Source organism: Rhodococcus sp. M8 (assembly GCF_015654185.1).
In the GTDB taxonomy this organism is placed as follows: Bacteria; Actinomycetota; Actinomycetes; order Mycobacteriales; family Mycobacteriaceae; genus Rhodococcus; species Rhodococcus aetherivorans.
The window spans coordinates 57,672-115,342 of sequence record NZ_CP064065.1 but is presented as its reverse complement, the minus strand read 5'-3'; the positions used below and the strand labels follow the sequence as shown (position 1 = coordinate 115,342).

The window sequence follows — 57,671 nt, the reverse complement described above, 5'->3', positions numbered from 1 at the left end:
GAGTCGTGGCCCACCTGTCGGTTTGGCACTATGGGTGGCTGTGAGCACTCCCCCCGGCACCCCTGCACAACGCTGGTGGGCGGACGCCGTCTTCTACCAGGTGTACCCCCGCTCGTTCGCCGACTCGAACGCAGACGGCGTCGGCGACCTCGACGGGATCCGCGACAAGCTCGGATACCTGGAGCTGCTGGGGGTCGACGCGATCTGGCTGAACCCGGTGATGCGCTCACCGATGGCCGACCACGGCTACGACGTGTCCGACCCCCGCGACGTCGATCCCCTGTTCGGCGACCTCGCCGCTCTGGACGCCCTCGTCGAGGCCGCCCACGCCCGCCGGATCCGCGTCATGATGGACCTGGTCCCCAACCACACGAGTTCCGAACATCCCTGGTTCCGGGAGGCGCTGGTCGCCGCACCCGACAGCCCCGAGCGGGCCCGGTACCACTTCCGCGACGGCCGCGGGCCGAACGGCGACCTGACGCCCAACAACTGGCCGAGCGTGTTCGGCGGCCCCGCGTGGACCCGCGTGACCGAACCCGACGGCACCCCCGGACAGTGGTACCTGCACCTGTTCGCACCGGAGCAGCCGGACCTGAACTGGCGCAACGACGAGGTGTTCGAGGACCTGGAGAAGACCCTGCGGTTCTGGCTGGACCGCGGCATCGACGGCTTCCGCATCGACGTCGCCCACGGCATGGCCAAGCCCGGCGGGCTACCCGACTTCGACCACTGGGAGCAGAACCGGCTGCTGCGGCACTTCGACGACGACCCGCGGTTCAACAACGCCGAGGTCCACGACATCCACCGCCGGATCCGCTCGGTGCTCGACGAGTATCCGGACACGGTGGCCGTCGGTGAGATCTGGGTGCACGACCACGTGCTGTTCTCGGAGTACCTGCGCCCCGACGAACTGCACCTGGCGTTCAACTTCCATCTTGCGCTCGCGCGGTGGGATGCCGCCGAGATCCGGGAGGCGATCGACGTGTCGCTCGCCGCGGTCGCGCCGAGCGGCGGGGTCGCGACGTGGACACTGTCCAATCACGACATCGAGCGTGAGGTGACGCGCTACGGCGGCGGTCCGCTCGGGCGCGACCGCGCGCGGGCGATGATCCTCGTCGAGCTGGCGCTGCCCGGTGCGGCCTTCCTCTACAACGGTGCCGAACTCGGCCTGCCCAACGTCGACGACCTGCCCGAGGACGCGCTGCAGGATCCGGTGTGGGAGCGGTCCGGGCACACCGACCGCGGCCGGGACGGGTGCCGGGTCCCGATGCCGTGGGAGGGCACGCAGCCGCCGTTCGGCTTCACCAGCGCATCGCAGACGTGGCTGCCGCAGCCGGACACGTGGGCCGGGCTGACCGTCGAGGCGCAGCTCGAGGACGTCTCGTCCACCCTGTCGTTGTACCGGGCGGCGCTCGAGGCGCGACGTCGGCGGCCGGAGTTCGACGGCGCCGACGTGGACTGGTACGGCAGTCCGCCCGGGTGCCTGGCGTTCCGCCGCTCCGGTGGGCTGATCTGCGCCCTCAACACCACCGAGCACCCGGTGGAGATGCCGCCGGGCACGGTGCTCCTGTCCAGCGCGCCGCTGGTGGACGGGCAGCTGCCCGGCAACGGCGCGGCGTGGCTGATCTGACCGCACACCGCTCGCCGGCGAGCGCGGTCGCCCTGGTGCTGGCGGCGTCCGCCCTGTTCGGGACGACGGGCACCGCGCAGGCCCTCGGTTCGCGTGCGCTCGGTGTCCCGTTGGACGCCGTCGCGGTCGGGGCGGGCCGCATCGTGCTGGCCGGGACGGTGCTCGCGCTGTTCGCGCGGGCCCGTGGCCCGCTGTTCCCGGCGGGCCGCCGGCTGCCGACGCTGCTCGGCGCCGGCGGCGTGGTGATGTATCAACTGGGGTTCTTCACCGCGGTGCAGACCGCGGGCGTCGCGGCGGGCACGATGATCGCGCTCGGGTCCGGACCGGCGTTCACCGGGCTGCTGCAGTGGCTGGTGTCCCGGCGCCGCCCCGGCCGCGTGTGGGCGGTGTCGACGGCGATCGCGGTCGTCGGGCTCGTCCTCATCGTCGCCGGATCGGGCGGCGGCACCTCCGCGGGCGCCGGTTCCGTCGCGGCCGGGGCCCTGCCCGCGCTTGCGGCCGGCCTGGGCTACGCGACGTACACCGTCGCGGGTGCCGCACTGCTCGGCCGCGGCGCCACCCCGGCCGCGTCGATGGGCGCGATGTTCGGGCTGGCGGCGGTGCCCATGGCGGCGATCCTGCTGGCACAGTGGCCGGGCGGTCTCGACAGCGCGGCCGGCGCGACGACCGTCGTCTATCTCGCCCTCGTCCCCACGGTGCTCGCCTACCTGCTGTTCGCACTCGGCCTGCGCACGCTGTCGCCCGCGGCGGTGACCACCCTCACGCTCGCGGAACCGGTGGTGGCGGCCGTGCTCGGTGTGCTGGTGCTCGGCGAGCGGCTCGGCCCGGTGGCCCTCGCGGGGACGGTGGTCGTGGTCGCGGCGCTGACGCTGCTGGGCCGGAATCTCGGCGGCGGTGTCAGCGCACGCTGAGGCCGAGACCTCCGCCGCGGCGGAGGTACACGGATCCGTAGCGGGCGTCGAGCCGCAGCCATGTCGCCGACGCCCGCACGCGCACCACTTCGGCCGGGTCGATCCGGTCGAGGTCGATCTCCGCTGTCGCGGGGGCACCGCCCGTGGGCACGAAGCCCATGGCGTTGAGTGCGAACACCAGCCGCATCGGCACCCCGGCCCGCTCTCCCCCACCGGCGACCTCGAGCACCTCCTGCGCCAGCAGCGACGACGGCGGTCCCTGCCCCTGCTCGCGACTGAGCGTGACGCCGCGCTGCGCGAGGTCCACGAGGACGCGGGCGGGGACGTCGTCGAGGTGGACGTACCCGGCGTCCGGAGGCAGGGCCCCGCGCCACGCCGAGTCCATCGCCCACCCCGGGTCCATCCCGTCGCCGCCGGCGGCGACGAGGGCCGCGCGCAGCCCGTCCGCGGCGACGGTCGTGTCCGCCGGGGCGATCGTGCCGCGCAGCACCCGGGCGGCGAGGGCGTCGAACCCGGTGTTCACCCACGCCGAGAGCAGCCCGTCGGGGCGTTGCCGCAGCCGCACGACAGCGGCCTCGTCGAGCCGGACCGCGCGGGTCAGGAACGCGACGAGGTCGGAGCGGTCGGCGGGGTCCGGGACCTGCAGCCACCGTTCGGATGACGTCCCGGCCGCACTGAGGGAATCAGCCACGACGCCACCGCTGCAGGTACTCGCGTTCGGGGCCGGTGAGCCGGCACAGCCGCTGGGTGCCGATGTCGAACGCCGCGATCTGGGTGGAGGCGACCACCGAGGGCGTGGCGTCGGCGGGCGCGCCGCCGGGCCGGACCTCGTAGCCGATGGTGAAGTCGGCCGCCCGCACCTGCTCGACCCACATCAGCACGTCCAGCGGGCTGTCCTCGTGCCGCAACTGGCCGCGGTACCGCACGTGCAGGTCGGCGATGACGGCACCCTCCCGCAGGTTCACGGTGGGCCGGCCGTCGGCGAACAGCCACGGGATGCGGGCCTCCTCGAGGAGGGTGACCATGCGCGCGTGGTTGATGTGCTGGAACGCGTCCATGTCGGACCAGCGCACCTCCACCGCGGTGTGGAAGCCGAACTGCTCGGTCGCGTCCCTCACTGCGCGGGCCCCGCGGCTCCACGGTGCTCGACCCCGGCGTGCTTCAACTGCCTACCTCCTGTCGGGTGCGCCGGCGCGCACCATGCTCCTGACCTGACGCGCCGCCACGGACAGCGTCGCGAGGTCCAGATTTCCAGACAGGAAGATCTCCTCGAGCGCCGACCTCGCCCGCCCGAGCCGCGAGCCGTTGGTCAGCTCCCAGTCCTCGATCATCTCGCGGGTGCTCTCGCCGGGTTCGGCGGTGCCGAGCACGTCGAGGGTGAGCGTGCGCAGCGAACCGTACAGTTCGTCGCGCAGGGCGAGCCGGGCCAGCGAGTGCCACCGGTCGCCGCGCTCGAGGGCCGTGACCGCGGACAGCAGCCAGTCGATCCCCATGTGCGCGTCCATCGCGTAGTACAGCTCGGCGACCTCGGCCTCGTCGCGTTCGGCGATGTCGGCGATGTCGATGACGTCCAGCAGCGGGAACTGGTCGAGGAGGCGGAACACGTCCCACGTCAGCTCCTCCGGGGCGCCGCGCGCGAGCAGCGGCTCGGCGCGTTCCTTCAGGTCCTGTACGTGGTGGCCCTGCATCCACTCCTCCACGCGCGGCGCGAGCCGCGCGAACATCGCGCGGTACCGGCTGATCTCGGCACCGACGGCCAGAGGTTGCGGCCGGTTCGACAGCAGCCACCGCGACGCCCGGTCGAGGACGCGGTGCGATTCGAGCAGCAGGTCGTCGGCGACGGCCGCGGTCGTGTCGGCCGCGCGGATGCGCGCCCACAGGCCGGGCAGGCCGAAGATCTCGGTGACGGCAGCGTAGGCGCGGATGGCGTCGGTGCTCGACGCGCCGGCCTCCTCCGAGAGCCGGTAGACGTAGGTGATCCCGCCGTTGTCGACGGTCTCGTTGGCGAGGATCGTCGCGACGATCTGCCGGCGCAGCGGGTGGGACTTGATGCCGGTGCGGAAGGGTTCGCGCAGTTGCCGCGGGAAGTAGCCGGGCAGCCGGCCGGCGAAGGTGTCGCTGTCGGGCAGGTCGGTGTCGAGCAGGTCGTCGGCGAGTGCGAGCTTGACGTGGGCGAGCAGGGTGGACAGCTCCGGGGAGGTGAGTCCCTCCCCTTCGAGGCGGCGCCGCTCGATCTCGGCGTCGCCGGGCAGTGCCTCGAGGGAACGGTCGAGCCCGCGTTCGGCGACGAGGTCGGCGATCAGCCGCTGGTGCACCCCGAGCATCGTGGGCGCGCCGGTGCGGGAGTAGCCGAGCAGGTTGTTCTGGGACATGTTGTCCTTCAGAACGATTCGCCCGACCTCCTCGGTCATGGATTCGAGCAGCGGGTTGCGGTCGGTGGATGCGAGGGCGCCGGCGGTGACCATCGAGTCGAGCAGGATCTTGATGTTGACCTCGTGGTCGGAACAGTCGACACCGGCGGAGTTGTCGATCGCGTCGGTGTTGATCTTGCCGCCGGCCCGGGCGTACTCGATGCGGCCGCGCTGGGTGACGCCGAGGTTGCCGCCCTCCCCGACCACCCGGGCGCGGACGGTGGCGCCGTCGACGCGGACCGCGTCGTTGCCCTTGTCGCCGACGTCTGCGTCGGTTTCGGTGGCGGCCTTGATGTAGGTGCCGATCCCCCCGTTCCACAGCAGGTCCACCGGCGCCCGGAGGATGGCGCGGATCAGTTCGGGGGGCGAGAGCTCGGTGACGTCGTCGTCGAGTCCGAGCACGCTACGGGCCTGGGGACTGAGCGGGACGGACTTGAGCGAGCGCTCCCACACCCCGCCGCCGGTGCTGATCAGGTCCGCGTCGTAGTCGGCCCACGACGAGCGGGGCAGGTCGTACAGGCGGCGCCGCTCGGCGTACGAGGCGGCGGGCTCCGGGTGGGGGTCGAGGAAGATGTGCCGGTGGTCGAACGCGGCCACCAACCGGATGTGGGTGCTCAGCAGCATGCCGTTGCCGAACACGTCGCCGCTCATGTCGCCGACGCCGGCGACCGTGAAGTCCTCGCTCTGCGTGTCGACGCCCAGTTCGCGGAAGTGCCGCTTGACGCTCTCCCACGCGCCGCGCGCGGTGATGCCCATCGCCTTGTGGTCGTAGCCGGCCGATCCGCCGGAAGCGAAGGCGTCGCCGAGCCAGAACCCGTACTCGCGGGCGACCTCGTTGGCGAGGTCGGAGAAGGTGGCGGTGCCCTTGTCCGCGGCGACCACGAGGTACGTGTCGTCCCCGTCGCGGCGGACCACCCGCGGTGGCGGCACGGCCACGCCGCGGGCGCGGTCGAGGTTGTCGGTGACGTCGAGCAGGCCCGCGATGAACCGCCGGTAGCAGGCCTCCCCCTGCGCGCGCACCGCCTGCCGGTCGGCGGCCGCGTCCCCGGTCGGCGCGACGGGGCGCTTGACCACGAAGCCCCCCTTGGCACCGACGGGGACGATGACGGCGTTCTTCACGGCCTGGGCCTTGGCGAGCCCGAGGATCTCGGTGCGGAAGTCCTCGCGCCGGTCCGACCAGCGCAGGCCGCCGCGGGCAACGGAGCCGAAGCGCATGTGCACACCCTCGACGTCGGGTGCGTAGACGAACACCTCGAACTTCGGTCGCGGCTGGGGCAGTTCGTTGATGCGGGTCGGGTCGAGCTTGAACGACAGGACCCGGGCGGGCGCGGCGTCGGCGCGCGAGAGCGCGACAGCCCCGTCGTCACCGGACACGAAGTAGTTGGTGCGCAACGTCGCCCGGATGAGGCCGAAGAGACCGCGCAGGATCCGGTCGGCGTCGAGGCTGACGACGGCGTCGATCCGGCCGACCAGCTCGGCGGCGGCATCCTGCTCGCGGTCGGCGGACGCCTCGTCGGGGTCGAACATCGCCTCGAACAGTTCGGCGAGCAGCGCGGTGGTGTCCGGGTCGGCGAGCAGCACACCTTCGATGTGGTACTGACTGTAGGGGAAGCCGGCCTGCCGCAGGTACTTCGCGTAGGCGCGCAGCATCATGGCCTGCCGCCAGCCCAGCCCGGCCCGCAGGACCAGTTCGTTGAACCGGTCCGGCTCCGAGAGCCCGTGCCACACGGCGGCGAACGCCGCGGTGACACGGGTGGTCACCCTCGGGTCGGGTTCGAGGTCGACGGGCAGGACCAGGCCGAAATCGTAGATCCAGCAGCTCATCCGGTCGGCGCGGATGATCTGGTACGGGCGCTCGTCGAGCACCTCGACGCCGAGGCTCTGCAGCACCGGCAGCACCTGGCTGAGGGTGATGCCCTCGCTGCCGATGTAGAGCGTGAAGCGCCACCGGCGCGGGTCGGCGCCGGGGGGCCGGTACAGCAGCAGGTCGATGCTGCCGTCGCGCAGTGCCTCGAGGCGGGCGATGTCGGCCAGCGCCCGGACGGCGTCGAAGTCCTCCTTGTAACCGTCGGGGAGCGCCTCCGCGTAGCGCTGCACCAGCACGGGATCGACGGTGTGGTCGGTGGCGGCCAGGTCGGCGAGGTGGTCGTCCCAGCTGCGGCTGGCCTCGGCGAGCAGGGCCTGGATGCGCAGGCGATTCTCCTCGGAGGTGTCGATCCGCGGCAGGGCCTGTCCCGGCGGGGTCCGGATGGTCACGTGCAGCAGCGCCAGGTCGCCCTCCGTGACCCGGGCGGTGTAGTGGATGGAACCCCCGCCGTACTCGCGCATCAGGATCTGCTGCATCGCGACCCGGACCCGTGTGTTGTAGCGGTCGCGGGGCAGGTAGATCAGGCACGAGACGAAGCGGCCGTAGGGGTCGACCCGCAGGAACAGCCGCAGTTGCCGGCGCATCGCGACCACCGCGGTGACGGTCTCGTAGAGGGTGTCGGTGTCGGCGGAGAACAGTTCCACCCGGGGCAGCGCCTGCAGCACCTCGAGCATCGCCTGTCCGGTGAAGGACGACAGTTCCACGCCGGCGCGGGCCACCACCTCCCGGACCCGGCGCGCCAGCACGGGAATGTCGAGCACGTTCTCGTGCAGCGCGGTCACGGCCAGCACACCGAGGAACCGGTGCTCGCCGACGACGCGACCGTCCGGGCCGAGGACGGCGACGCCCACGAAGTACGGGTACACCGAGCGGTGCACCGTGGCAGGCAGGGACGCCTGGGTGAGCACCAGCAGCGGCCGGTCGGTGGCCTCGACGGTCGCCGACATGTCGATCACGTCGTCGGCGGCGAGGTCGGAGCGCAGCACCCCGAGACCACTGCCGGGCACGGCGCGGGCGTGCCGCGTCCCGGATGCGTCGGCGACGATGTCGTAGCGCCGGTAACCGAGGACGGTGTAGTTGCCACGCGCGAGCCAGCGCAGCAGCGCCGACGTCTCCCGCAACTCCTCCGCGGCGTGCCGCGGCGGCGGGTTCTCGGCGAGCGCGTCGAGTTCGACGGCCAGGTCGCGTTCGCGGGCGAGCATCGCGGCGGTGTCGGCCCCGACCTGCCGCACGTCGGCGAGCACACCGCCGATCTCGGTGCCGACGGTGTCGAGGGTGGCCTCGGAGGTGGCCGGGTGCAGCTGGACGTGAATCCACGACTCCGCGACGAAGCCGTGCGGGGGCGTGGTGTCGGCCACCATCTCGAGCAGGTGTCCGTCCTCGTCGCGCCGGACGGACACGACAGGATGGACGAGTTCGCGGATGGCGACGCCGAGCCGGGTCAACAGCGCGATGACGGATTCGACGAGCAGCGGCATGTCGTCGGTGACGATCTGCAGGGCGGCGCCGACGCCCCACCGATCGCCGGGCCGGTAGACGCGGGTCAGGACGGCGTCGGCACTCCGCTCGCGGCCGAGGTCCAGGTGGGCGGACAGGGCCGGATCGGGGGCGTCGAGGGTGTCCGCGTAGCGGCGGTAGACGTCCTCGAGCGCGGCCGCCGAGAGCTCACCGCGCCGGTTCGACGAAACCCCCTGGGGTGTGGCGGACTCGGCCATGGTGCTCACTCCCTCATTCGCCGCCGGAAACCGGCAGCGCCGCGGACAGGCTCTGGTTCGAGCCTATCCGCGGCGCCGGGTGTGAGGGGGGAATCCCGGGCCGGGGCGGTCAGCCGACCGTCGCGGCGACGTAGTCCTCGAGGACCGCCCGCTCCTCGGCGGTGAGCGGCCGGGAGGACTCCGTGTGCGGGTCGAACCCGACGAGGACGGCGTCCCCGGAACCGCACGGATTGCCCTGCACGTCGGTGATCACGTGCCGCAGGGTGTACGAGCTGTTGCCCACGTGCAGGACCGAGATGGCGACGGTGATCGGACCGGAGTCGTCCTTGAGCGGGCGCAGGAACTCCACGTCCATCTTCCGCACCACCACGGCGCCGCGCGCGAACGGGCCGCTCTGCAGGAACTTGATCCGGGCCTCCTGCATGTACTCCACGAACTTCGTGTTGTTCACGTGCCCGAGACGGTCGGAGTCGGCCCAGCGGACCTCCAGCGTGCAGGTGAAGGTCTTCTGCCCCGGCTCAGTCACGGGTGAGCTTCCGGTGGGTGACGCGGTGCGGACGCGCCGCCTCCGCCCCGAGCCGCTCGACCTTGTTGGCCTCGTACGATTCGAAGTTGCCCTCGAACCAGAACCACTTGCCCTCCTCGACGTTGCCTTCCCACGCGAGGATGTGGGTGCAGGTGCGGTCGAGGAACCAGCGGTCGTGGGAGATCACGACGGCACAGCCGGGGAACTTCTGCAGCGCGTTCTCGAGCGAGCTCAGGGTTTCGACGTCGAGGTCGTTGGTCGGCTCGTCGAGCAGGATCAGGTTGCCGCCCTCCTTGAGGGTCAGTGCCAGGTTCAGGCGGTTGCGCTCACCACCGGAGAGCACCTCGGCCTTCTTCTGCTGGTCCGGGCCCTTGAACCCGAAGGCGCTGACATACGCGCGCGAGGGCATCTCGTTCTGGCCGACCTCGATGTAGTCGAGTCCGTCCGAAACCACCTCCCACACCGTCTTGTTGGGGTCGATGTTCGCGCGGGACTGGTCGACGTAGCTCAGCCTGACGGTGTCGCCGACCTTCACGGTGCCCGAGTCGGGCTTCTCGAGGCCGACGATGGTCTTGAACAGGGTGGTCTTGCCGACACCGTTGGGACCGATCACGCCGACGATGCCGTTGCGCGGCAGCGTGAACGACAGGTCCTTGATCAGCACGCGGCCTTCGAATCCCTTGTCGAGGTGGTCGACCTCGACCACGACGTCGCCCAGGCGCGGCGGTGTCGGGATCTGGATCTCCTCGAAGTCCAGCTTGCGGAACTTCTCGGCCTCGGCGGCCATCTCCTCGTAGCGGGCCAGACGGGCCTTGCTCTTGGTCTGGCGCGCCTTGGCGCCGGACCGGACCCACTCGAGCTCCTCCCGGAGGCGCTTCTGCAGCTTCTGGTCCTTCTTGCCCTGCACCTCGAGGCGCTCGGCCTTCTTCTCCAGGTAGGTGGAGTAGTTGCCCTCGTACGGGTGCAGCTTGCCGCGGTCGACCTCGCAGATCCACTGCGCGACGTGATCGAGGAAGTACCGGTCGTGGGTGACGGCGAGGACGGCGCCCGGGTAGCTCGCGAGGAACTGCTCGAGCCACAGCACCGACTCGGCGTCGAGGTGGTTGGTGGGCTCGTCGAGCAGCAACAGGTCGGGCTTGCTCAGCAGCAGCTTGCACAGGGCGACGCGGCGGCGCTCACCGCCGGAGAGGTGGGTGACCGGCTCGTCCGGCGGCGGGCAGCGCAGGGCATCCATGGCCTGCTCGAGCTGCGAGTCGATGTCCCAGGCGTTGGCGTGGTCGAGTTCCTCCTGGAGCTTGCCCATCTCCTCCATCAGCTCGTCGGAGTAGTCGGTCGCCATCAGCTCGGCGATCTCGTTGAACCGGTCGAGCTTGACCTTGATCTCGCCGAGACCCTCCTCCACGTTGCCGCGGACGGTCTTCTCCTCGTTGAGCGGCGGTTCCTGCAGCAGGATGCCGACGGAGGCTTCCGGGTCGAGGAAGGCCTCGCCGTTGCTGGGCTGGTCCAACCCGGCCATGATCTTGAGGATGGACGACTTGCCCGCGCCGTTCGGTCCGACCACACCGATCTTGGCACCCGGGTAGAAGCTCATGGTGACGTCGTCGAGAATGACCTTGTCACCGTGCGCCTTGCGCACCTTCTTCATCGTGTAAATGAACTCCGCCATAGGTCCAGCGTATCGGGCGGACCCGCAGAACCCACATCCCGGACGACCGGGCCCGCCCGGCGGGACCCGGGAGCGGGCCGGCTACGACCCGAACAGCCGCGCCACGAACGGGGTGGTGTCGGGCAGGGACCGGGTCATGGTCGTGTTGTGCCCGGCCACGTACACCCGGTAGTCGGCGTCGGCGCCCCCCGCCCGCAGGTCGGCTGCGAGCTTGGCCGACAGCGGCGCCGGAACCATCGTGTCGTGGATGCCCTGGGCGAGGAACACCGGCCGGTCGTACCCGCTCGTCGGGACGCCGAGGTAGTCGGCGAGCACGGCGGGGAACCGGCCCGCGGACAGCGGCAGCGCCGCCAGCTCGCCCACCCGCACCCCGTCGGCGAGCGCGTTCAGCTCGTTGTAGCAGAGCTGTTCGGCCGCGTCGACGAACTTTCGCCCGGTCGGGGTCAGGTAGCTGTTCACGTCCAGGTCGGGCTGGGCGGCGCGGAGCCCGGCGAAGATGTAGGAGCTGAAGGCGACCAGACCCTCGAAGCCCGGATCCGGGAATCCGGGTCCGCCCATGGGAAACAGTTGCTCGAGGTTGGACGGCGCCCCGGTGGTGACGGTGCCGCGGAAGTCGAGCTCCGGGGCCCGCGACGAGGCCCGGTGCGCGGTGTGCAGCGCCGCGTGCCCGCCCTGGGACTGGCCGACGACGACCCAGCGCTGCGACAGCGACGGCTCGGCGGCACGGCCCGCGCGCACGATGTCGACGACGCTGTTGGCGGCGCTCTGCCCGTCGAGATACGGGTGGACGCCCTCGGTGCCCAGGCCCGGATAGTCGGCCGCGACGACGGCGTAGCCCTGGGCGAGCCAATGCTCGAGGTACGGACGCTCGAGATCGGACCACGGGTGCCGCGACGGGGCGCAGTCGTCGGCGATGCCGACGGTGCCGTGCGCGTAGGACACCACCGGCCAGCCGCCCGCCGGGGCCGGCCCCGGCGGGAGGAACAGCACGCCGGTGCCGACGGCCGGAGCGCCGGAGCGCCACTCGGTGCGGTAGGTGAGCCGCTCGGCGACCGCGGCACCCGGCACCGACATCTCGGCCGGCAGCGGCTCGACCGACACGATCGCGCCCGGCGCGGGGTCGGCGGCCGCGACGGACGGGGCGAGCACGCCCGCCAGCACCGCGCCGATCGCGCCCAGCGCCCGTCGCCACCGTCTGTTCCGGCCCATGAAGTCCTCCGCTCGTCCGAGGGGCGTGCCGATCGTCGGCATGCGCCACCTCGCACGTCGGTCGCCGGCCGTCCCGCGTTACCGGACGAATCGGGCGGCCACGAACGGTGTCGTGTCCGGGAGCGCGGCGAAGAGGGTGGCGAAGTGGTCGTCCGGATAGGTGCGGTAGTCGACGTCGGCGCCACCGGCCCACAGGTCGGCGACGAGCTTGAACGACAGCGGCGCGGGAACCATCCGGTCCCGCAATCCCTGGCCGACGAACAGCGGCCGGTCGTAACCGCGGGTCGGGACACCGAGGTAGTCGGCGAGCGCGGCCCGCATCCGGTCGTCGCCCAGCGGCCGGGACAGCAACTGCCCCACATCCACGTCGGCGGCGCGGTCCTCGAGATCCCCGTAGCAGAGGTACTCGGCGGCGTCGACGAGATCGCGTCCGACGGGCGTGAGGTAGCTGTTCACGTCGAGGTCGGGGCGTGCCGCCCGCAGCCCGGCCATGATGTAGGCGCTGAACGAGACGAGCCCGTCGAGGTCGAGGTCGGGGAAGCCGGGCACCCCGAACGGGAACAGCAGCTCGAGGTTGGACGGCGCACCGGTGGCGACCGCGCCGCGGAAGTCGAGCTCCGGCGCGCGCGCCGTGGCCCGGTGCGCGGTGTGCAGCGCCGCGTGCCCGCCCTGCGACTGGCCGATGACCACCCACCGCTGCGACAGCGACGGCTCGGCGGCCCGGGCGGCGCGGACGACGTCGACGATGCTGTTCGCGGCGGTGGGCCCGTCGAGATACGTGTGCAGGCCCTCGGTACCGAGGCCGGGATAGTCGGCGGCCACCACCGCGTAGCCCTGCGACAGCCAGTGCGCGAGATACCGCCGCTCCCGTTCGATGCGCCGGTTGCGCGACGGCGCACAGTCGTCGCCGAGGCCGACGGTGCCGTGCGCCCACGACACGACCGGCCAGCCGCCGTCGGGGGCCTCGCCCGGCGGCAGGAACAGCACCCCCGTGTCGACGGCGGCGGCGCCGGACCGCCACTGGGTCCGGTAGGTGAGCCGCTCGGCGACCGCGGCACCGGGCACGGAGAGTTCCGCCGGCAACGGTTCCACCGACATCACCGCGCCGGGCACGGGTTCGGCGACCGCGACGGCCGGGCACATCACGGCCACCGACGCGCAGGCCGCCCACAGCGACCGGCGCACTCCCCACCTGCTCACGGCGCAACCCCTCTGCTCTACCTGCCGAGCAATGTCGCCGCGAACGGCGTGGTGGCCGGCAGGGCGTCGAACATGGTCTCGGAATGCCCGTTGGGGTAGGTGCGGTAGTCGACGCTCGTGCCCCCGGACCACAGGTCGGCGACGAGCTTGAACGACAGCGGCGCCGGCACGACCTGATCCCGCAGCCCCTGACCGAGGAACAGCGGCCGATCGTAGCCGCGAGTGGGGACCCCCATGTAGTCGGCGAGCGCGGCACGCATGCGGTCGTCGCCGAGCGGGCGGGCGAGGATCTCCCCCACGCCGATGCCGCGGACGCGGTCGCCGAGTTCGGCGTAGCAGAGCCGTTCGGCGTCGTCGACGACGCCCCGCCCGACCGGGGTGAGGTAGCTGTTCACGTCCAGGTCGGGCCGCGCGACCCGCAGGCCGGCCAGGACGTAGGACAGGAACACGGTGGTGCCGTCCAGGCCCAGATCCGGAAAGCCGGGACCGCCGAACGGGAACACCGTCTCGAGGTTCGACGGCGCGCCGGTGGCGATCATGCCGCGGAAGTCGAGTTCCGGCGCCCGCGACGTGGCCAGGCGCGCGGTGTGCAGGGCGGCGTGACCGCCCTGCGACTGGCCGATCACGATCCACCGGTTCGACAGCGAGGGCTCGGCGGCGCGGGCGGCCCGGACGACGTCGACGACGCTGTTCGCGGCGCTCGGCCCGTCGAGATACGTGTGCAGGCCGTCGCCGCCCAGGCCGGGATAGTCGGAGGCGACCACGGCGTAGCCCTGGGACAACCAGTGCCCGAGGTACGCCCGGTCGCGGTCGCTGCGCGGGTTGCGCGACGGGGCGCAGTCGTCGCCGATGCCGACGGTGCCGTGCGCCCACGACACGACCGGCCAGCCGCCCGCGGGGGCCTGGCCGGGCGGCAGGTACAGGACACCCGACGCGGTGGTCTCCGCACCGGACCGCCACTGGGTGCGGAAGGTCAGCCGCTCGGCCGTGGCCGCACCCGGCACCGACAGCGCACCGGGCAGTGACTCGACCGCGACCACCTCGCCGGGCGCGGGCTGCGCGCCGGCCGTCGCGGGCACGACCAGGCCGGCCGCCACGGCGCCGATGCACGCGAGCGCCCGCAGCCGCCACCCCGTACCCCTCATCGCGCTCCTTCCGTCGTCGGTGCCAGGCGCTCAAGTTAACAGCCGAGCCCGAACGGACGGGACGTTTCGGACACGGCGACGCCGGGCATCTTCCGGGGATGACGACTTCCCCGGCGAGCTCGACGCGACCCCAGGCCACCTCCGCCGACCGGCTCCGCGTCGTGGGCGTCGCCGTGTCGGCGATCACCGCGGTCGCCGTCTCCTTCCTGGGATCCGGGGCCGTGGTGGGCACACCGATCTCCGAGGTGGCGGGTGGGGCGCTGTCCGCCGACGCGACGGCGGTGGCGCCGGGCGGTCCGGCGTTCTCGATCTGGTCGGTGATCTACCTGGGCCTGCTGGCGCTCGCGGTGTGGCAGGCCCTGCCCGCGCACCACGCCGACCCTCGCCAGCGGACGCTCGGCCGGTGGATCGCCGCCTCGATGCTGCTCAACGCCGCGTGGATCCTCGTCGTGCAGCTCGAACTGCTCGCGGTCAGCGTCGCGGTCATCGCCGCGCTGCTGGCCGTGCTGGTCCGGATCTTCCTCGGCCTGACCCGCACCGCGCCGTCGTCCCGCCTCGAGGGCGTCGTCGTGGACGGCACCATGTTCCTGTACCTGGGCTGGGTGGCGGTGGCCACGGTCGCGAACACCGCGGCGGCTCTGCGCGCCGCGGAGGTCGACCCGTTCGCGCTGGGCGCCGACACCTGGGCGGTGCTCGTCCTGGTCGTGGTCGCCGCGGTGTCGGTGCTCCTCGCCGTCGCCGGGCACGGGCGGCTCGCCGTCGCCGCGGCCATGGCGTGGGGGCTGGTGTGGATCGCGGTGGCCCGCAGCGGCGACACCGGCTTCACCTCCACCCCGGCCGCCGTCGCGGCCGGCGGCGCGGCGGCCGTCGCGCTGCTCTCCGCGGTCGGCGTGCGACTGCGCACCGAGACCGCGCGGCGCCGGCGACCCTAGTGGCCCTCGCGGTCCCGCCGCGCCAGCTCGGCGAACATCGCGTTGTGGGCGGCGAGATCGGCGTCGTCGTCCCGCTCGGCGGCGCGGTCCACCCGTCGCGCGGTGCGCTCGTCGCTGCGCGACCACTGCACCAGCAGGGCCAGCATCACCAGCACCAGCGGGATCTCCCCGGCCGACCAGGCGATGCTGCCGCCCACCTTCTGGTCGGCGAACAGGTCGCTGTTCCAGGCCAGGCCGAGACCGCGGTAGTAGGACTCGGCCATCACCGTGCCCATGCTCATCAGGGTCACACCGAAGAACGCGTGGAACGGCAGCGAGCCGAACACCATTGCCAGCTTCGTCACCGGCGTCACGTCGCGCGGCGACGGGTCCACGCCGATCACGACCCAGTAGAACAGGTAGCCGCTCATCAGGAAGTGCAGGTTCATCAGCACGTGCGCGGCGTGACTGTCGGCGTTGGCCTCGAAGATCCCGCCCAGGTACAGCGCGTAGAAGCCGCCGACGAACATCACCGACGCGACGACCGGATGGGTGAAGAACCGCGACGGCGGGCTGTGCAGGAACGCCAGGAGCCATTCACGCGGGCCGGGGTAGCCGTCGCGGCCCGCCGGTTTGAAGGCCCGCAGCGCCAGGGTCATCGCCCCGCCGAGGGCGAGCAGCACGGGCGCCAGCATCGACATCGCCATGTGGGCGCCCATGTGCACGCTGAACATCGCCGGCGAGTACATGCCCACGCCCGACGACGTGGCGACCAGCAGCACGAAGCAGCCGGAGAACCAGGCGATCGACCGGCCGACGGGCCAGCTGTCGCCGCGCCGGCGCAGCGTCCACAGCCCGATCGCGTAGCCGACCGCGAGAACCAGGGCGATCGTGCCGAAGATCAGGTCGAAGCGCCACGCGCCGAAGAAGAGGGTGCCGACCGTCGGGGGGCCGTCCAGGTTGTAGCCCAGCTCCACCTCGAGCAGCGACGGCACCGTCGCCGGCGGGGGCGGCGGGGTACGGCCCAGCCCCACGGCCAGTCCGACGGTGGCGGCCAGGATGACGGCCTCGACGGCCGCGAACCGGACGAGCGCGCCCCGGTCGCCGGGGTTCGCCTCGAGCGCGGGCAGCGCGCGGCGCCGCTGCATCCATCCGAGGACGCCCAGGGCGATCAGCGCCAGCGCCTTGGCCAGGACGAGCCGGCCGTAGGTGCTGGTGAGCAACTCGTCGGCCGGCAGCCGCACCGCGGCGTTGACGATGCCGCTCAGGGCCATCACCGCGAAGGCCACCCCGGCGACGAACGAGAACCGGCGGGCGGCGAGGTCGGTGTGCGCGCCGCGGCGCCACCCGTGGGCGAGCAGGGCGAACAGGCCGCCCGCCCACACCGCCGCCGCGACCAGGTGCAGCACCAGGCTGTTGGTGGCCATGTCGTGCGATCCGCCCGACGACGAGTGCCCCGTCAGGGCCAGCGGCATCAGCGTCACCAGGGACAGCAGGAGCAGGTACGGCACCCACGACCAGCGCACCGCGGCGCGGATCAGCACCGCCAGGATCAGGGCGAGCGCCGCCGTCCACGCCCACGCGAGCGCGGTGTCGATCTGCCCGATCGCACCCCACAGGTTCTCCGGCTTCAGCGCCTCGGCCAGCGGCTGCCCGGACGTGTCGGACAGGGTCAGCGGCACCAGCACCGCCGAGCAGAACGCCCAGATCAGGGCGGCGGCGCCCGCGGTGCGCACGGCCCGGTAGCCGTCCACGTCGAGCACCCCGCTGCGCTGCGGCGGCACCAGGAACGCGGCGAAGAACAGCGAACCGACCGCGGCGACGGCCGCGACCTCCGCGATCGCCCGCACCGCGGGCAGCCCGTAGGTGGTGAGCGGACCGGGGTCGGGGATGCCCAGCAGCACCAGCGCCTGCGCGGCGGACAGGCCGACCACGATCGGCGCGACGACCGCGGCGACGAGCCCGAGGAGGACGTACAGTGCCGACGTGTTGCGCCGCCCGGCCGGCGGCGAGGACGTCGGCGCGGCCGACGCGAGCTCGGGTGATGCCATACCTAACAGGGTAGGACCTCGACGAGCGCCGCTACGACGGGCCGTCGGAGACGTGCGCCACCCGGCCGGCGGCCGGGTCGAGATCGAACACCGCGCGCAGGGCATCGAGGGTGTCGGCCGCCAGCAGGGCGTCGCAGTGCGGCAGCGCCGCCGCCATCGGCCCGGTCTCGGGACGGTACCCGGGCCGGCCGGCCCGCGGGTTCAGCCAGATCAGCCGGTGTGCGCGGCGGCGCACCCGCGCGACGGCCCGGCCGAGGGCCTGCGGATCGTCGCTGTCCCACCCGTCGGAGGCGACGAACACGACGGCGCCGCGCAGCAGGTTGCCGTGGTGGGAGGCGAGCAGCGCCTCGAGGCTGCCGGCGATGTGGGTGCCGCCGTAGCGGTCGACGACCGTGTCGTTGGCACGGGCGACCGCGTGCTCGGCGGAGCGGTGCGCCAGGGTCGCGGTGAGCCGGGTCAGGCTCGTGGAGAACGCGAACACCTCGGCGTCGCCGGCGCGCACCGCGGCCCGCATCAGGTGCAGGTAGATGTCGGCGTAGCCGTGCATGGAACGACTCACGTCGCACAGCACCACGATCCGGCGCGGACGGCGGATCGGGCGGGCGCGGCGCAGGCGCACCAGTTCGAACCCGGTGTGCCGGGACGCGTCGAGGGTGGCGCGCACGTCGAGGCGGCCGTGGTGGTGCGGCGTGCGGCGGCGGCCGAGGCGCCGCGGCCAGCGCACCCGGGCCTGCTCGAGCCACTGTCCCAGGGTGCGCAGGTCCTCGGGCCGCAGGTCGGCGAACGGCTGGTCGGCGCGGATCTCGACGGGGCTCGGGGCCCACGGCCCGGGCCGGACCGTCTCGGGCGGTTCGCCGGACCGGCGCGGCCTGCGGGTGTGCCACGGCACGCCCGGCTGCGGCGCCGCCGGCGCCGGGTTCGGCGCCGCACCCTGCACGACGGCGTCGCCGGCACCGACCGTCCCGTCGGGGCCGGTGCGGCGGGCGTGCGGGTCGACGGCGAGGACCTGGTGGTCGAAGACCTCGGCGAACACGGCGTCGAACGCCGCGAGCGCGTCCTGCCGATCGACGAGGGCCACCCGCGCGGTCCAGTACAGCCGGCTGCGGGTGCGCGGCGGGTACAGCCGCAGCGCCCGCACCAAGGTCGCGGCGGCGGTCGCGGCGACGGGCACGCCGGCGCGGCGCAACCGGTCGGTGAGCGCCACGGTGAACGCGGCGAGGTCGACGCCGCGCAGCAGCAGCGCGGTGCTCACGCCCGGTACTCCTCGTACTCGGCACGGATCGTGGTCCGGTCGTCGGGGGTCTTGGCGAGCGCGGTCAGCGTCGCCACCGCGCCCGGGTGGACCAGATCCCCCACCCCGAGCGCGACGAGCGCGGACACCCAGTCGATGGTCTCGGCGATGCCCGGCGCCTTGTCCAGGTCCAGCCGGCGCACGGAGGCGACGAAGTCGGCGGCCGATTCGACGAGCGCGAGATTCGCGGCGGGGACGGTGCGGCGCAGGATCGCGACGGCGCGGTCCCGGTCCGGGTAGTCGATCCAGTGGTAGAGGCAGCGCCGGCGCAGCGCGTCGTGCAGGTCGCGGCTGCGGTTGGAGGTGAGCACGACGATCGGGGGCCGCACGGCGGTGAGGGTGCCCAGTTCGGGGATCGTGACGGAGAACTCGCCGAGGAACTCGAGCAGCAGCGCCTCGAACTCGTCGTCGGCCCGGTCGATCTCGTCTATGAGCAGTACCGGCGCGGTGGGGCCGCGGTGCCGCACGCAGCGCAGCACCGGCCGCTCGAGCAGGAACTCCTCGGTGTAGAGATCGGCCTCGCTCAGGCTCTCACCCCGGGTCTCGGCGAGCCGGATCGCGAGCAGTTGCCGCTGGTAGTTCCAGTCGTAGAGGGCCTCGCTCGCGGCGAGGCCCTCGTAGCACTGCAGCCGGATCAGCTCGGTACCCACGGCGGCGGCGAGGGCCTTGGCGGCGGTGGTCTTGCCGACGCCGGGCTCGCCCTCGAGCAGCAGCGGCCGGCCGAGCTCCACCGCGAGATACAGGGCGGTGGCGGTGCCCTCGTCGAGCAGGTAGTCCTGGTCGTCGAACCGGCGGATGACGTCGTCGACGCCGCCGAACACGCTCATCGGCCGGCTCCCGGGGCCGGTCCCGTCACGAACACGCGGCGTGTTCCTTCTGGTAGGTGCGGCGGCAGCCCGGGCAGCAGAACCACACGTCCGCGCCGGCGTCGGTCAGATGCGGGGTGTCGGCGGTGACGGTGACGGTCATCCCGCACACGGGGTCCACCGCAGTGTGCGGCGGCGCGGCCGGCGCGACGGGCGCACCGAGGCCCTCGCGGCGGATCGCCTGCACCAGTTCGGCGACGATCGACAGCCCGATCTCCGCGGCGGTGCGCGCACCGATGTCGAGACCCGCGGGGGTGTGCACGCGGGCCCGTTCGTCGGGGCGCACCTCGGCCTGCGCGAGCACGTCGGCGCCGCGCCGCCGGCTGGCGACGAGGCCGACGTAGCCGATGCCGGCGTCGAGGGCGGCCCGGATCATCCCGGCCTCCTCGCCGCCGAGGCTCGCGACGACGACGGCGGCGGCGTCGGCGTCGGGGGCGGCGCCCGGGCCGGGGCGGGTGACGGCGAAGTCCAGCCGCGCGGCGATGTCCGCGACGGCCTCGGCCACCGGCGTCGACCCGGAGACGACGAGGATCGGGGTGGGCAGTTGCGGCTCGAGGAAGATCTCCGTCGCGCCGCCGGACAGGCACGGGTTGACCGCGACGGTCGCCCCCGGAGTGTCCGGGAAGGTTTGGGTCGCGCCGGGCAGGACCCGCAGCAGGATGCTCTCCCCCGTGTTCAGGGCCTGCCGCGCGGCGTCGCGCACCGAGGTCTCGGTGCACTGGCCGCCGACGAAGCCCTCGATCGTGCCGTCGTCGAGCACCAGCGCGCAGTCGCCGGCGCGGGCGGACGTCGGCCGCTGGGCGCGCACCACCGTGGCGCGGACGAACGCCCGTCGCCGGCGGGTCAGTTCCGCGGCGCGCACCGTCAGATCCATGTGGCTCTCCCTGGTTCGGGCCGGTCGGTCAGATCGGCGGGGTGGGCCGGCCCTGCATCGCCTCCCACACCCGCGACGGGGTCAGCGGCATGTCGGCGTGCCGCACCCCGAAGGGGCGCAGCGCGTCGACGACAGCGTTGACCACCGCGGGCGGCGAGCCGACGGTCGCGGACTCGCCGATGCCCTTCGCGCCGATCGGGTGGTGCGGCGACGGGGTGACGGTGAAGCCGGTCTCGAAGTGGGGCACCTCCATCGCCGTGGGGATCAGGTAGTCCATGAGCGAGCCGCCGAGGCAGTTACCGTCCTCGTCGAACTCGATCATCTCCATCAGTGCCATGCCGATGCCGTCGACGATCCCGCCGTGCACCTGCCCCTCGATGATCATCGGGTTGATGCGGGTGCCGCAGTCGTCGACGGCGAGGAACCGGCGCACCGTCACCTCCGCCGTCCCGGGATCGATGTCGACGACGCAGAAGTACGCCCCGTACGGGTAGGTGAGATTCTCGGGGTTGTAGCAGATCTGCGCCTCGAGTCCGCCCTCGACGCCCTCGGGCAGATCGCCGGCGCCGTGCGCCCGCATCGCGATGTCCTGAATGGTCACCGACGCGGTCGGATCGCCCTTGACGTGGAAGGCGCCCTTGACCCAGTCGAGGTCGGCGACGGACACCTCGAGCATGCCGGAGGCGATGATCCGGGCCTTGTCGCGCACCTTGCGGGCGACGAGGGCGGCGGCCGCGCCGGAGACCGGGGTGGACCGGCTGCCGTACGTGCCCAGACCGAACGGGGTGTTGTCGGTGTCACCGTGCACGACGTCGATGTCCTCGGGTGGGATGCCCAGTTCCTCGGCGACGATCTGCGCGAACGTGGTCTCGTGACCCTGCCCCTGGGTCTGCACCGACAGCCGCACCACCGCCTTGCCGGTGGGGTGCACGCGCAGCTCGCAGCCGTCGGCCATGCCGAGGCCGAGGATGTCCATGTCCTTGCGGGGGCCGGCGCCGACGGCCTCGGTGAAGAACGCCACGCCGATGCCCATCAGCTCGCCACGCGCGCGCCGTTCGGCCTGCTCGCGGCGCAGTTCGTCGTAGCCGACCATCTCCACGGCCTTGCGCAGGGTGGCTTCGTAGTCGCCGGAGTCGTATTTCCAACCGGTCTTGCTCGTGTACGGGAACTGTTCGGGGCGAAGCAGATTCCGCAACCGCAGCTGCACCGGATCCAGCTCGAGGTCGTAGGCGAGGCAGTCCACGAGCCGCTCGACGAGGTAGACGGCCTCGGTGATGCGGAACGAGCACGCGTAGGCCACGCCGCCGGGCGCCTTGTTGGTGTAGACGGCGGTCATGTGGCAGTAGGCGGCCTCGATGTCGTAGCTGCCGGTGAACACCCCGAAGAACCCGGCCGGGTACTTCACCGGGGCGGCGGTGCCGTTGAACGCGCCGTGGTCGGCGAGGACCTGGGTGCGGATCGCGAGGATCTTTCCCTCCCGGGTCGCGGCGATCTCGCCGACCATCACGTAGTCGCGCGCGAAGCCGGTGCTCACCAGGTTCTCGCTGCGGTCCTCCATCCACTTGACCGGCTTGCCGGTCACGAGCGAGGCGACGATCGCGCACACGTACCCGGGATAGATGGGCACCTTGTTGCCGAACCCGCCGCCGATGTCCGGGGCGATCACCCGGATCTTGTGTTCGGGCAGTCCGGCGACGAGGGCGTAGAGGGTGCGGTGGGCGTGCGGCGCCTGACTGGTCGACCAGAGCGTGAGCTTGCCGCTGATGCGGTCGTAATCGGCCACGGCGCCACAGGTTTCCATGGGCGCCGGGTGCACGCGGGGATAGACCATCTCCTGCCGGGCGATCACGTCGGCCTTCGCGAACGCGGCCTCGGTGGCGGCGGCGTCCCCGGTTTCCCAGTCGAAGCAGTGATTGTCGGTCTTGCCCTCGAGGTCGGTGCGGATCACAGGCGCCTCGGGCGCGAGCGCGCGGCGGACGTCGACGACCGGGTCGAGGATGTCGTACTCGACGTCGATGAGCTCGAGGGCGTCGCGCGCCGAGTAGCGGTCGTCGGCGACGACGAAGGCGACCTCCTGGCCCTGGAAGCGGACCTTGTCGGTGGCGAGGACGGCCTGGACGTCGTTGGACAGGGTCGGCATCCACGCCAGGCCCTTGTCCGCGAGGTCGGCGCCGGTGACGACGGCCCTCACCTTCGGGTGGGCCTGCGCGGCGGTGGTGTCGATGCCGAGGATCTTCGCGTGGGCGACGGGTGAGCGCAGGATCGCCAGGTGCAGCATGCCCGGCAGCTGCACGTCGTCGACGAAGCGGCCGTGGCCGCGGATGAAGCGCGGGTCCTCCTTGCGCAGCATGCGCCCGTGACCGCACGGCTTCTTGTCGTTGTCGACGGTGTCGAGCAGCTCGGGGGTGGGGTCGACGGCGGTCATGACGGCGCCTTCTCGGTGACGGGGTGCTCGGCGGCCCAGCGGATGGACCGCACGATGGTGGTGTAGCCGGTGCAGCGGCAGATCTGCCCGGAGATCGCCTCGCGGATGGTCTGCTCGTCGGGGTCCGGGTTGCGGTCGAGCAGGGCCCGGGCGGTGATCATCATGCCGGGGGTGCAGAAGCCGCACTGCAGCCCGTGGCAGCGCATGAAGCCCTCCTGCACGGGGTCGAGCACGCCGTCGCGCTCGAGTCCCTCGACCGTGCGCACGTCGTGGCCGCTCGCCATGACGGCGAGCATGGTGCACGACTTGACGGGCTCGCCGTCGACCGCGACGACGCAGGTGCCGCAATTGCTGGTGTCGCAGCCCCAGTGCGTGCCGGTCAGGCCGAGGTGATCGCGCAGGAAGTGGACGAGCAGCAGCCGCGGTTCCACCTCGGCACTGACCTCGTCACCGTTGACGGTCATCGAAACACGCATCGGGTCAACCCCTTTCGGAGGTGGTGAGCCGCTCGACGGCGCGCCGCAGGGTGCGCACCGTGAGCTCCGCGGCGAGGTGGCGTTTGTAGTCGACGGTGCCGCGCTGGTCCGCGACCGGGTCGCTGGCGGCGGCGGCGAGTTCGCCGGCCTCGCGGTAGAGGTCCTCGGACGGCGTCGCGCCGCGCAGCCGGTCGGAGATGCCGGCCAAAGCCTGCGGATCCGCCCGGAGCGCGGTGAGACCGACGCGGGCGTCGTCGATGGCCCCGTCGCCCATCCACACGGCGGCGCCGGCCGCGGCGATCGCCCAGTCCCCCGTTCGTCGCTCGACCTTGGCGTAGGCGCTCGACCCGCGGCCCCGTCGCGGCAGCCGGACCTCGACGAGCAGTTCGTTGGGGGCGGCGGTCGTCTCGTAGGGGCCGAGATGGAACTCGTCCATCGTCAGCGTCCGGCTGCCGTGCGGACCGCGCAGCACGACCGAGGCGTCGAGGACGTCGCACACGGTGGACAGGTCCTCGGCGGGGTCGGCCTGGCACAGCGACCCGCCGATCGTGCCGCGGTTGCGCACGACGGGATCGGCGATGACCCGTTCGGCGTCGCGGAAGATCGGGAAGATCTCGGCGAGCGCCTCGCTTTCGAGGAGTTCGCGGTGCCGCGCCAGCGCGCCGATCCGCACGACGTCGGGCTCGACGGCGATGTAGGCGAGCTCGCCGGCCAGGTCGTTGATGTCGATCAGGCATTCGGGGGCGGCGAGCCGCAGTTTCATCATCGGCAGGAGACTGTGCCCGCCCGCGACGACCCGGGCTTCCTCGCCGCGTTCGTCGAGGAGTGCGATGGCGTGATCGATGCCGGTGGCGCGCTCGTATTCGAAAGCCGAAGGTACTTGCATGTGGCATACCTCACATTTCAGCTACCTACGGAGTGTATGCCCGCGCTTGCGGCGCGACGGGCGGATTCGCCGCCCGATAGATTCGGACGCACACACCCGGCCGGAAGGACGTCTGCCCGAATGAACGAGATCCGCATCTCCGTCGTCGCGGTCGGGCCGCTGCAGGCCTACCTCGCGGCGCCCCGGGACGGCAGCGGCGTGGGCATGGTGCTGCTGCCGATGATCACCGGAATCGGCGCGCAGGTGCGCGAGTACGCCGAGGACATCGCAGCCACCGGGATCACCGCGCTGGTGTGGGATCCGTTCCACGGCCCGAACGCCGACGACACCCCGAGGGAACGCCTCTACGAACTCATGAACGGCCTCGACGACGATGCCGCGCTCGCCGAGATCCGCGGGCTGACCGACCACCTGCTGGGCGAGCTCGGCGCCGAACGCGTCGGCGTGCTCGGTTATTGCCTCGGAGGGCGCCTCGCGCTGCTCGCCGGCGCGCGCGACGAGCGGCTTGCGAACGTGATCGCCTACCATCCGTCGATCCCGGCCGTCCCGGCCGCGAACCACACTCACGACACCGTCGCCGACGCCGCGCGCATCGCCGCACCGGTGATGGTGCTGCACGCCGGCGCCGACACGATCATGACGGCCGACGTGTTCGCCGACCTGCAGCGGTCGCTGCTGTCCCGCACCTCGGGCGCGACGATCGTGCACGTCTACCCCGGCGCCGAACACGGCTTCAGTACCCGCGCCCGGCACGGCAAGCCTGTCAACGCCGACGCGTACGCCCTGTCGTGGCCGCAGGCGCTGAACTTCATGGCGCAGACCCTCGCCGCGGGCCGCCGGTGAGGGCCGCCGCGGCGAGCGGTTAAGATTCTGGCCGCGCCTCCGTAGCTCAGCTGGATAGAGCAAGAGCCTTCTAATCTCTAGGTCGCAGGTTCGAGTCCTGCCGGGGGCACTGTGACACTGCCGGCCTCCGGCCGGGGTGCGCCTGCAGGGTTCGAACAAGATCCACGAAGGCGCACTGGGACACTGCCGGCCTCCGGCCGGGGTGCGCCTGCTGGGTTCGAACAAGATCCACGAAGGCGCATCACACTCCACTCAGCGCCCGTAAGCACTGCACGGAGATCTCGCGTCCTCGCGGGGCCGGCCACGTCCCACCTTCGGCGCGACAGGTCAGGCGAGACCGGTGAGATGCTCGGCGATCGTCCAGAACCGTCCGGCCTGGGCAACGTCGTGGGACTGCGCGCTGGAGTCGATCTCGTGACACTCGCCGAAGAACTTTCCGCCCACCCCGTCGAGCGACGGGTCGACCGCCGTGAACACCAGCGAATCGGTGGCTGCATCGACGGACGTGGCGAAGGGCATGTGCGGCAACACGTGCGCCATGAACAGCCGCATCAGACCGCGGGTGCTCGCAGCAGCGGTGGTGGGCACGAAACCGGGACACACGGCGTTCGCAGTGATCGGCCGCCCGGCGAGGCGGCGCTGGAGCTCGTAGGTGAACCACATCACCGCCAGCTTGGAATTCTTGTATGCCCGCTCGGGGTTGTAGCCGTGCTCGAGCTGGACGTCGGCGAATTCGAAGTCCACCGGCGCTCCGCGGGATCCGGGCAGGTGCAGCCGCGAGCCGACGGTGACGACACGCGCCGACGGGCTGCGCTCGAGTGCGGGCAGGAGCAGGGCGGTGAGCAGGAACGGAGCCAGGACGTTGACGGCGAGGGTCTCCTCGTACCCGTCGACGGTGAGCCGGCGTTCCTTGCTCGTCTGCAGGATGCCGGCGACATGCAACAGCACGTCGATCGGTTCGCCCCGCTCGGCTTCCGCGACGCCGAAGGACCGGACCTGCTCCAGAGAAGACAGATCGACCCAGCGCGGCTCGACCCGAGCGTCGGGATCCGTCCGCTGTATCGCTTCGGTTGCGTCCTCCGCGGCAGCGCGGGTTCGCGCGGTGAGCAGGACGCGATGTCCCCGAGCGGCGAGCTTCTCGGCCGTGGCCCGGCCGAGCCCCCGCCCTCCTCCGGTGACGAGCACGGTCTTGCTCATGTGCCCGGTTCCTCCGTTCCTGCACCGGGCACCGGCGGACCGGACGCGAACGACCGGCCGGCAGCGTGCACGCGCTCGCCGAGCCGGGCGAGGATCGGGCGTTGCCCCTTCACGAGCTTGATGGCCGCGACGGCGGGCGGAAACCAGCGAGCGTCGTCCACCTCGGGAAAGCTCTGCACCTTTCCGGACCGCGGCGGCCACTCCAGGTCGAAGGTGTTGCTGCCGACGAAGGCCAGATCGTCGGCGGTCTCACCGGCGTAGACGGTGACGATCTTGCCGGAGGGCTGCTTGAACCGCCCGAGCATCTCGTAGTTAACCTGGGGCGCGGGCATCCCGCATTCTTCCTCGAACTCGCGCAAGGCCACGGCGAACGGGTCTTCGTCGTCGCCGTAGACCCCCTTGGGGATCGACCAGGCCGCCTCGTCCTTGCCGACCCAGTACGGCCCGCCCGGGTGCACGATCCACACCTCGAGCACGCCGTCGGCGTCGATCCGGTACAGCAGAAGGCCGGCGCTGGTCACTGCCATCGCTCCCCCTTCCCGTCGCCGTACGCTCCCGCCCCACACGGTAGTTCTTCCGGGCACACTGAGACCCGGCAAGCGCGCCCCCGAACCGGAAGGACTCTCGATGACCGATACGACCGGCGACCATCCCGTCACCGCCCGCGCGAACGGACCCGGCGTCGTGCTCGACCTGCCGGAAGGCCTCGGCGTCGCCCTCGACATCGTGCAGGCGAAGGCACTGCTGGACCAGCTGCAGGCGGCGATCGAGGAGGCCGAGCGGTTGGAGGACTGAGACCGGATACATACGTACCGGTTCGTGCGAACGCCTGCGCGCCGGGCACCCACCGGTGATCATCGAGAGCGGGCTTCGGCAGAGTTCAGGGTCGCGACGGTGTGCCAGCGCCCGGACCGTTCCCACGCCGAAGGAGTCCGCGTGTCGAAGAACGTCGCCCACAGGGCCGCAGCACTCGCCGGTCTCGTCGTCGCCCCGATCGTCCTGGGGGCCACCGTGGGAGCCGGAACGGCCGCCGCCGCGCCGTGGCACATCGGTCCGCTCTACCGCGCCGAGTTCGCCGGACCGGACGGCGACGCCGTCTGCCCCAAGGCCGAGGCGTTCGATCGGTCCATCGGCGCCGTCGTCCTCGTCTCCTGTTCGTGGGACCCTACGGCGAACGCCTGGTTCTACGTCGTCTTCAACCCGAGGACCTGGTCGTAGCCTGCACCGAAACGGACTGCACGCCGCCGGTCCCGTCATAGAATGGGGAACCCCTTGTGGGCCTGTCCTGCAACGGTGCGGAGGGACAGACTGCCATGCACTCATCATCCGAGCCGAGCCGATGACCACCCCCACGGTCGAACCGCGCCCCCGCGAGCGCCGGCTGTCGGAAATCCCGGACGCCTTGGCATCTCGTCACCAGGCGACCGCCATCCTGCGCACCCGGCGCTACGCCGTGTTCCTGGACTTCGACGGCACCCTCGCCCACCTCGTGAACGATCCCACCGCTGCCACCCTGGTCGAGGGCGCGGCGAAAGAGCTTGCCCGGCTGGCCCGCTACTGCCCCGTCGGCGTGATCAGCGGCCGCGACGTGACCGACGTGCAGGCACGGGTCGGCGTGCCCGGGCTCTGGTATGCGGGTAACCACGGTTTCGAACTCGTCGGGCCGGACGGCGAGTACCACCGGAACGATGCCGCCGTCCCCGCGGTGCCCGAGCTCGAGCGAATCGCCGGCGCCCTGCGGGACCGCCTGGCCGGCGTGCCCGGCGTTCTGGTGGAGCACAAGCGTTTCGCCGTGGCAGTTCATCACCGCAACGTCGCCGAGGACCGGATCGAGGAGGTCGTCGCAGCGGTGCACGATGCGGCCGACCGGGACGGCCGGCTCCGCGTCACGAGCGGACGCAAGGTCACCGAGCTCCGCCCCGATGTGGACTGGGACAAGGGGCGGGCGGTGGCCTGGGTGCTCGAGCACCTCCGCGGCGCAGAGGACCCGATGCCGGTCTACATCGGCGACGACCTCACCGACGACGACGCGTTCGGCACCCTGACATCGACCGGGATCGGCATCGTCGTGCGCTACAGCGAGGAAGGCGATCGGCGGTCGACGGCACAATTCGCGGTCGACGGTCCGGACCGGGTTCGTGAGCTACTAGAGCGGCTGGCGGATCTGCTCGGCAGCGACCCGGGGATCGCGCCGCCCCCCGACGACGCCTGGACGATGTTCTTCGAGGGCTACGACCCGCTCACCGAGAAGCTGCGCGAGGCCCTCTGCACCGTCGGGAACGGCTTCTTCGCCACCCGAGGCTGCGCGCCCGAATCCCGCGCGGACGGCGTGCACTACCCCGGCACCTATGTGGCCGGCATCTTCAACCGTCTCCAGGACGAGGTGGCGGGGAGTGCCATCGACCACGAGAGCCTGGTGAACCTGCCGAACTGGTTGCCGGTGACCTTCCGGGTCGACGGCGGGCAGTGGTTCGACCTCGACACCGCAGAGCTGCTCGACTACCGCCAATACCTCGACCTCCGCCGCGCCGTCCTCATCCGGCGGTTCCGATTCCGCGACGCGGCGGGGCGCACCACGTCGGTGCGGCAGCGGCGCCTGGTTGCCATGCATCTGCCGCACGCCTGCGCCCTCGAGACGACGATCGTGGCCGAAGACTGGTCGGGCCGGCTCGAGATCCGCTCGCTGCTGGACGGCGCGGTCCGGAACTCCCTCGTCGAGCGCTATCGCGACCTCGCCGACCAGCACCTCGAGCCGCTGCAAGCCACCGCGCTGTCCGTCGACTCGGTGCTGCTGGCGGTGCAGACCAACCAGTCGCGGATACCGGTGGCGATGGCGGCCCGGAACACGGTGTGGTGCGACGGGGAGCCCGTTGCCGGCGAGTACCGGCTGGTCGACGGCGACGATCGGATCGGACACGACATCACCGTCGACGTCGAGACGGACCGGCCCGTGACGCTGGAGAAGATGGTGGCGGTGTTCACCGGGCGCGATCAGGCGGTCTCCGAGCCGGCCGACGAAGCCGCCCGCTGGCTTCCCCGGCTGGGCCGGTTCGACGAATTGCTCGACGGCCATGTGCTCGCCTGGGGATATCTGTGGGACCACCTGGGCATCGAGTACGAGGGTCCGGGCCACGGCCACGCCCTGCGAGTCCTCCGGTTCCATCTTCTGCACCTGCTGCAGACGGTCTCCGCGAACACCGCCGACCTCGACGTGGGCGTGCCGGCACGGGGGTTGCACGGCGAGGCGTACCGCGGGCACGTCTTCTGGGACGAGCTGTTCGTGTTCCCGGTGCTGAACCTGCGGCTGCCCACGCTGACCCGGTCGTTGCTGCGCTACCGCTACCGCCGCCTGCGGGAGGCCCGCCGGATGGCGCGCGAAGCCGGTCACCGCGGTGCGATGTTCCCGTGGCAGTCGGGCAGCGACGGCCGCGAGGAGAGCCCGCAACTGCACCTCAATCCCAGATCCGGCCGCTGGAACCCGGACCCCAGCCGACGCCAGCACCACACCGGCATCGCGATCGCCCACAACGTGTGGCAGTACTACCAGGTGACCGGCGACCTGGAGTTCCTGATCGAGTACGGCGCCGAGATGCTCGTGGAGATCGCCCGCTTCTACGCCGATCTCGCGTCCTACGACGAGGAACGCGGACGGTACAGCATCCGCGGCGTCATCGGCCCCGACGAGTTCCATTCCGGCTACCCCGACGCACCGTACGACGGAATCGACAACAACGCGTACACCAACGTCATGTCGGTCTGGGTGATCCTGCGCGCCCTCGAGGCGCTCGAGCTGATCCCGCTGCAGATCCGCTCGTACCTGACCCAGGCCCTGGGGCTGCACGCGCAGGAGACGGCGCGCTGGGAGGACGTCACCCGCAGAATGTTCGTCCCGTTCCACGATCGTGTCCTCAGCCAGTTCGAGGGGTACGAACGCCTCGCCGAACTGGACTGGGACGGCTACCGGCGGCGCTACGGCGACATCCAGCGCCTCGACCGGATCCTCGAGGCCGAGGGCGACGACGTCAACCGCTACCAGGCGTCGAAGCAGGCCGACGTGCTGATGCTGTTCTATCTGCTGTCCTCCGACGAACTGCGGGAACTGCTCGAACGGCTCGGCTACCGGTTCCCGAACGAGGACATCCCGCGGACCATCGACTACTATATGGCGCGAACGTCGCACGGTTCCACCCTGAGCGGGGTCGTCCATTCCTGGGTGCTGGCACGCGCCCACCGGGACGAGGCCGTCGACTTCTTCTACCAGGCGCTGAGAGCCGACATCGCCGATATCCAGGGCGGCACCACGATGGAGGGCATCCACCTGGCGGCCATGGCTGGCAGCGTCGATCTGTTGCAGCGGTGCGTCCCCGGCCTCGAGACCCGGGGCGACCGGCTCGTGTTCGCCCCGCAGTGGCCCGAACCACTCGGTGCCCTCGAATTCCCGATCTTCTACCGGGGGCACCGCCTTCGCCTGCGCATCAGCGGCACAGAGGTGCAGGTGAGCGCCGGTCCCGGGATGCAGGCGCCGATCGAGATCGAATGCCGCGGCCGGGTCGCCCAACTGCACCCGGGGGGCACGGTTCGCCTGAGCTAGACGATATGGAGTGACGCACGACTTGCCGTGAGCTCGCTTTCGTGGGGATCGGCGTCCCCCTCGGTCGAGTGATGACGCGCCCCCCGGCACGCGGTCGATGTCAACGTCGTTCATGCTCGCTGCGCTGCGCGTGCTCCACGTTGACATCGCGGCCGGCGCCGGGGCGGGTCGGCGAGGACCGAGGGGGACGCCGGAGCTGGTGGTCCGCTCTTGCAGGCCGAGGCCTCACGCACAAGATTCGTGGGTTACCGAGCAGACGAACCTGCCTGCCCGGCCTATCCGACAATTGTGGGAGGCCCCGGTGTTCACCGAGCGTACGAGCGTTGGACTGGACGTGCACGCACGTTCGGTCGCGGCAGCAGCCATCGACAGCGTCACAGGACGGGTGTTCCAGACCAAGTTGACGCCGTCCTACGAGCACATCCGCTCCTGGCTCACGGACCTACCGGGGCCGGCGGCGGTGGTCTACGAGGCCGGACCGACCGGCTTCGGATTGTATCGGGATCTGTCCGCGGCCGGGATCCGGTGTGAGGTCGCCGCCCCGTCGAAGCTCCAGAAACCCGCCGGGGACCGGGTCAAGACCGATGCCCGTGACGCTCTGCACCTGGCCCGGCTGCTGCGTCTGGACGAGGTCACCTCGGTGGCGATCCCGACCGTCGATCAGGAAGCGGCCCGGGACCTGGTGCGGGCCCGGGAGGATTGTCGTGGGGATTTGATGCGGGCGCGCCATCGTCTGTCGAAACTGCTGCTCCGCCACGGCCTCGTCTACTACGGCGGCGCGGCCTGGACCGGAGCGCACGACCGGTGGCTGCGCACCGAAGCAGCACCGCAGCTGACCTGGCCGGCGACGAGGATGGCGTTCGAGGCCGACTACGAGCACGTGCTCACGATGCGGGCCCGGCGCCGGCGACTCGACACGGCGATCGAGGAGATGGCCGCGGCCAGCGAGTTCACCCCGGTCGTCCACCGGATGTGCTGTCTGCGTGGAGTTTCCACCTTGACCGGCTTCGCGTTGGCGGTGGAGATCGGTGACTGGACACGGTTCACCGGCAATACGATCGGTTCGTTCGTCGGATTGGTGCCCTCGGAACAGTCCTCCGGTGCGTCGCGGGTGCAAGGGTCGATCACCAAGACCGGGAACACCCACGCCCGCCGGTTGCTGGTGGAAGCGGCCTGGCATCATCGACCGCGCTATCGCGTGGGGTCGGTGCTGCGGTCGCGGTGGGAGCAGGCGCCGGCCGCGGCCCGTGTCCGCGGCGACGAGGGTAACCGTCGCCTGCACGGCCGGTGGGTGGGGTTTCTCGAACGCCGCAAACGACCCGTGACAGCGAATGTGGCGATCGCCCGTGAGTTGGCGGGGTGGTGCTGGTCGTTGGCGGTGATGGACTGCTGAAGCAATCTCCTGATCTGCTTTGCCGACGAGTTCGGTGGTGACAGCGCGTGGATCGACCCGCGATCGGCACTATGAGCAGGTCCTCGGGGCCGACGCTCGACTCTAGACACGCGGATGCGATCCAGCCGAAAATTCCGTCCTGCGGTACCCAACCCGCGTATATCAGTCTGACCGCGCGTCGCTGAGCGACACGCTCACCGCAGGATTCGTCGACGAAGCGCCGGAGGCGCCCCCGGGGTCGCTCCCCGGAGGCGCCTCACTCTGCTCTCTTGACAACTTTCCCTACATATCAGTGCGACGACGACGAACCCGCGACCGAGGGCAGGGCGTCGGGCCTTCGCCGCGTCGGCATCGCCCGTGCGGCGTCGCTGGGGACCTACGGCCCTGGAACGAGCACGGTTCCGCGGTTCACGATGAGAGGGGCCCGCTTCCGCGGGCCGTGGTCAGGAGGACGGGCCGTGGAGTCTGCTGCCTCGTACGTCCGGAAGCAGGCCGTCGTCACCGGCCTGGTGAACGTCGTCGTCAATCCGCTGCTGGCGTGGGCGGGCAAGCGCGGCACGTCGTTCGTGCCGCTGTGGTCGGCCGACGGGATCGTCGTCGACATCGCGCTGACCGCGATCATCCTCTCCGTGCTCGTCTCCTGGTTCTCCGCTGCCGGGGTGCGACGGGCGTTGCGCGCAGGGCTCGATGCGACCACCGCCGACGCCCCGCAGGCCGGTCGGGGGCTGGCGCGATTGCCGTCCGGCACCTGGTCTCTGGGCCTGTCGCTCGGGGTGGCGGCCGCGGCCGTCTCCGTGCTCGCGATCTGGGTGCTGCACCTCCTCGGTGTGTCCGGACTGTCGACGGGATGGTTCCTGGTACTGAAGGCCGTCTACGGCGGTGTCCTCGGCTACCTCGTCGCGCGCTGGGTGATGGTCCGGCAACTGTCGGCGACTCGAACCGCGCAGCTCCCGAGGAGCAACAATGCCGGACGGTGAATCCACCGCGACCGAACGGCAGCTGCCGGTCTTCGAGCAGCGGGTCGTACGCGCGCGGGTGGTCGACGCCCCGGCCGGGGACACGTTCGCCGCGATCCGCCGCATCGACTTCATGCGGTCCCCGGTGATCGCCGCCCCCAATCTGGCCCGGATGGCCTTCGACGCCGTGCGCGCGCCGCGGCGTCGGGAGGTGCGGGCGCACCGCTCGGTCCGCCTCGGTGACCTGATCGGTCCGCAGGGCGGCTTCGAGGTGGTCGCCGAGGAACCGGGGCGGGAACTCGTGCTCGGCTTCGTCGGCCGGTGGTGGGAGCCGGGTTACGGCCGCGTCGACTGGGATCCCGGGGCGCCCCTGTCGAGCATCGCGGTTCCCGAATGCGGGGTCGGCACATGGAGTTTCACCGTCCTGCCGTACGACGCGCAGACCTGCGTCCTGCTCACCGAGATCCGGGTGCACGGCACCGACGAAAAGGCCCGCAGACTCTTCCGCCGCTACTGGACGGCGGTCGGGCCGTTCGTGCGGGCCATGGCACGGCCGACTCTGTCGATGATCGCGGCCGAAGCCCGGCGCTGACCGGCCGTCCCACCGCGAACGTCGCACCGGCAGAACCGGATACGTACGGCCGCAGCCGTCCGCCCGGGCCGGTCATGCCGAGCCGTCCGCCCGTTCGGCCTCGGGCGCGAGGGTGAAGTAGTTCTCCTCCTCCTGCACGAAGTGCAGCCGCAGCAGCGCGTATAGCCCGTACAGGCAGGCGAGCAGGTCGTCGCACTGGTCCGGTCGCAGCCCGCCGGCGGCGTCGGCCTGCGCCAGGTGCGTGCGCAGGCGGCGGCTGAGCCGGTCGATCTCGGCATGCATCCGGCTCATTGTCGCGGTCGCCTCCCCGCTGCCGAGCGGCACCGCGAGCGCCGGGTACAGCTCGCTGTCCTCGGCCTGCTCGTGCGGCAGCAGCGTGTCGAACAGGAACGCGTCGACGCGGCGCAGCGCCGTGTGGGCGGCGGGCCGATCGCCGGACGCGAGCAGCTGGGCGGTGTCGCGCAGGATCGACAGCTCGTCACGCAGGACGTCGTGTTCGGCCGAGAACCGGTGCAGCATCGCCTCGGTGTCGTCGGGCAGGGCCAGCTCCCGGTCCCGGTCGCCGTGCAGGGCGCGCAGGGCGTTGAGGATCACCGCGACGTCGATGCCCTCCTGCAGCAGCGCACCCACCGCGGGAGGCAGGTAGCCGAACGCGGCGAAGCCCATGGCGACCAGCGACAGGCCCATGCCGACGGTGGCGCTCTGCACGGCGATGCGCCGGGAGCGGCGCGCGATCTCCATGGCATCGGCGAGCCGGTCGAGGCGGTCGGTGGTGAGCACGATGTCCGCCGCCTCCGAGCTCGCCGTGGATCCGCGGGCGCCCATCGCGACGCCGACGGTCGCGGCGGCGAGGGCGGGGGCGTCGTTGACGCCGTCGCCGACCATCACCGTCACCGCCGACTCCCGCTCGGCACGCACACCGTTCACCTTGTCCGCCGGGGTCTGCTCGGCATAGACCCCGTCGAGGCCGAGGACGGACCCGATCTCCTCGGCCGGTTCGCGACGGTCGCCGGTGAGCATGACCAGCCGGTCCAGCCCGGCCGAGCGCAGCCGCCGCAGCGTGCGGGCGGCGTCGCGGCGCAGCGGGTCCACGAGCAGCAGGGCGCCGGCCAGGTCGCCGTCGACGGTGACCCAGGCGACGACGGCGCCGTCGAGCGCGGCACGGCTGAGCACCGCCCGGGCCCAGCCGGGCGCGTCGGCGGGCAGCGGCAGGCTGCCGACGGTGACGCGCCGGCCGTCGACGGTCGCGGCCACGCCGGTGCCGGCCTGCTCGGCGACGTCGGTGGGCAGCGACAGGGTCAGCCCGCGCATCTTCGCCTCCTGCACGATGGCCTCGGCGAGCACGTGCGGGGAGAGCTGGTCGGCGGACGCCGCCAGGCGCAGCAGCTCGGCGCCGTCGCCCCCGGGTGCGGTGACGATGTCGGCGCCGGCGGGCCGGCCGCTGGTGAGCGTGCCCGTCTTGTCCATCACCAGCGTCGTCGCGTGCCCGAGGTTCTCGAGTGCGCCGCCACTGCGGATCACCACCCCCAGGCGCGAAGCGCGGGAGAGACCGGAGACGATCGCGACGGGCGCGGCGAGCAGCAGGGGGCACGGGGTGGCCACCACCAGCACGGCGACGGCACGGGTCGCCGACCCGCTGAGCAGCCACGCGAGCCCCGCCACCGTCAGCGACAGCGGCAGGAACCACGCGGCGACCCGGTCCGCGATCCGCACCACCGGGGCGCTCTCGGCGGCGGCCTCGCGGGCCAGGCGCACGATGCCGGCGTAGGTGCTTTCCTCGGCGGTGGCACGGGCGTGGATCTCGAAGGCGCCGCCGGCAGCGACGACGCCGCTGCGCACGGCCTCCCCGGTGCGGCGCTGCACGTGCATCGGCTCGCCGGTGAGGACGGACTCGTCGAGCACCGCGAGTTCGGACGTGATCCAGCCGTCGACCGGCACCACCTCGCCCGGCCCGACGACCAGGGTGTCCCCGGGTACGACGTCGCCGAGCGGCACCACCTGCACCTCGTCGCCGACGCGGCGGCGCGCGGTGTGCGGGGCGTGCTCGAGCAGGGCGCGCAGGTCCTTGGTGGCGCGGCGTTCCGCGGCGGCGTCGAGGGCCTGCCCCGACGCGAGCATCACGCCGATCAGCGCCCCGGCGACGTACTCGCCGACCAGCAGGGTGCCGACCAGGGAGAGCACCGCGATCAGGTCCACCCCGACGCGGCCGCGGCGCAGCGCGTCGATCACCCACCAGGTCGCGGGCACGATCGCGACGACGGTGCCGGCGATCCAGCAGGCGTCGGCGACGGCGTGGGCGCCGAGAAGCCAGGCGATGCCCCCGGCCGTCAGGGCGGTGAGGGTGACGGCGAGCAGCGCGGGTTCGAAGGCGCGGCGCAGCCGCTCCCGCCGCGTGGATTCCGGTTGTGTCGCCACTGCCGCACTCCCCCGTTCCGCACCGGTGCCGATGTCACCTCCCACCGTGCCACCACCAGCCGTCGGCCGGGTAGGGACGGAGGTCCGTCGACGGGTCCGTCCCGGGGTCGCCGTCCGGTCAGATTCCGCGCCCCGGGTTGAGAATCCCGCTCGGGTCGAACGCCGCCTTGATGCGCCGCATGAGCGCACGCTCGACCGTGCCGACCTGGGTTTCGAGGTACGGCTGTTTGAGCACCCCGATGCCGTGCTCTCCGCTGATCGAACCGCCGAGCGCCAGGCATTCGGCGACCATCTCGTCGAACGCCTGCCGGGCGCGCCCCGCGACGACCTCGTCGGCGGCGTCGAACACGATGGTGGGATGCAGGTTTCCGTCCGCCGCGTGCCCGAACGTGCCGATGAGCAGCTCGTGCCGCGCGGCGATCGCCTCGATCGCCGCGAGCATCTCGGGCAGCCGCGGCACGGGAACGGCCAGGTCGTCGAGCAGGGTGCTGCCACATCGCTCGAGCGCGGTGAGCGCGACCCGCCGCGCGGCCATGAACTCCTCCCCCTCCACCGGGTCGGCGGTGTCGTACACCTCGGTGGCGCCCGCCGCAGTACAGGCCCGCGCACACACCTGCGCTTCGGCGGCGGCGTCGCGCCCGTCGCACTGGACGAGCAGCAGCGCACCGGCCGTGTCGTCGAGTCCCATGTGCGTCATGTCGTTGACGGCGGCGATGGTGGTGCGGTCCATCAGTTCGACGAGGCACGGCTCGGCCTGCTCGCGGATCGCCAGCACCGCGGCGACGGCCTGTGCGGTTTCCGGGAAGCTCGCGACGACCGTGGCCGCCGCGGCGGCGGCGGCGCGCAGCCGCACGGTGGCCTCGACGATGACGGCGAGGGTGCCCTCGGACCCGACGAGCAGTTGCGTGAGGTTCAGTCCCGCCACGTTCTTCCGGGTGACGGCGCCGGTGTGGATGATCCGCCCGTCGGCGAGCACCGCCTTGATGCGGGCGACATGGTCGGCCGTGACCCCGTACTTCGCGCAGCAGGTGCCGCCGGCGTTGGTGGCGAGGTTGCCGCCGATGGTGGAGACGGCGCGGCTGCCGGGGTCCGGCACGTACCACAGCCCCCGCTCGGCGGCCGCGGCGGCGAGATCGCCGTTGATCACCCCGGGTTGCACTGTGGCGGTGCGTGATTCGGTGTCGATTTCGACGATGGCGTTCATCTTCTCGACGCTGAGCACGATGCCGCCGTCGAGGGCGTTGGCCGCACCCGCGAGACCGGTGCCGGCGCCGCGGGTGACGACGGGGATGCCGTGCCGGTGCGCGATCGTCAGGGTGGCGACGACGTCGTCGGTGTCCCGCGCCCGGACCAGGGCGAGCGGCATCCCGGCCGGCGTGAGCAGCGACTGGTCGCGCCGATAGGCGAGCATCCGGTCCGGATCGGTGACGACGGCGTCGTCGAGGGCGTCGACGAGCGCGGCGACGACCGGCTCGGTGTCGGGGACGGGAGTCACGACGCTGGTGTTCACGGAACCATCCAATCGAGAACGGGGGTGGACTGCAGGTAGATGACGACGGTGAGGAACACGAGCAACCCGAGGCTCCAGCCGATCAGACGGCGCAGGATGACACCCTCCGCCCCGGCCAGGCCGACCGCGGCCACCGCGACCGACAGGTTCTGCGGCGAGAGCATCTTGCCGAGCACACCCGCGGACGAATTGGCCGCCGCCATGAGCACCGGGTCGAGCCCGGCCTGCTGCGCGGCGGTCATCTGCATGACGCCGAACAGCGAGTTCGACGACGTGTCGGATCCGGTGATGGCCACGCCGATCCAGCCGATCAGCGGCGAGACGAGGGCGAACACCCCGCCCGCGGACGCGAGCGCCATGCCCAGGCCGGCGGTCTGACCGGACAGGTTCATCACGAAGGCCAACGCGAGCACCGAGGTGACGGTGACGATGGTCCAGCGCAGCTGCACGAGGGTGTCGGCGTAGGCGCGGACGGCGCGGCGTACGCCGATCCCGTACATCCCGGCCGTGACGGCCCCGGCGAGCAGCAACAGGGTGCCGGTGGCCTTGAGGTGGTCGAGTTTGAACGTCTGCGCGCTCAGCGGCTTGCCGTCGACGTCGACGATGTCGAGTCCGGGCCAGCGGAACGACACGGTGCCGATCTCGGTGAGCCACGTCTTGACGAACGGGATCTGCGCCACGGTGAAGATCGCGATGATCGTCAGGTACGGGGCGAGGGCCAGCAGCGTGCGCCGCGTCCGGCTGTATCCGTCGAAACGCGACGGCGGGGCGGCGATGCCGACCGCGGTGCCGGCGCCGACCGGTGCGGTGAGGACGGTGTCGGTCGTGGCGACCAGGCGCTCCCCCGGCTGCCACACCTTCAGCATGCCCAGCACCGCGCCGACCGTGACGATCGCGGCGACGACGTCGGTGAGCTCGACGGTGAGGTAGTTCGCGGTGACGAACTGGGCGAGGGCGAAGGTCAGGCCCGCGACGACCGCGACGGGCCAGGTCTGCCGAACTCCGCGGCGGCCGTCGACGAGGAACACCATCACCATCGGCACGACGGCCGCGACGAACGGCGTCTGCCGGCCGGCCATCGCGGACAGGTCGTCGAGCGGCAGCCCGGTGACCCCGGCGAGCGCGAGGATCGGGGCACCCATCGCACCGAAGGCCACGGGCGCGGTGTTCGCCAGCAGGGACGTGCACGCGGCTTTGAGCGGTGCCATGCCCGCGGCCATGAGCATCGCCGCGGAGATCGCGACGGGCGCGCCGAATCCGGCGAGCGACTCGAGCAGCGCACCGAAGCAGAAGGCGATGAGAATGGCCAGGATGCGCTGGTCGTCCGAGATGGACCGGATGACCCGGCCGAGCTCCTCGAACCAGCCGGTGACGACCGTGAGCTTGTAGACGAAGAGGGCGTTGACGAGGATCCACAAGATCGGGAACAGGCCGTAGAAGGCTCCCTCGGCGGTCGCGGCGGCGGCCTGGCCGAGCGGCATGCCCCACCCGGCGACCGCCGCGAGCACGGCGAGCGCCAGACCGACGAGGGCCGCGCGGTGCGCCTTCCATCTGAAGACGCCGAGCATGACGAACATCGCGGCCAGCGGGATCGCCGCGACCACGGCCGACCAGGCGAGTGAGCCGCCGATCGGGTCGAGTGTCTGTTGGTACATAGCGCGCCTCTCGTTGTGATGCCTGTCACCGTTTCCGAGAATTGTCAGACAAGTACACATTCCTGTCAAGAATGCATGTGCGGCGTCGTGCAAGAATGCTGGTGTTCGCGCAGGTCCGTGCGGGTGCGCGGAGAGCCGGGAAGGAGCGGGGCATTGGTCGGACGCGTCGAGGCCCTGTCGATCGTCGACGCCCTCGCCCTGGAACTGCGGCGGCGCGTGTTCGCCGGGGAGCTGACGCACGAGGACGCTCTCACCGAAGCCGAGGTGTCCCGCGCCTACGAAGTCGCCAGGCCGACCGCCAAGGCCGCCATCGAGAAGCTCGTCGGCGAGGGCCTACTGCAGCGCAGCGCCCACAAGACCGCTCGCGTGCCCCAGTTGGGTCCCGACGACGTGCGTGACATCTACCGCACCCGCGCGCACCTGGAATCGGTGGTGCTGCGCGCGCTCGCCGAGACCCGGGCGGTGCCTCCGGCGGCGTCGGCCGCCAACGCCGAGATCTCGGCCATGACCGAGGCCGACCCGCTCACCGTCGTCGAACCCGACATGCGCTTCCACACCGCCCTGGTGGACGCGCTGGGCAGCCCGCGCACCAGCCGCATGTTCGGCTCGCTCGTGTCCGAGGTGCGGCTGTGCATGGTGCAGGTGCAGGGCAAGCAGCTGCTCACCACCACGAGCATCGCGGCCGAACACCAGCAGATCCTCGACGCCGTCCTGGCCGGCGACGGCGATGCGGCGGTCGAGGTGATCACCCGGCACCTCGGACGCGCACGCGAACGCCTCGTCGCCGCGCTCGGCGGCAGCCCGGGCCCGGAAGCCACCCTTCCCGAGCCCGCGTAGCCGTCCCCCGGTTCGGCCGACACCCTCGACGCCCGGAGCCCGGGCATACTGCCCCCTTTTATCGGATGCCCGGTGCCTGCGCCTATTATTCAACGTGTTAACGCCATGTAACAGTTTCCTCACAGTCAGGTGGTGAGCGTGTCGACCCGGGACCGCATTGCAGAGATCTACGAACAGGTGAAGGCGCGCAACGCCGGTGAACCCGAGTTCCATCAGGCAGCCGCCGAGGTGTTCGAGTCCCTGCATGTCGTCCTCGAGCGTCACCCCCGCTACTTCGAAGCCGGCCTCATCGAACGGCTGACCGAGCCCGAGCGGCAGATCATCTTCCGGGTGCCGTGGATCGACGACCAGGGCAACGTGCACGTCAACCGCGGCTTCCGGGTCCAGTACAACAGCGTGCTCGGCCCGTACAAGGGCGGCCTGCGCTTCCACCCGAGCGTCAACCTCGGCATCGTGAAGTTCCTCGGCTTCGAGCAGATCTTCAAGAACGCCCTCACCGGCCTGCCCATCGGCGGCGGCAAGGGCGGCTCGGACTTCGACCCCAAGGGTCGCTCGGAGCAGGAGATCATGCGCTTCTGCCAGTCCTTCATGACCGAGCTGCACCGCCATATCGGCGAGTACACCGACGTCCCGGCCGGCGACATCGGCGTCGGCGGACGCGAGATCGGGTACCTGTTCGGCCAGTACAAGCGCCTGACCAACTCCTACGAGTCCGGCGTGCTCACCGGCAAGGGGCTGACCTGGGGCGGCTCGCAGGTACGCCGGGAGGCCACCGGGTACGGCGTCGCCTACTTCGTGGCGGAGATGGCCAAGTCCGTGAACTCCTCCCTCGAGGGCCGCAAGGTCGTCGTGTCCGGTTCGGGCAACGTGGCGATCTACGCGATCGAGAAGGTGCACCAGCTCGGCGGCGTCGCCATCGCCTGCTCCGACTCCTCCGGCTACATCGTCGATCAGAACGGCCTCGACCTCGAGCTGCTCAAGGAAATCAAGGAGGTCCGGCGCGGCCGCATCTCCGAGTACCTCGACGAGCGTCCCGACGCACAGTACTTCCCGGGTGGTTCGATCTGGGACGTGCCGTGCGACGTCGCCATCCCCTGCGCCACCCAGAACGAACTGGACGAGACCGCCGCGAAGACCCTGGTGAACAACGGCGTGCGGGTCGTCGCCGAGGGCGCGAACATGCCCACCACCCCCGGGGGCATCGCGGTGTTCCGCGAGGCGGGCGTCGCGTTCGCCCCGGGCAAGGCGGCGAACGCCGGCGGTGTGGCGACCTCCGCGCTCGAGATGCAGCAGAACGCCTCGCGCGACTCGTGGCACTTCGACTACACCGACGAGCGCCTCGCCGGCATCATGCGCGACATCCACCAGAACTGCGTGGAGACCGCAGCCGAGTACGGCAAGCCCGGTGACTACATCCACGGCGCCAACATCGCCGGCTTCGTGAAGGTCGCCGACGCAATGTTCGCGCTCGGCGTCATCTGATCCGAACGCACGCCGACGGCGCGGGGCGGGCACCGGATCCCGGTGCCCGCCCCGCGCTGTCTGTGTGTTCTTCAGCTACCCGGCGTTCTTCGCCTACCCGCCGGACGGCTCGGACGGCGGCTCTGCGACGCGCTCGTCGTCGGCGCTCGCCTTGCGGGCGGCCTCCCGCATCTCGATGCCGTCGCTGATCCAGTCCCCGACCTCCCGGGTGACCTCGCGGACCGCGCCGGTGATAATGCCGGCGATGTTGCCGACGTGCGTCGCCGCGGACTCGGTCAGTTCCTGGAGCGTGTCCTTGTTGCGTTCGAACCTACCCACCATGGCGGTGCCCCCTTCAGGCGCTGTCGTGGGCGAGGGTACCCGCGACCGGCACGCTGCGCTCGATGAGCACCGACGTCGTGGGCTCCTCGGAGACCCAGCTCGGCGGCAGGGCCAGCTTCACGATCTTGCGCCACACCGAGCCGACCTGGGCGAGCAGGCCCCCGGTGTTGTAGGGCAGCCCGTAGCGTTCGCACAGTTCCCGCACCTCCGGCGCGAGCTGCGGGTACCGGTGCGCCGGAAGATCCGGGAACAGGTGGTGTTCGATCTGGTGCGAGAGATTGCCCGACATGATGTGGAACAGCGGCGTGCCGGTGATGTTCGCGCTGCCGAGCAGCTGACGCACGTACCACTCGCCGCGGGTCTCGTGCGCGGTCTCCTCCTCGGTGAAGGACTGCACCCCGGACGGGAAGTGCCCGCAGAAGATGATGGAGAACGCCCACACGTTGCGGACCAGGTTGGCGGCCGCGTTGCCGAGCAGCGTCGGCACGAACATCGGCCCGGACAGCAGCGGGAACGCGACGTAGTCCTTGACCACCTGCCCGCGCGCCTTACGCCACCACCCCCGGGCGAGCGGGATCACGTCGCGCCAGCTGCGTTTGCCGGCGACGACGTTCTCGACCTCGGCGTCGTGCAGCATCACGCCCCACTCGAACAGCAGCATCAGCCCCGTCGCGTAGACGGGATTGCCGAGGTAGTAGGGGTGCCAGCGCTGCGCCGGATCCATCCGCAGGATGCCGTAGCCGACGTCGCGATCCATCCCGAGGATGTTGGTGTAGGTGTGGTGCAGGTAGTTGTGCGAGTGCCGCCACTGGTCGGCGGGACATACGGTGTCCCACTCGAAGGTGCGGGAGTTCAGTTCCGGCTCGCGCATCCAGTCGTACTGGCCGTGCATCACATTGTGGCCGATCTCCATGTTGTCGAGGATCTTCGACACGCTCAGCGCGGCCACGCCCGCCACCCATGCCGGCGGCAGGAAGCCCACGAACAACAGGGCACGACCGGCGATCTCGAAGCGCCGCTGCGCCCCGACGATGCGGTAGATGTACTCGCGGTCGGCCGCGCCGAGCGAGGCGACGGTGCGCTCGCGCAGGGCGTCGAGTTCGCGGCCGATCTCCTCGACCTGCTCGCGGCGCAGCACGACCGGCGACGGGTCGGGATCGCGACGGCCGGACAGGAACGCCGGCAGCGGAAGGGACAGGGGGATGGACAAACCGAACATGGTGTCCTCCAATTGTTTCGAGTGGGTCAGAGGTCGAAGGCCGCGTCGCCGACGGGGACGTTCACGCAGATCTGCACCTCGGCGCCGGGCTCGTCGTCGATCTCGCCGGTGCGCACGTCGCGGGTGCCGCCGGACAGCCGGGTCACGGTGCAGGAGTGGCAGATTCCCATGCGGCAGCCGTGCTGCGGGGTGAGCCCGGCCGCCTCGGCCTGTTCGAGGGCGGTGACGCCGCTGTTCTCGGCGCGGACCCCGGACGCGGCGAAGGTGACGGTGCCGCTCGCGTCGTCGTCGCGGACGACGACGGGCGGGGTGAACTGCTCGGTGCGCAGCAGGTGCGCGGCGCCGGCGTCGCCGTAGACCTCCCGCACGCTGTCGACGAGCCCGGCCGGGCCGCAGACGTAGGCGGGTGCGCCGGCGAACCACGGGGCGACCCGCTCGAGATGACTCCGGTCGAAGCGGCCACGCAACGCACCGTCGTCCGCCCGGGTGTAGGCGAAGGCCACGTCGACGCCGGCGTGGGCGCCGGCCAGGGACTCGATCGCGTCGCGGTGCGGCACGTGCGCGGCGGTGGGCGCGTAGTGCAGGAACGCGACGGTTCCGGAGTGGCCCTCGTCGGCGAGGGTGCGCAGCATCGACAGCACCGGAGTGATGCCGCTGCCGCCGCTGACGAGCACCAGCCGCTCCGGCCGCTCCGCCGGGAGACAGAACTCGCCGGCGGCCGCCGCGAGGTCGACCACGTCGCCCGCGGTGGCGTGCTCGTGCAGGTGCCGCGAGACGACGCCGTCCGGTCGCACCCCGACCGTGAGCTGGATGCGCCCGTCGGCTCGATGCTGGGAACTCACCGGCGAGTAGCTGCGGCTGTGCCGCACACCGTCCACCACCACGCCGAGTTGCAGGTGCTGACCGGCCCGGAACTCCAGGGGCCGGCCCGGGCGCAGCTCGAGCGTCACCGCACCCGGGACATTTCGGTCAACGTTCGTGATCCGGGCGCGCGTGTGCTGCACGGCCAGGAGCGGATCGGCCAGTTCGAGGTACCGATCCGGGTGGTGCGGCGCGGAGAGTACATGCAGCGCCTTGATCAGGGCTTTGCGTCCGATCGACGGCCCCGGCCCGCGTCGGGCGCGGTGAAGCAGGGTCATGGCGTCGCTCCTCTCGAGCGAGAATCCAAAGTCAGTGCACAAATGTGCACTGAGTTCAGTGTGCCAGGGTCGCCCGGTGGGCTGTCAACGTTGTTGTGGCGGCCGTCACCACGGTCCCCGGCCGCCGCCGCGTCGCACTGCCTAGACTCGGAGCCGTGTCCGCAGCCCCCGTTCCCGAACCCGCGACGCGAGCTGCGCGCAAGGAGCGCACCCGCCAGGCCCTGCTCGACGCGGCGCTCGAACTCTCCGCCGATCGCAGCTTCGCGACGGTGAGCCTGCGCGAGGTGGCCCGCCGAGCCGGGATCGTGCCCACGGCGTTCTACCGCCACTTCGGCTCGATGGAGGAACTCGGCGTCGCCCTCGCCGCCGACACCATGCGCATGCTCCGCACGCTGCTGCGCGAGGCCCGGCGCACGCGCGGCCCGTCCTCGGCGCGGGCGTCGCTCGAGGCCCTGGTGCGGCAGGTCCGCGCCCACGAACAAGCGTTCCGATTCCTGGCCCGGGAGCGCTACGGCGGCCAGCCGGCCGTCGCGCGCACCGTCACCGTCGAGTTGCGGCTGATCACGGGCGAACTCTCCGTCGATCTCTCCCGCATGCCCGGAATGGCGGACTGGGACGTCGACGACCTGGAGATGGCGGCCGACCTGCTGGTGACCGCCATGCTCGAGGTGGTGCTCGAACTGCTCGACGTGGACCGGCCCGGCGGGCCGGCGGAGGCCGAGGTCCTCGCCCGCGCCGAAAAGCAGATGCGTCTCATCGTTCTCGGCATGGGCGCGTGGAAACCTTCCCACCGCTAACGGCAACCCGTACGGTGGGCGCCATGTTCGAGACCACTCACGTCACCCTCGGAGACCTCACCTTCGACGTTCACGTCACCGGTCCCGCCGACGGCACGCCCGTCGTGCTGCTGCACGGATTCCCGGAGACCGCCCGCAGCTGGGAGGCCGTGGCGCCGCAGCTCGCGGAGGCGGGTCTGCGAGTGCTGATGCCGGACCAACGGGGGTACTCCCCCGGCGCCCGCCCGGACGGCGTGTCGGCATACACCGTCGACCTGCTGGTCGGTGACGTGATCGGGCTGCTCGACGCGACCGGCCTCGGGCAGGCCCACCTGGTGGGGCACGACTGGGGTGCCGCCGTGGCCTGGCAGGTCGCGGCGCGGCACCCCGAGCGCATCAGCACCCTGACCGCGGTGTCCGTGCCGCACCTCGCGGCCTACGGCTGGGCCCTGCGCGAGGACGCCGATCAGCAGGCCCGCGCCGCCTACATCAAGCTGCTCCGGCAGGAGGGAAAGGCCGAGCACGTCCTGCTCGAGGACGACGCCCGTCGCCTGCGCGCGATGTACGGCGACCGGGTGAGCCCCGAGTCGATCGACGAATACGTGCACGTGCTGTCCGAGCCCGGCGCCCTGACCGCCGCGCTCAACTGGTACCGCGCGATGACCCGGGAGCTCTCCGAGCTGGCACCGGTGCGGGTGCCCACCACCTACGTGTGGAGCACCGAGGATTCGGCCCTCGGCCGGGTGGGCGCGGAGCGCTGCGGCGAGTTCGTCGACGCGTCTTACGAATTCGTCGTCCTCGACGACGTCAGCCACTGGGTGCCGGAGGAGGCACCGGACGCGCTGGCGAAGGCGATCCTCGCCCGCATCGGCGACCGGCCGTAAGAGCATGACCACAGGAGGGGCCGTGACCACCGCAGCCTGCCACCGCCGTATGCGTCGCCGGCTCGGCGCGGTCGCGGCCGCCTCCCTCACCGTGCTCGCCGGCGCGGCCTGCACCGATCCCGGGTCGCCCGCCGATTCCGAGCCCGAGCCCAGCCCCGCCTACAGCTCCTATGTGGCCCTGGGTGACTCGTTCACGGCGGGCCCGATGATCCCGCCCCAGATCGACTCGGCGTGCGCGCGCTCGGGGAGCAACTACCCCCATGCGGTGGCCGAGACGCTGGGCATCGACAACTTCCGCGACGCGTCGTGCAGTTCCGCGACGACAGCGAACCTGACAGGGCCCCAAGTGGTTTCGTCGGGCGCCACCGTCCCCCCGCAATACGATGCGCTCACCCCCGAGACCGAGCTGGTCACCGTCGGGATCGGCGGCAACGACATCGGCCTGGTCGCCCTGGCCGGATCGTGTCTCGCGCTCGACCGCTCGTCCGGCAGGGCCGCGGCACCGGCCGGACCCCTGTGCGCGACCGCGAACGTCCGCGACGGCCTCGACCTCGTGGACCGCGCGATCGACGACTTCGCCCCCACCTACGGCGTGATCGTGCGGGAGATCCGCAACCGCGCCCCGGACGCGCGCATCCTGCTCGTCGGCTACCCGACCGGGATCCGGGACGGCGGATGCTATCCCGATCAGCCGATCCTGCCGGACGACGCGACGTACCTGCAGGCGAAGATCGACCGGCTCAACACGGCGATGGAACAGCAGGCCGACGCCGCGGGCGTCGACTACGTCGACCTGCGCGAGTCCACCGTCGGGCACGACGCGTGCCAGCCCTCCGCGCAGCGCTGGACCGAAGGCCTGTTCCCGTCCCAGCCGGCCGCCCCGCTGCACCCCAACGCCGACGGCCACCGCAACGCAGCCGAACAGGTCCTGGTCACGATCGCGGACTAGCCGCGGGGTCGATCGCCGATCGGCACAGGGCCGAGAGCTCGTCGACCACCGCGTCGAGCGGCGCCGAGCTGCGCTGCGCCTGGGCGAGCACCAGCGCACCCTCGAGCGCGCCGACGATGAGCACCGCCAACGACCGGGCGCGTTCCGGGCCCACCCCGTCCGCGACGAGCGTGCCGGTGAGCAGGCCACACCAGTGCTCGAACGCCTCCCCGGCGACATCGCGGGCGCCGCGCTCGGTGCCCAGGGCCGCCGCGACGATCGGGCAGCCGACCGCGTAGTCGCCGGCCTCGAGACCGCGACGCCACAGGTCGGCGAGAGCCTGCAGTGCGCCGGGGGTGTCCGAGGAGTCCAGCACCCGTGCCATCCCGTCACCCAGGTGGTCCGCGGCACTGCGGGTGGCCTCCTCGACGAGCTGCGCCTTTCCGCCCGGGAAATGGTGGTAGACCGACCCGCGCGGCGCGCCGCTGTGGGCGAGCACGTCGGCAAACGAGGTCGCCGCGACGCCCCGCTCGCGGATGAGCCGGATCGCGCTGCGGATCATCGCGGCGCGAGGGCCGGTGGTCGGGTCGCTTCGCCTCGCCATGTCCGCGCTCCGCTCTTGCCGTCGGTTTCTATGTATGTTGTCATACTTAGGTCCGGACCGTGCCGGAACGGACCCGTTCTTCCCGAGGAGTCGTCGTGACCGAGATCGCCGCCCCGCCCCACCCCTTCGACGCCGCCGTGGCGCTCGAGCCCGCGGAGGACGGTCACGCGCGGGGGCGGACCAGCCCCGAGTACACGAACATGGTCGGTCCGTTCGGCGGCGTCACCGCCGCCGCCCTGCTGCGGGCCGTCCAGCAGCACCCGGACCGGCTCGGCGATCCCATTTCCCTCACCGTCAACTACGCCGGCCCGGTCGCCGACGGCGAGTTCGACATCACCGTGCGGGCGGTCCGTACCAACCGCACCAACCAGCACTGGCTGCTCGAGCTGACGCAGGACGGCGTGGTCACCACCACCGCCACGGCGGTGTTCGGCACCCGTCGCGACACCTGGTCGGACACCGAACTCGACATGCCGGCGGTCCCGTCGGCGGATGCGGTTCCCACCCAGACCTTCCCGGACTTCATCGCGTGGGCCCGCAACTACGAGATGCGGTTCGTCGAAGGCGCGGTGCCCCAGCAGGACGCCGGCGAGCACCCCGACTCCACCACGACGCTGTGGGTGCGCGACACCCCGGCCCGCCCGCTCGACTTCCCGGCGCTGACGGCGCTGTGCGACGTGTTCTACCCGAGGGTGTTCCTGCGCCGCGGCCGGTACATGCCGGCCGGGACCGTGTCCCTGACGGTGTACTTCCACGCCGACGCCGGGCAGCTCGAGGCCCAGGGCGACGATTTCGTCCTGGGCACCGCGCGCACCCACCGCTTCTCGCAGGGCTACTTCGATCAGGCCGCCCAGCTGTGGGGCCGCGACGGCACGCTGCTCGCCACGACCCACCAGCTCGTCTACTTCAAGGACTGACCCTCCGGGGCCCGCACCGCGAGCAGCGCCGCCAGCCCCGCGCCGAGCACGACGAGCAGGCCGGCGATCCCGGCCCGGTCCGCGTCGAACGTCCAGGCGAAGAGCCCGAACAGGGTCGGGGCCAGGAACGACACGGCGCGGCCCGACGTCGCGTAGAGCCCGAACATCTGCCCCTCCCGCCCGGCCGGGGTGATGCGCGCGAGGAAGGTGCGGGCCGACGACTGCGCGGGCCCGACGAACAGGCACAGCAGCAGACCGAAGATCCAGAACATCAGCGGCCCCGACACCACGAGCAGCACGACCCCCACGGCCATCATCGCGGCGAGCGAGGCGACGATCACCGCCTTGGGGCCGACCCGGTCGTCGAAGCGCCCCGCGGCCAGCGCACCGAGGGCCGACACCACGTTCGCGGCCACGCCGAACAGCAGCACGTCGGCGGCATCGATGCCGTACACGTTCACCGCGAGCACCGCACCGAACGTGAACACCCCGGCCAGGCCGTCGCGGAACAGCGCCGAGGCGCCGAGGTAGCCGACGGTGCGCCGATCCATCGCCCACAGCTCGCGCAGGTCGCGCAGCAGCACCCGGTAGGACTGCACGATCCCGGCCCGCTCCGCGCCGGGATCGGCACCGGTGGGCGGAACCTCCGGCACCGCCAGCAGCACCGGGACGGCGAAGACCGCGAACCACACCGCCGCGGCCACCACGACCAGGCGGATGTTGAGGCCGCCCTCGGTGCTCACGCCGAGGAAGCCGCGGGTGTCGCCGTCGCCGGCGATGAACCCGAAGTACCCCAGCAGCAACAACAGCAGCCCACCGAAATAGCCCATGGCCCAACCCAAACCGGAGACCCGGCCCATGTTCTCCTCGGTGGAGACCTGACGCAGCATCGCGTTGTAAGGCACCTGCGCGAGTTCGACGACGACCGACGACACCCCCAGCAGCACGAGGCCGAGCCACAGGTAGTGGTAGTCGTCGCGCACGAAGACCATCGCCGCCATCAGCGCGACACCGGCGTAGGACAGCACCGCCAGGGACCGCTTGCGCCGGCCGGCCGCGTCGTAGCGCTGGCCCGAGACGGGGGCGGTGACCGCGATGAAGAACCCCGATATGCCCAGCGCCCACCCGAGCCACGTGCTCGCCGACATCGACCCCGGCAGGTCGTCGCCGACGGCGTCGGTGAGATACACGGAGAAGACGAAGGTCAGCACCACCGCGTGGTAGGCCGACGACCCGAAGTCCCACATTCCCCAGGCGAAGACCTGCCGTCGCGAGGTGGCCTCCCCGATCCCGGCGGCGTCCGTGTGCGCGCTCATGCCCGCAGCCTAGGAGATCGTCGCGCCGAGAACCGGCCTCCGGTGATCCGCGCGATTTCCGGTCAGCCGCGACCGCACTCCGCGTTCGCGGCTGACCGAGAGGTTCGCGACCGTCCCCTCAGCTGTGCACTTGATTGCATATGCACCTCGGTGCATACTCTCGACATGGCCCTGGAACACGCGCTGCTCGCCGCACTCGACGAGCGGTCCGGCTCCGGCTACGAACTGGCCCGCCGGTTCGACAAGTCGATCGGCTTCTTCCACAGCGCGACGCACCAGCAGATCTACCGCGTGCTGCGGCGTATGGAGGACCACGGCTGGGTCACCGGCCGCACCGTGCCGCAGGACGGCCGGCCCGACAAGAAGGTCTACCGCGTCAGCGCCGCCGGACGCACCGAGCTGGACCGTTGGATCGCCCACCCCTCCGACCCCGAGCAGCTGCGCAGCGACCTGGCCGTGAAGATCCGCGCCGCCGGGCCCGGCACCCTGCCCGCCCTCCTCGCGGAGCTCACCCGCCACCGCGACGCCCACGCCGCCCGCCTCGAGGTGTACCGCACCATCGAGAAACGAGACTTCCCCGCACCCCACCGGCTCACCGGGCCCTCACTGCACCAGTACCTCGTCCTGCGCGGCGGCATCCGCGTCGAACAGGGCTTCGCCGACTGGTGCCAGGAAGTGCTCGACGCCCTCACCACCGAGGACCACTCGTGACGAACCCCTACCCCCACCTGCTCTCACCGCTCGACCTCGGACCGTTCACGGTGCCCAACCGCGTCGTCATGGGCTCGATGCACACCGGACTCGAGGACCGCGCCAAGAACACCGGCCGCCTCGCCGCGTACTTCGCCGAGCGTGCCCGCGGCGGGGTCGGCCTCATCGTCACCGGCGGCTACGCACCCAACCGGACCGGGTGGCTGCTGCCGTTCGGCGCCAAGCTCACCAACCGGCTCGAGGCCCGGCGGCACCGGACGATCACCGATGCCGTCCACGCCGAGGGCGGTCGCATCCTGCTGCAGATCCTGCACGCCGGGCGCTACAGCTACTGGCCGCTGAGCGTGTCCGCCTCATCGATCAAGGCGCCGATCAACCCGTTCCGGCCGCGCAGGCTCACCTCCTGGGGCGTGCGCCGGCAGATCCGCGCCTACGTCCGCTGCGCCCGCCTCGCCCAGCGGGCCGGTTACGACGGCGTCGAGATCATGGGCGGCGAGGGCTACTTCATCAACCAGTTCCTCGCCGAGCGCACCAACCGGCGCACCGACGAGTGGGGCGGCAGCCCCGAGAACCGTCGCCGGCTGCCCGTCGAGATCGTCCGCCGCACCCGCGAGGCCGTCGGCCCGGACTTCGCGATCTGCTTCCGGCTGTCCATGGCCGACCTCGTCGAAGGCGGCCAGCGCTGGGACGAGATCGTCGCCCTCGCTCAGGAGGTCGAGCGGGCGGGCGCAACGCTGATCAACACCGACATCGGCTGGCACGAGTCGCGGGTGCCCACCATCGTCACGTCCGTCCCGCGCGCCGCGTTCGCGGACGTCACGGCCGAACTGGCGAAGCACGTCGCAATCCCCGTCGCCGCGTCCAACCGGATCAACATGCCCGAGACCGCCGAGGAGATCCTGGCCCGCGGCGACACACAGCTCATCTCGATGGCCCGGCCGATGCTGGCCGACCCGGAGTGGGTCCGCAAGGCCACCGCCGGCGCCGCCGACGAGATCAACACCTGCATCGCCTGCAATCAGGCCTGCCTCGACCACGCCTTCGTCAACAAGCACGTCTCGTGCCTGCTCAACCCCCGCACCGGGCGGGAGACCGAGCTGCTGCTCGCCCCCACCCGCCGCCGCAAGGCCGTCGCGGTCGTCGGCGCCGGGCCCGCCGGGCTCGCCGCGGCGGTGAACCTGGCCCGCCGCGGGCACGCCGTCACCCTGTTCGAGGCCGACGACGAGATCGGCGGCCAGTTCGGCATCGCCCGCCGCATCCCCGGCAAGGAGGAGTTCGCCGAGACCCTGCGGTACTACCGCCGCCAGCTGGAGCTGACGAAGGTCCAGGTCGAGCTCGGCACCCGCGCGACGGCCGACGACCTGATCGGTGCCTACGACGAGGTGGTCGTCGCGACCGGCGTCACCCCCCGCGTGCCCGCAATCCCCGGCATCGACCACCCGAGCGTGCTGTCGTACCCGCAGGTCGTCCGCGAGGGTGCGCCCGTCGGCGCCCGCGTCGCCGTGATCGGGGCGGGCGGCATCGGCGTCGACGTCTCCGAGTTCCTCACCCACGACCACTCCCCCACCCTCGACCTGGCCGAATGGAAGCGCGAGTGGGGCGTCACCGACCCGAAGGCCGCCCCGGGAGCGCTCACCGAGCCCCGCCCGTCGCCGTCGCCGCGCGAGGTGTTCCTGCTGCAGCGCAAGCCCGGCCGGATCGGCGCGCGGCTCGGCAAGACCAGCGGATGGGTGCACCGGGCGTCGCTGCAGCACAAGAAGGTGCACGAGATCTCGGGCGTGAACTACGAGCGGATCGACGACGCCGGCCTGCACATCAGCTTCGGCGAGGACCGCCGCGACCCGAAGGTGCTCGACGTGGACAACGTGGTGATCTGCGCCGGGCAGGAACCCGTCCGTGACCTCGTCGAGCGGCTCACCGCCGCGGGCGTGACCACGCACGTCATCGGCGGTGCCGACGTCGCCGCGGAACTCGACGCCAAGCGCGCGATCGAGCAGGGCACGCGCCTCGCGGACCGCATCTGAACCGGCCGCGGCTACGCTGACCGACCATGACTCTGCCGAACCCCACCCCCGACGCCCGCGCCGTCGTGACCGGCGCCTCCTCCGGCATCGGCGAGGCCCTCGCCGCCGAGCTCGCCGCGCGCGGGCACTCGCTGATCCTGGTCGCCCGGCGCGGCGACGTGATGGAGGAGCTCGCCGCGACGCTGCGGGCGACGCACGGCGTCACCGTCGAGGTCCGCGCGTGTGACCTGTCCGACCGCGACGCGCGGGCGAAGCTCGTCGACGAACTCGGCGAGCGCCCGATCAGCATCCTGTGCAACAACGCCGGCATCGCGACCTTCGGCCCGGTGGCCCAGCTGGATCCGGGCTACGAGCGGGCCCAGGTCGAGCTGAACGCCGTCGCGGTGCACGACCTGACCCTCGCGGTGCTGCCGCAGATGGTCGAGCGCCGCTCCGGGGCGATCCTGATGGTCGGTTCCGCGGCGGGCAACATGCCGATCCCCCACAACGCGACCTATGCGGCGACGAAGGCGTTCGTCAACACGTTCTCCGAGTCGCTGCGCGGGGAGCTGAAGGACAGCGGCGTGCACGTGACGCTGCTGGCGCCGGGCCCGGTGCGCACGGAGACCCCGGATCCGGCGGAGGCCTCGATCGTCGACAAGCTCGTGCCGGACTTCCTGTGGATCTCCAGCGAGCACACCGCGAAGGTGTCGCTCGACGCGCTCGCCGAGAACAAGATGCGCATCGTGCCGGGCCTGATCAGCAAGGCGATGTCCGTCGCCGGCAACTACACCCCGCGCGGCGTCGTCGCGCCCATCGTCGGCGCCTTCTACCGGAAGCTGGGCGCGTAGCCCCCGTCAGCGCCTACGGCGGCGGCCGGTGCCGAAGATGCTGCGGCTGATCTCGCGCCCCGCGGCCGACGCCGCGGACCGCAGGAAACCCTTGACGGCCGCGCTGCCGAGGACCTGCTCGACCATGCTCGGCCCCGCGTCCCGGGGCGGTGGCGTGCCGGGCAGGTCCGGCAACGGCGGGACCTGCGCCCGTGGGTCCATGTCGGGGGCGCCGGCCACCTTCTCGGTGAGCCTCTCGTAGGCGGACTCGCGGTCGACGGTCTGCCCGTACTTGCCGTACAGCTCGCTCCCGCGCGCCGCGGACCGGATCGCCTCCTCGCCGACGGTGTCCAGCAACGAACGCGGCGGACGGATCCGCGTCCACGCGACAGGCGTCGGCGCGCCCTTCTCGGACAGCACCGTGACGACGGCCTCACCGATTCCGAGGGTGGTCAGCGCCTCCTCGAGGTCGTAGAACTCCGTCTCCGGATACGTGCGGACGGTCTTGGCCAGCGCCTTCTGATCGTTCGGTGTGAATGCGCGCAGCGCGTGCTGCACCCGCGCGCCGAGCTGGGACAGCACCGCATTGGGCACGTCCGTGGGCAGCTGGGTGCAGAAGAACACTCCCACCCCTTCGAACGGATGAGCTTGACCGTCTGCTCGATCTGCTGCAGGAACGCCTTCGAGGCGTCGGCGAAGAGCAGGTGCGCCTCGTCGAAGACGAACACGAGCTTCGGCTTGTCGAGGTCGCCCTCCTCGGGCAGCGTCTGGAACAGGTCGGCGAGCACCCACATCAGGAACGTCGAGAACAGCACCGGCCGCGCCGCGTGGGCGCCGAGCTCGAACAGGCTGATCACGCCGTTGCCGCCGACGACGCGCAGCAGGTCCTCGGTCTCGAACTCCGGTTCTCCGAAGAAGGTGTCCCCGCCGCCGGCCTCGAGGTTGACGAGCGCCCGCAGGATCACGCCGGCGGTCGCCGGGGAGACCCCGCCGATACCTTTCAGCTCTGCCTTTCCCTCGTCGCTGGTCAGGTGTGTGACGACCTGCCGCAAGTCCTTGAGGTCAAGCAGCGGCAGCCCCTGGCGGTCGGCCCAGTGGAAGATCAGCCCCAACGTCGATTCCTGGGTGGGGTTGAGGCCGAGGACCTTGCTCAGCAGGATCGGACCGAACGCGGTGACCGTCGCGCGGACGGGCACGCCCGGGCCTTCGGTGCCGAGCGAGAAGAACTGCACCGGGTAGGCGGTCGGTCCCCATCCGGAATCCCCGGTCGCCGCGGCGCGGGTCCGGAGCCCGTCGTCGTCCTCACCGGGCGCCGACAGCCCCGACAGGTCACCCTTCATGTCGGCCATCACGACCGGGACCCCGGCGGCCGAGAGTTGCTCGGCGATGCCCTGCACGGTCTTGGTCTTGCCGGTGCCGGTCGCACCGGCGACCAGTCCGTGCCGATTCATCGTGGCGAGCGGGATCCGTACCCGGGCCGACGAATCGACCACCCCGTCGTGGACGACCGCCCCGAGTTCGAGGGCGACCCCGTCGGCGGCGTATCCCGCGGCGATCTGCCCAGCGGGTGCGATCTGCCGGGCCGGCCCGGCGGGCGCGGCGTCCGTCGCCTCGGCGGCCCGCGCGGCCGCCTCCGCCTCGCGCTGTGCCTGCTCGGCCGCCTTCAGGGCCGCTTCGGCGACGCGTGCCGCTTCCTCCGCGGCCGCGCGGGCGGCCGCCGCCTTCTCGGCCGGCGACGGTGCCGGCGGTGTCGAATCGACCGTCATGCGGTGTCCTCCTCGTCCACGTGCGGCCGCGGAATGGTCACCGTGACCTTATCGCCACGACCGGCCTGACTACTCTGTGTTTCGTGCAGGACAAACTTGTGTGGATCGATTGCGAAATGACCGGATTGCGGATCGACAGCGACAAGCTGATCGAGATCGCCGCCCTCGTCACCGACAGTGATCTCAACGTGCTCGGCGACGGGGTGGACATCGTCATCCACGCCGACGACGACGCGCTCGCCGCGATGCCGGACGTCGTCACCCAGATGCACGAGCGCTCCGGGCTCACCGACGAGGTGCGCCGGTCCACGGTGAGCGTCGCCGAGGCGGAGAAGATGGTGCTCGACTACATCCGGGCCCACGTCCCGGAGGCCGGCACCGCGCCGCTGGCCGGCAACTCGATCGCGACGGACCGCGGGTTCATCGCCCGCGACATGCCCGAACTCGACGCCTACCTCCACTACCGCATGGTGGACGTCAGCTCCGTCAAGGAGCTGTGCCGGCGCTGGTACCCGCGGATCTACTTCGGGCAGCCGGCGAAGGGCCTGTCGCATCGGGCGCTCGCCGACATAAAGGAGTCGATCCGGGAACTGCGGTACTACCGGCGAACCGCGTTCGTCGCCCCACCGGGCCCGCCGTCGGCCGAGATCGCCGCTGTCACGAAGGAGTTGGGTCCGGCCTGACCTGCGGATTCGTCGTTTCCGGCAAAGTCAGGCTAGTATCTGTACCGCAGGCGCAACCGGCCCAGGCCGATCGCGAATGCGATGGTGAGTGTAGTTCAGTTGGTAGAGCACCAGGTTGTGATCCTGGCTGTCGCGGGTTCGAGTCCCGTCACTCACCCCCACAGGGCGAGTCCCTGACCAGCAGAGATGCCGGTCAGGGACTCGTCTTTTTCGGCGTCGCGCAGCTCTGCACCAGCGCTCCGTCCCGAGATGCGGCGCTTGGGCGGACGACCGCCGAATCGCGCGATCGACCCGCCGTGCAACGGCGATCACCCGGTGAAGCAGTACGAGTCGCTGGACGCATCCCCGCCCTGCAGGCGGGTCTGGTGCACCCTGCGTCCGCGGAAGTCGTCGCCGTGCGGGAAGAATCCGCGGTCGATGACCAGACCACCGGCGGAGACGTCGGCATCGAACTTCGCCATCCACGCCCCCACCCCGTCCGGGTAGAAGACCTCGTCCCAGGCCGCATAGAGCGAGTTGGTGGCGTAGACCCGGCGTCCGTCGCGACTGACCTCCACCATCTGCGGAGCTCCCGCGATCCGGAGGTCCGGATCCGCCGGGTGCGGCTCGCGCCGCACGATCCCACCGAGGCGCACCGATCCCGTCTCCCTCGGGTGGAACGGATCGCCGACGTCGTACTGCTTGAGTTCTCCTGTGCCCCAGCACGAGACGTACAGCCAACGGTCGTCGACCGACAGGTCGATGTCCGAGACGAGCGGCGGTACCGCGCCGAAGGGTTTCAGCGCCGGCGGCAGATCGTCGGCCTCGGCCGGCTCCGCCGGAATGGTGATCACCTTCTCGACCACCCACCGGTCGTCGCTCTTGTGCCACATCCACACGGAGGCCGACAGATCCTCCACGCTGATGACGACTCCCACGAACCCGAACGCCTCGGAGGGATTGTGAGCCGGGCGGAGTTCGAGAACCATCTGGTGCTCGTCGCCGAGATCGACGCGCTGGGTCAGCTTGCGCTCGGACATGCTCCAGAAGTCCAGGTGGTGTCCGAACCTGCGGCCGAGGAGGTCCTCGGCGTCGAGTCCGTTCTCGATCATCGACGGCGTGGCCCACTCGGAGGTGATCACCGTGTCGTACTTCAGGTGCCACCACACGTCGTACGCCAAGAACTGCTCGCCGTGCTCCGCCTCCCACGCTCCGACGACGTCGAACGTGTCGTGGTCGAGCAGCGCGACACCGCCCGGACCCTCGGCGCCGTCGGCGCCTCCCAGGGCGGACATGAAGATGCCCCCCGGTCCGCAATGCACCGTGTGCGGCCGCGAGTATCCCGCCTTCGCGGCGAGTTCGGCGGCCTCGATCGTGCGGGTCACCACCGGGTGCCGCGGGTCGGGTTTGGTGTCGAGGATGTACGTTCTCGACGAGCGGATGCCCGGCACCACCAGGTATCGCCGCTCGAGCGGTTGCCCGTGATGCCCGGCGTGGTGATCGCCGTGCCCCTCGTGACCGTGCCCCTCATGACCGTGCCCCTCATGACACAGCGCGCTCGAGCAGGCGTTCCACCCGAAGTGGTGTAACTCGTTGCCCGCCGTCGGCAACTCGGTCCAGCCGACCACACCACCGTATGTCGGCGAACCCGGCTCGCAATCGACCACTGCGATCGCGTCCTTCGCCCGGCCTGCGGGATCGAAGGCAGCCACATAGGCAAGCCGCTCGGGCGCGGCTGCTACGGCGTCACTCGGGGTGCGGTAGAACGTGGGATCTGTCGTCGTAGACATGAATCCTCCTCGACTCGGTCCTGTCCGCCGGGCCACCCTCGGTGGTCCACGGTCGGTCGACGTCACAGGTAGGCATGCCTTTCCCTGATTGTCCGCCGCGCAGGACCGCATGTCGACCTTCCGCAGGGGCGGGCTGCCCGGAAGGCGCCGCCCGACATGGGAAGACCCCCTGGATCGTCGATCCCGGGGGTCTCGTGCCAACCCCTACCACAGGAGGCGGCCCCAGCCTGCCACACGCCGGGGTGGCGCCGCCGGGCGGCCCGGCGGCGGATCA

47 protein-coding genes, 2 tRNA genes and 1 pseudogene (1 of these 50 only partly in view) are annotated in these 57,671 nt (G+C 71.5%); 22 read left to right on the top strand and 28 right to left on the bottom strand.

Features of this window, described 5'->3' with window-relative positions:
- Positions 1 to 40 precede the first annotated feature (40 nt).
- The gene (locus ISO16_RS00500) at positions 41 to 1,630 is read left to right on the top strand and encodes a glycoside hydrolase family 13 protein (RefSeq protein ID WP_072635026.1); all 1,590 of its coding nucleotides are present in this window, start codon (positions 41 to 43) and stop codon (positions 1,628 to 1,630) included.
- Positions 1,618 to 2,541 (top strand): DMT family transporter, encoded by a 924-nt coding sequence (locus ISO16_RS00495; RefSeq protein WP_006930541.1) that lies wholly within the window; start codon positions 1,618 to 1,620, stop codon positions 2,539 to 2,541. Before ISO16_RS00500 ends, ISO16_RS00495 begins: the two co-directional genes overlap by 13 nt.
- On the opposite strand, the gene ISO16_RS00490 is transcribed toward ISO16_RS00495, so the two are convergent.
- From ISO16_RS00490 to ISO16_RS00455, 8 genes are all read right to left on the bottom strand, one after another.
- Positions 2,528 to 3,232, bottom strand: a complete 705-nt coding sequence (locus ISO16_RS00490) for a hypothetical protein (RefSeq protein WP_072635017.1) — start codon at positions 3,230 to 3,232, stop codon at positions 2,528 to 2,530. The two genes, ISO16_RS00495 and ISO16_RS00490, sit on opposite strands and share 14 nt — an antisense overlap.
- On the bottom strand, positions 3,225 to 3,659 hold the full coding sequence (locus tag ISO16_RS00485) for an acyl-CoA thioesterase (protein ID WP_083662491.1): 435 nt from the start codon (positions 3,657 to 3,659) through the stop codon (positions 3,225 to 3,227). The genes ISO16_RS00490 and ISO16_RS00485 overlap by 8 nt, the downstream gene beginning before the upstream one ends.
- Positions 3,660 to 3,710: 51 nt before the next feature.
- On the bottom strand, positions 3,711 to 8,534 hold the full coding sequence (locus ISO16_RS00480) for an NAD-glutamate dehydrogenase (RefSeq protein WP_230304457.1): 4,824 nt from the start codon (positions 8,532 to 8,534) through the stop codon (positions 3,711 to 3,713).
- Between the two features lie 109 nt (positions 8,535 to 8,643).
- Complete coding sequence (locus ISO16_RS00475; RefSeq protein ID WP_006930526.1) at positions 8,644 to 9,060, bottom strand: acyl-CoA thioesterase; 417 nt, start codon at positions 9,058 to 9,060, stop codon at positions 8,644 to 8,646.
- Positions 9,053 to 10,726, bottom strand: a complete 1,674-nt coding sequence (gene ettA, locus ISO16_RS00470; RefSeq protein ID WP_006930524.1) for an energy-dependent translational throttle protein EttA — start codon at positions 10,724 to 10,726, stop codon at positions 9,053 to 9,055. Before ettA ends, ISO16_RS00475 begins: the two co-directional genes overlap by 8 nt.
- 81 nt (positions 10,727 to 10,807) lie before the next feature.
- A complete protein-coding gene (locus ISO16_RS00465) occupies positions 10,808 to 11,935 on the bottom strand; it encodes a lipase family protein (RefSeq protein WP_072635024.1) in 1,128 nt (375 codons plus the stop codon).
- A 78-nt stretch (positions 11,936 to 12,013) separates the two neighbouring features.
- Positions 12,014 to 13,078 carry a lipase family protein gene (locus ISO16_RS00460; RefSeq protein WP_072635023.1) on the bottom strand — a complete coding sequence of 355 codons (1,065 nt, stop codon included), beginning with the start codon at positions 13,076 to 13,078 and terminating at the stop codon, positions 12,014 to 12,016.
- Positions 13,079 to 13,152: 74 nt separating this feature from the next.
- Complete coding sequence (locus ISO16_RS00455) at positions 13,153 to 14,280, bottom strand: alpha/beta hydrolase family protein (RefSeq protein ID WP_072635016.1); 1,128 nt, start codon at positions 14,278 to 14,280, stop codon at positions 13,153 to 13,155.
- 98 nt (positions 14,281 to 14,378) lie between these two features.
- On the opposite strand from ISO16_RS00455, the gene ISO16_RS00450 reads away from it, so the two are divergent.
- Complete coding sequence (locus ISO16_RS00450; protein ID WP_072635015.1) at positions 14,379 to 15,212, top strand: tryptophan-rich sensory protein; 834 nt, start codon at positions 14,379 to 14,381, stop codon at positions 15,210 to 15,212.
- Here the strand turns inward: ISO16_RS00450 and ISO16_RS00445 are convergent.
- The 7 genes from ISO16_RS00445 to ISO16_RS00415 are packed head-to-tail and all read right to left on the bottom strand — an operon-like array spanning position 15,209 to position 24,060.
- Complete coding sequence (locus ISO16_RS00445) at positions 15,209 to 17,242, bottom strand: cytochrome c oxidase assembly protein (protein WP_072635014.1); 2,034 nt, start codon at positions 17,240 to 17,242, stop codon at positions 15,209 to 15,211. The two genes, ISO16_RS00450 and ISO16_RS00445, sit on opposite strands and share 4 nt — an antisense overlap.
- A gap of 31 nt (positions 17,243 to 17,273) precedes the next feature.
- Positions 17,274 to 18,494 carry a vWA domain-containing protein gene (locus tag ISO16_RS00440; RefSeq protein ID WP_072635013.1) on the bottom strand — a complete coding sequence of 407 codons (1,221 nt, stop codon included), beginning with the start codon at positions 18,492 to 18,494 and terminating at the stop codon, positions 17,274 to 17,276.
- Positions 18,491 to 19,360 (bottom strand): AAA family ATPase, encoded by an 870-nt coding sequence (locus ISO16_RS00435; protein WP_065922679.1) that lies wholly within the window; start codon positions 19,358 to 19,360, stop codon positions 18,491 to 18,493. The genes ISO16_RS00440 and ISO16_RS00435 overlap by 4 nt, the downstream gene beginning before the upstream one ends.
- 25 nt (positions 19,361 to 19,385) lie before the next feature.
- Positions 19,386 to 20,273: an XdhC family protein gene (locus tag ISO16_RS00430; protein ID WP_029543053.1), complete on the bottom strand. Its 888-nt coding sequence runs from the start codon at positions 20,271 to 20,273 to the stop codon at positions 19,386 to 19,388.
- Positions 20,274 to 20,301: 28 nt separating this feature from the next.
- The gene (locus ISO16_RS00425; RefSeq protein WP_029543052.1) at positions 20,302 to 22,698 is read right to left on the bottom strand and encodes an aerobic carbon-monoxide dehydrogenase large subunit; all 2,397 of its coding nucleotides are present in this window, start codon (positions 22,696 to 22,698) and stop codon (positions 20,302 to 20,304) included.
- Entirely contained in the window at positions 22,695 to 23,174 is a 480-nt protein-coding gene (locus tag ISO16_RS00420) for a (2Fe-2S)-binding protein (RefSeq protein WP_006946620.1), read from the bottom strand. Before ISO16_RS00420 ends, ISO16_RS00425 begins: the two co-directional genes overlap by 4 nt.
- A 4-nt stretch (positions 23,175 to 23,178) precedes the next feature.
- Positions 23,179 to 24,060, bottom strand: coding sequence for an FAD binding domain-containing protein (locus tag ISO16_RS00415; protein ID WP_072635012.1), 882 nt, complete (start codon positions 24,058 to 24,060; stop codon positions 23,179 to 23,181).
- Positions 24,061 to 24,180: 120 nt separating this feature from the next.
- On the opposite strand from ISO16_RS00415, the gene ISO16_RS00410 reads away from it, so the two are divergent.
- Both ISO16_RS00410 and ISO16_RS00405 read left to right on the top strand, forming a co-directional pair.
- The gene (locus ISO16_RS00410; RefSeq protein WP_072635011.1) at positions 24,181 to 24,903 is read left to right on the top strand and encodes a dienelactone hydrolase family protein; all 723 of its coding nucleotides are present in this window, start codon (positions 24,181 to 24,183) and stop codon (positions 24,901 to 24,903) included.
- A 35-nt stretch (positions 24,904 to 24,938) separates the two neighbouring features.
- Positions 24,939 to 25,012 (top strand) — tRNA-Arg (locus ISO16_RS00405).
- Positions 25,013 to 25,230: 218 nt separating this feature from the next.
- On the opposite strand, the gene ISO16_RS00400 is transcribed toward ISO16_RS00405, so the two are convergent.
- On the bottom strand, positions 25,231 to 26,100 hold the full coding sequence (locus tag ISO16_RS00400) for an SDR family NAD(P)-dependent oxidoreductase (protein ID WP_072635010.1): 870 nt from the start codon (positions 26,098 to 26,100) through the stop codon (positions 25,231 to 25,233).
- Complete coding sequence (locus ISO16_RS00395; RefSeq protein ID WP_050035034.1) at positions 26,097 to 26,627, bottom strand: NUDIX domain-containing protein; 531 nt, start codon at positions 26,625 to 26,627, stop codon at positions 26,097 to 26,099. Before ISO16_RS00395 ends, ISO16_RS00400 begins: the two co-directional genes overlap by 4 nt.
- Before the next feature lie 100 nt (positions 26,628 to 26,727).
- Here ISO16_RS00395 and ISO16_RS00390 point away from each other — a divergent pair, with 100 nt between their 5' ends.
- From ISO16_RS00390 to ISO16_RS00365, 6 genes are all read left to right on the top strand, one after another.
- Positions 26,728 to 26,895 (top strand): hypothetical protein, encoded by a 168-nt coding sequence (locus ISO16_RS00390; protein ID WP_006946627.1) that lies wholly within the window; start codon positions 26,728 to 26,730, stop codon positions 26,893 to 26,895.
- A 141-nt stretch (positions 26,896 to 27,036) separates the two neighbouring features.
- On the top strand, positions 27,037 to 27,318 hold the full coding sequence (locus ISO16_RS00385; RefSeq protein WP_072635009.1) for a hypothetical protein: 282 nt from the start codon (positions 27,037 to 27,039) through the stop codon (positions 27,316 to 27,318).
- A gap of 121 nt (positions 27,319 to 27,439) precedes the next feature.
- Positions 27,440 to 30,691 (top strand): trehalose-phosphatase, encoded by a 3,252-nt coding sequence (gene otsB / locus ISO16_RS00380; RefSeq protein WP_072635008.1) that lies wholly within the window; start codon positions 27,440 to 27,442, stop codon positions 30,689 to 30,691.
- A 301-nt stretch (positions 30,692 to 30,992) separates the two neighbouring features.
- Positions 30,993 to 32,084: an IS110 family transposase gene (locus tag ISO16_RS00375; RefSeq protein ID WP_195886181.1), complete on the top strand. Its 1,092-nt coding sequence runs from the start codon at positions 30,993 to 30,995 to the stop codon at positions 32,082 to 32,084.
- Positions 32,085 to 32,542: 458 nt separating this feature from the next.
- A complete protein-coding gene (locus ISO16_RS00370) occupies positions 32,543 to 33,061 on the top strand; it encodes a hypothetical protein (protein ID WP_072635003.1) in 519 nt (172 codons plus the stop codon).
- Entirely contained in the window at positions 33,048 to 33,632 is a 585-nt protein-coding gene (locus tag ISO16_RS00365; protein WP_072635002.1) for a hypothetical protein, read from the top strand. Before ISO16_RS00370 ends, ISO16_RS00365 begins: the two co-directional genes overlap by 14 nt.
- Before the next feature lie 72 nt (positions 33,633 to 33,704).
- Here ISO16_RS00365 and ISO16_RS00360 read toward each other — a convergent pair whose 3' ends face one another.
- The 3 genes from ISO16_RS00360 to ISO16_RS00350 all read right to left on the bottom strand — a co-directional run bounded on the left by ISO16_RS00360 (position 33,705) and on the right by ISO16_RS00350 (position 39,212).
- A complete protein-coding gene (locus ISO16_RS00360; protein ID WP_072635001.1) occupies positions 33,705 to 36,047 on the bottom strand; it encodes a heavy metal translocating P-type ATPase in 2,343 nt (780 codons plus the stop codon).
- 118 nt (positions 36,048 to 36,165) lie between these two features.
- The gene (locus ISO16_RS00355) at positions 36,166 to 37,557 is read right to left on the bottom strand and encodes an FAD-binding oxidoreductase (RefSeq protein ID WP_072635000.1); all 1,392 of its coding nucleotides are present in this window, start codon (positions 37,555 to 37,557) and stop codon (positions 36,166 to 36,168) included.
- Positions 37,554 to 39,212 (bottom strand): L-lactate permease, encoded by a 1,659-nt coding sequence (locus ISO16_RS00350; RefSeq protein ID WP_072634999.1) that lies wholly within the window; start codon positions 39,210 to 39,212, stop codon positions 37,554 to 37,556. The genes ISO16_RS00355 and ISO16_RS00350 overlap by 4 nt, the downstream gene beginning before the upstream one ends.
- Before the next feature lie 153 nt (positions 39,213 to 39,365).
- On the opposite strand from ISO16_RS00350, the gene ISO16_RS00345 reads away from it, so the two are divergent.
- The gene (locus tag ISO16_RS00345) at positions 39,366 to 40,049 is read left to right on the top strand and encodes a GntR family transcriptional regulator (RefSeq protein ID WP_010596353.1); all 684 of its coding nucleotides are present in this window, start codon (positions 39,366 to 39,368) and stop codon (positions 40,047 to 40,049) included.
- 138 nt (positions 40,050 to 40,187) lie between these two features.
- Positions 40,188 to 41,531, top strand: a complete 1,344-nt coding sequence (gdhA, locus tag ISO16_RS00340; protein WP_072635007.1) for an NADP-specific glutamate dehydrogenase — start codon at positions 40,188 to 40,190, stop codon at positions 41,529 to 41,531.
- A gap of 93 nt (positions 41,532 to 41,624) precedes the next feature.
- Here the strand turns inward: gdhA and ISO16_RS00335 are convergent, their stop codons facing one another.
- Genes ISO16_RS00335 through ISO16_RS00325 form a run of 3 tightly spaced genes read right to left on the bottom strand, consistent with a single transcriptional unit; the run spans position 41,625 to position 44,210 of the window.
- On the bottom strand, positions 41,625 to 41,852 hold the full coding sequence (locus ISO16_RS00335; RefSeq protein ID WP_006939021.1) for a hypothetical protein: 228 nt from the start codon (positions 41,850 to 41,852) through the stop codon (positions 41,625 to 41,627).
- 13 nt (positions 41,853 to 41,865) lie between these two features.
- A complete protein-coding gene (locus ISO16_RS00330) occupies positions 41,866 to 43,071 on the bottom strand; it encodes a fatty acid desaturase family protein (RefSeq protein WP_010596351.1) in 1,206 nt (401 codons plus the stop codon).
- A gap of 26 nt (positions 43,072 to 43,097) precedes the next feature.
- A complete protein-coding gene (locus tag ISO16_RS00325) occupies positions 43,098 to 44,210 on the bottom strand; it encodes a ferredoxin reductase (RefSeq protein ID WP_029543029.1) in 1,113 nt (370 codons plus the stop codon).
- Between the two features lie 95 nt (positions 44,211 to 44,305).
- Here ISO16_RS00325 and ISO16_RS00320 point away from each other — a divergent pair, with 95 nt between their 5' ends.
- The 3 genes from ISO16_RS00320 to ISO16_RS00310 are packed head-to-tail and all read left to right on the top strand — an operon-like array spanning position 44,306 to position 46,819.
- Complete coding sequence (locus tag ISO16_RS00320; protein WP_083662487.1) at positions 44,306 to 45,007, top strand: TetR family transcriptional regulator; 702 nt, start codon at positions 44,306 to 44,308, stop codon at positions 45,005 to 45,007.
- A 23-nt stretch (positions 45,008 to 45,030) separates the two neighbouring features.
- Complete coding sequence (locus tag ISO16_RS00315; protein ID WP_072635006.1) at positions 45,031 to 45,870, top strand: alpha/beta fold hydrolase; 840 nt, start codon at positions 45,031 to 45,033, stop codon at positions 45,868 to 45,870.
- Positions 45,871 to 45,874: 4 nt separating this feature from the next.
- Positions 45,875 to 46,819 carry an SGNH/GDSL hydrolase family protein gene (locus ISO16_RS00310; RefSeq protein ID WP_083662486.1) on the top strand — a complete coding sequence of 315 codons (945 nt, stop codon included), beginning with the start codon at positions 45,875 to 45,877 and terminating at the stop codon, positions 46,817 to 46,819.
- Here ISO16_RS00310 and ISO16_RS00305 read toward each other — a convergent pair.
- Positions 46,803 to 47,402, bottom strand: a complete 600-nt coding sequence (locus tag ISO16_RS00305) for a TetR/AcrR family transcriptional regulator (protein WP_006939010.1) — start codon at positions 47,400 to 47,402, stop codon at positions 46,803 to 46,805. The two genes, ISO16_RS00310 and ISO16_RS00305, sit on opposite strands and share 17 nt — an antisense overlap.
- 95 nt (positions 47,403 to 47,497) lie before the next feature.
- On the opposite strand from ISO16_RS00305, the gene ISO16_RS00300 reads away from it, so the two are divergent.
- The gene (locus ISO16_RS00300) at positions 47,498 to 48,319 is read left to right on the top strand and encodes an acyl-CoA thioesterase (RefSeq protein ID WP_072634997.1); all 822 of its coding nucleotides are present in this window, start codon (positions 47,498 to 47,500) and stop codon (positions 48,317 to 48,319) included.
- On the opposite strand, the gene ISO16_RS00295 is transcribed toward ISO16_RS00300, so the two are convergent.
- Complete coding sequence (locus tag ISO16_RS00295; RefSeq protein WP_065922687.1) at positions 48,304 to 49,635, bottom strand: MFS transporter; 1,332 nt, start codon at positions 49,633 to 49,635, stop codon at positions 48,304 to 48,306. The genes ISO16_RS00300 and ISO16_RS00295 overlap by 16 nt on opposite strands.
- A gap of 165 nt (positions 49,636 to 49,800) precedes the next feature.
- On the opposite strand from ISO16_RS00295, the gene ISO16_RS00290 reads away from it, so the two are divergent.
- Genes ISO16_RS00290 through cmrA form a run of 3 tightly spaced genes read left to right on the top strand, consistent with a single transcriptional unit; the run spans position 49,801 to position 53,200 of the window.
- Positions 49,801 to 50,346 carry a PadR family transcriptional regulator gene (locus ISO16_RS00290; protein WP_050035029.1) on the top strand — a complete coding sequence of 182 codons (546 nt, stop codon included), beginning with the start codon at positions 49,801 to 49,803 and terminating at the stop codon, positions 50,344 to 50,346.
- On the top strand, positions 50,343 to 52,370 hold the full coding sequence (locus ISO16_RS00285; protein ID WP_072634996.1) for an NADPH-dependent 2,4-dienoyl-CoA reductase: 2,028 nt from the start codon (positions 50,343 to 50,345) through the stop codon (positions 52,368 to 52,370). The genes ISO16_RS00290 and ISO16_RS00285 overlap by 4 nt, the downstream gene beginning before the upstream one ends.
- Before the next feature lie 26 nt (positions 52,371 to 52,396).
- Positions 52,397 to 53,200: a mycolate reductase gene (gene cmrA, locus ISO16_RS00280; protein ID WP_043798995.1), complete on the top strand. Its 804-nt coding sequence runs from the start codon at positions 52,397 to 52,399 to the stop codon at positions 53,198 to 53,200.
- Between the two features lie 6 nt (positions 53,201 to 53,206).
- Here cmrA and ISO16_RS00275 read toward each other — a convergent pair.
- Positions 53,207 to 54,945, bottom strand: a pseudogene (locus ISO16_RS00275) (helicase HerA-like domain-containing protein).
- Positions 54,946 to 55,028: 83 nt separating this feature from the next.
- On the opposite strand from ISO16_RS00275, the gene orn reads away from it, so the two are divergent.
- Positions 55,029 to 55,628 carry an oligoribonuclease gene (gene orn / locus ISO16_RS00270; RefSeq protein ID WP_029543010.1) on the top strand — a complete coding sequence of 200 codons (600 nt, stop codon included), beginning with the start codon at positions 55,029 to 55,031 and terminating at the stop codon, positions 55,626 to 55,628.
- Positions 55,629 to 55,711: 83 nt separating this feature from the next.
- A tRNA-His gene (locus ISO16_RS00265) sits at positions 55,712 to 55,789 on the top strand.
- 147 nt (positions 55,790 to 55,936) lie between these two features.
- Here ISO16_RS00265 and ISO16_RS00260 read toward each other — a convergent pair.
- Together ISO16_RS00260 and ISO16_RS00255 are read right to left on the bottom strand one after the other, a co-directional pair.
- Entirely contained in the window at positions 55,937 to 57,397 is a 1,461-nt protein-coding gene (locus tag ISO16_RS00260; protein WP_072634994.1) for a selenium-binding protein SBP56-related protein, read from the bottom strand.
- A gap of 271 nt (positions 57,398 to 57,668) precedes the next feature.
- Positions 57,669 to 57,671: the final stretch of a L,D-transpeptidase gene (locus ISO16_RS00255; protein WP_050036335.1), read on the bottom strand. The gene runs 1,140 nt beyond the window's last position; only the last 3 of its 1,143 coding nucleotides appear in the window; the start codon falls outside the window, past its right edge; its stop codon occupies positions 57,669 to 57,671.

Excerpts from the sequence above, each read along its gene's own strand:
- ISO16_RS00455 (WP_072635016.1), bottom strand. The coding sequence starts at position 14,280 with ATGAGGGGTACGGGGTGGCGGCTGCGGGCGCTCGCGTGCATCGGCGCC.
- cmrA (WP_043798995.1), top strand. The coding sequence starts at position 52,397 with ATGACTCTGCCGAACCCCACCCCCGACGCCCGCGCCGTCGTGACCGGC.
- ISO16_RS00290 (WP_050035029.1), top strand. The coding sequence starts at position 49,801 with ATGGCCCTGGAACACGCGCTGCTCGCCGCACTCGACGAGCGGTCCGGC.
- ISO16_RS00310 (WP_083662486.1), top strand. The coding sequence starts at position 45,875 with ATGACCACAGGAGGGGCCGTGACCACCGCAGCCTGCCACCGCCGTATG.
- ISO16_RS00420 (WP_006946620.1), bottom strand. The coding sequence starts at position 23,174 with ATGCGTGTTTCGATGACCGTCAACGGTGACGAGGTCAGTGCCGAGGTG.
- ISO16_RS00395 (WP_050035034.1), bottom strand. The coding sequence starts at position 26,627 with ATGGCAGTGACCAGCGCCGGCCTTCTGCTGTACCGGATCGACGCCGAC.
- ISO16_RS00335 (WP_006939021.1), bottom strand. The coding sequence starts at position 41,852 with ATGGTGGGTAGGTTCGAACGCAACAAGGACACGCTCCAGGAACTGACC.
- ISO16_RS00460 (WP_072635023.1), bottom strand. The coding sequence starts at position 13,078 with ATGTGCCCGGCCGTCGCGGTCGCCGAACCCGTGCCCGGCGCGGTGATG.
- ISO16_RS00445 (WP_072635014.1), bottom strand. The coding sequence starts at position 17,242 with ATGGCATCACCCGAGCTCGCGTCGGCCGCGCCGACGTCCTCGCCGCCG.
- ISO16_RS00450 (WP_072635015.1), top strand. The coding sequence starts at position 14,379 with ATGACGACTTCCCCGGCGAGCTCGACGCGACCCCAGGCCACCTCCGCC.
- ISO16_RS00330 (WP_010596351.1), bottom strand. The coding sequence starts at position 43,071 with ATGTTCGGTTTGTCCATCCCCCTGTCCCTTCCGCTGCCGGCGTTCCTG.
- otsB (WP_072635008.1), top strand. The coding sequence starts at position 27,440 with ATGACCACCCCCACGGTCGAACCGCGCCCCCGCGAGCGCCGGCTGTCG.
- ISO16_RS00260 (WP_072634994.1), bottom strand. The coding sequence starts at position 57,397 with ATGTCTACGACGACAGATCCCACGTTCTACCGCACCCCGAGTGACGCC.
- ISO16_RS00480 (WP_230304457.1), bottom strand. The coding sequence starts at position 8,534 with ATGGCCGAGTCCGCCACACCCCAGGGGGTTTCGTCGAACCGGCGCGGT.
- ISO16_RS00390 (WP_006946627.1), top strand. The coding sequence starts at position 26,728 with ATGACCGATACGACCGGCGACCATCCCGTCACCGCCCGCGCGAACGGA.
- ISO16_RS00295 (WP_065922687.1), bottom strand. The coding sequence starts at position 49,635 with ATGAGCGCGCACACGGACGCCGCCGGGATCGGGGAGGCCACCTCGCGA.
- ISO16_RS00425 (WP_029543052.1), bottom strand. The coding sequence starts at position 22,698 with ATGACCGCCGTCGACCCCACCCCCGAGCTGCTCGACACCGTCGACAAC.
- ettA (WP_006930524.1), bottom strand. The coding sequence starts at position 10,726 with ATGGCGGAGTTCATTTACACGATGAAGAAGGTGCGCAAGGCGCACGGT.
- ISO16_RS00430 (WP_029543053.1), bottom strand. The coding sequence starts at position 20,273 with ATGGATCTGACGGTGCGCGCCGCGGAACTGACCCGCCGGCGACGGGCG.
- ISO16_RS00435 (WP_065922679.1), bottom strand. The coding sequence starts at position 19,360 with ATGAGCGTGTTCGGCGGCGTCGACGACGTCATCCGCCGGTTCGACGAC.
- ISO16_RS00350 (WP_072634999.1), bottom strand. The coding sequence starts at position 39,212 with ATGTACCAACAGACACTCGACCCGATCGGCGGCTCACTCGCCTGGTCG.
- ISO16_RS00400 (WP_072635010.1), bottom strand. The coding sequence starts at position 26,100 with ATGAGCAAGACCGTGCTCGTCACCGGAGGAGGGCGGGGGCTCGGCCGG.
- ISO16_RS00365 (WP_072635002.1), top strand. The coding sequence starts at position 33,048 with ATGCCGGACGGTGAATCCACCGCGACCGAACGGCAGCTGCCGGTCTTC.
- ISO16_RS00465 (WP_072635024.1), bottom strand. The coding sequence starts at position 11,935 with ATGGGCCGGAACAGACGGTGGCGACGGGCGCTGGGCGCGATCGGCGCG.
- ISO16_RS00325 (WP_029543029.1), bottom strand. The coding sequence starts at position 44,210 with ATGACCCTGCTTCACCGCGCCCGACGCGGGCCGGGGCCGTCGATCGGA.
- ISO16_RS00415 (WP_072635012.1), bottom strand. The coding sequence starts at position 24,060 with ATGCAAGTACCTTCGGCTTTCGAATACGAGCGCGCCACCGGCATCGAT.
- ISO16_RS00315 (WP_072635006.1), top strand. The coding sequence starts at position 45,031 with ATGTTCGAGACCACTCACGTCACCCTCGGAGACCTCACCTTCGACGTT.
- ISO16_RS00410 (WP_072635011.1), top strand. The coding sequence starts at position 24,181 with ATGAACGAGATCCGCATCTCCGTCGTCGCGGTCGGGCCGCTGCAGGCC.
- ISO16_RS00305 (WP_006939010.1), bottom strand. The coding sequence starts at position 47,402 with ATGGCGAGGCGAAGCGACCCGACCACCGGCCCTCGCGCCGCGATGATC.